The sequence below is a fragment of the Pseudomonas proteolytica genome (assembly GCF_007858275.1).
GTDB lineage: Bacteria > Pseudomonadota > Gammaproteobacteria > Pseudomonadales > Pseudomonadaceae > Aquipseudomonas > Aquipseudomonas proteolytica.
The window spans coordinates 1-50578 of record NZ_VFEV01000045.1; the positions used below are offsets into that span (position 1 = coordinate 1).

Below are 50578 nucleotides of genomic sequence, written 5' to 3' on the forward strand. Positions count from 1 at the left end.
GCAAGTACACCCCATGTACGCAACGAAACTCACCCTGCTCTTGACAGCCATCGTGTTGTACGTGGCGGGGTCCACCTTCTGGTTTTTCTGGCAGGTGCCGGAGCTGCTCTCCACCGGTACCGAACAAACCCTGGTCGTAGCATTCGCCGGCTCCGTCGCCTGGGCGCTGCTCACCTTCAGTTTCATCATCCACATCATCAAGACAGCGCGGCCTACAGCTGGCGTAAGGAGAGAGTCATGAACAGAGCAGAAAACATTGATCGCTTCCTGCGCCTCGACGAGGTGCTTCACACCACCGGCCTGGGCCGTAACACGGTTTATCGTCGCATCAGGGAAGGCACCTTCCCAAAACAGGTTAGAATAGGCCCAAACTCGGTCGCCTGGCGCCAGTCAGTCATTGCTGAATGGATGGCTGCAACAACCCCCAGCGAAGACCAATCAGTACATTGATCAGTACACCAGCAAACGAAACCCTCATACACCCCGCCAAAATCAAGCCTTACAGGTCATACCGTGGAAATTTTCAAAGAGTTCACATTCGAGTCCGCCCACCGCTTGCCTCACGTCCCCGAAGGCCATAAGTGCGGGCGCCTGCATGGTCACTCCTTCAAGGTGGCCATCCACCTGAGCGGCGACCTTGACCCGCATACCGGCTGGATCCGTGACTTTTCGGAGATCAAGGCGATTTTCAAGCCGCTCTATGAGCGCCTCGACCACAACTACCTCAACGACATCCCCGGCCTGGAGAACCCGACCAGCGAAGTGCTGGCCAAGTGGATCTGGAACGAGTTGAAGCCCTTGCTGCCGGAACTCAGCGCCATTCGTATCCACGAGACCTGCACCAGTGGCTGTATTTATCGCGGTGAGTAAATCCTGGAATTGATTGCAGGATCGAGCCTGCAAAATGTAAAGCGAGCTTGACACTCGACATTTGCCCTCCTAATGTAAAGCTCCCTTTACTTACGGAACGCGCGCATGCCAATCAAACGCTATTTGGTGGAATTCTTCATCGCCCTGGCCGCCTATGTGGTTGCCGTGCTTGTCAGTACCCACTTTCTGGCCGACGCCCCCGAGGGCGCAGGGAAAATCTCCCTCGCCCTGGTCCCGGTCATTCCCCACGTCGCCATGGCCTTGGTGGCGATCCGCCAATTGGGGCGAATGGATGAGATGGGCCGCAAGATTCAATTGGAAGCCCTGGGCATTGCATTTATCTGCACGGCGCTGATCACCTTCAGCTATGGCTTCCTGGAAACCGCCGGCCTGCCCCGCCTGTCGATGTTTTTTGTATGGCCCGTCATGGGCGGTATCTGGGCAATAGCCACGGTGATCGGCGCAAGGCGTTATCGATGAACAACCTTATGCGCCAATTGCGCACTGAGCGAGGCTGGTCCCAGGCGGATCTGGCGGCACAACTTGAAGTGTCGCGCCAGACCGTCAACGCCATCGAAACGGGCCGCTACGACCCCAGCCTGCCGTTGGCCTTCAAAATAGCCAGGCTGTTTGAACGGCCGATCGAGGCGATTTTTGAGGCACCCTCGGCGTAAGGGTTTGCGTTCGAGGATCACAGCGATTAAAACCAGACTTCGCCGCAACTCAAGGAACCAAACCATGGAATCCACCTGGCTGGCCCAGGCCAAGCGCCTGCAGGCATTGGCATCCACCGGGCTGCACTTTTGCACTGATGACTTCGAGCGCGAACGCCTGGAAGAGATCGCCCATATTGCCCACAGTATGCTTGCGCAGTTGGGACAAGTGCCTCTGGAGCGCATTACCGGCCTGGTCTCGGACTTCGCGCAGCGCTATTCAACACCGATGATCGATGTGCGTGGCGCGCTGATTGAAGACGAGCGGATCCTGCTGGTACGCGAAGCAACGGATGGCTGTTAGGCATTACCGGGGGGTTATGCGGATATCGGATTGTCGGCTGCAGAAAACATCGTCAAGGAACTTCGCGAAGAAGCTGGCTTAAGCGTCACCGCACGCACGTTGTACAGCGTGACCCACAAAGCCAAGGGCCTGTACCGGCCCGACGTGCGTGACTTCTATAAGTTGTACTTTCTCTGCGAGCGCACCGACCAGGCCGCCCCCACCGCGGGGTTTGAAACCACCGACGTCGGCTTCTTCCGCCTCGACGAACTGCCGCCCCTGTCACGCGGCCGCACCATCGAGAGTGATCTTGAAGCAGCCTTCGCCTTTCACCGCGGCGAAATCACCCAGACCCTGTTCGACTGACACCCCGGCACGGTGATCCAATTTGTATCACCGCTGCACCGCTATCGCGCCTGACTGGGCATAACCAACAAGCAATCTCCTCTACCTGCCCCGCCCGCCCCCTGAATAGTGTGCAACCTGCACAGCGTCCACCGTGCAGCCGTCACTGCCCGGCAGTTGGCACGCCGGCTGCAACGGGCCCTGGGTCACTCACAGGGGAACGGCACATGACGCAGCACGAACCGGGCAACGATTACCCTCTCAGCGAAGTACCCATGCATGCACGCAAGGGCCTTGGCTCCACGGCCATGGTGTTGCTGGGCTTCACCTTTTTTACCGCGACCATGTTCGCCGGCGGCAAGCTTGGGGTGGCCTTCAGTTTTACCCAGATGCTCGGTGTCGTGGCCCTGGGTAACCTGCTGTTGGGTATCTACGCCGCAGGCCTGGGTTACATCGCCTTCAAGAGCGGCTTGAACTCGGTGCTGATGGGGCGGTTCTGCTTTGGCGAAGTGGGTAGCAAGTTGAGTGACCTGATCCTGGGTTTCACCCAGATTGGCTGGTACGCCTGGGGCACCGCCACGGCGGCCGTGGTACTGGGCAAATATTTCGAGCTGGGCCAGGGCAGCGTGCTGGCACTGATGGTGCTGTTCGGCCTGGTGTTCTGCGCCACGGCCTACGTGGGCTATCGCGGCCTGGAAATCCTCTCTTACATCGCAGTCCCGGCCATGGGCCTGCTGCTGTTGCTGTCGATGTGGGTGGCCACGGTGCACATCGGGGGGCTGGAGGGCTTGCTTGCCGTGGTACCCAGCGGTGAGTTGGATTTGTCCACGGCCATTACCCTGGTATTCGGCACCTTTGTCAGTGGCGCAACCCAGGCTACCAACTGGACGCGCTTCTCCCGGTCGGCCAAAGTGGCAGTCCTGGCCAGCCTGATCGGCTTTTTTATCGGCAACGGCCTGATGGTGCTGATTGGGGCCTACGGCGCTATCGTCTATCAACAGCCGGATGTGGTGGAGGTGTTGCTGCTGCAAGGTTTCGCCATGGCTGCAATGGCCATGTTGCTGCTCAATATCTGGAGCACCCAGGACAACACCATCTACAACTTCGCCGTCGCCGGCTGCAACCTGCTGCGTACCAAACGCCGCAAGACTGTGACCCTGGTCGGCGCCGTGATCGGCACCCTGCTCGCCTTGCTGGGCATGTACGACATGCTGGTGCCCTATCTGATTTTGCTGGGCACCGTGATTCCACCGATTGGCGGGGTGATCATGGCCGACTTCTTCTATCGCTATCGCGGCCAGTACCCTCGGCTGGCGGAGGTGCGTTTGCCCGCGTTCAATTGGCCGGGGCTGATTGCCTATGGGGTGGGTACGGTGCTGGCGTTCAGTTCGCCATGGGTCGCGCCGCTGGTGGGAATTATCGCCGCGGCCGCCACCTACATCTTGCTCACCGCGATCCTGCGGGTGCGGGTGCCCTTGGCTGACACCCAGGCATGAGCCTGACCGTGGCGGATGTGCTGGCCCTGCCCGGGCTGGAGTCCATGACCCTGCGAGCCGGTAGCGCAGGCCTGGACAATGGCGTGCGCTGGCCTTATGTGGCCGAGAACAGCGGCATTGCAGAATGGGTGTTGGGCGGCGAACTGGTGTTCATCACCGGTATCAACCACCCGCGTGATGAGGCCAATCTCTTGCGCCTGCTGGATGAAGCCTGCTCGCGGCGTGTCGCCGGCCTGGTGATCCTGACCGGTGCGGATTACATCCAGGGGATTGCCCCTGGGTTGCTGCAAGCCGCCGACGCCGCCGGGATGCCGCTGATCGAACAACCGTACTCGCTGAAAATGGTCCTGGTGACCCAGGCCATCGGCTCGGCGCTGATCGAGTCCGAGCAGTTGGGGCGTTCACGGCATGAGGTGCTGGAACGCCTGTTGGCGGGGGACTACCAATCCCTCGACCTGCTGTTGCATCGCGCCAGCCAACTGGGCATGCCATTGGCCGGACACTGGCAAGTGGCGCAGTTACAACTGGAGGGTGGCGACGCGTTATTTGCGCAAACCGTGGCTGGGGAGGCCGAAGCTCAGCTCGCTCGCCAACACGAAGGCATTACCCGCCGATTGCGCCAGTTCGCCGCCGAGCATCCCTCACCCCTGCCCGTACTCGACAGGGCTGGGCAATGGACCTTGCTGCTGCCGGCCACCGAAGATCACCGGCAACGCCTGGCAAATTGGCTGAGGCCGCTGAACCTGCGCCTGGCCCCGCTGAAGCTATGCATCGGCTTGAGCGCGGCAAAACATCCGCCCGCCGGCCTCGCCCAGGGCTTGGACGAAGCTCGCCAGGCGCTGGTGGTTGCCCGGCGCTTTGGCGAGCATGCCGGCGTCTGTGTCTACGATGAGCTAGGGCTGCTGAAGCTAATGAGTGCGGTACGCGATCGCGGGCTGCTCGAGCAGTTCCTCCATGAACGCCTGGGGCCGCTGCTGCGCCATGACCAGCGTCACGGCCCCAGCCTGATGCCGACCCTGCAAGCCTGGTTCCTGGACAATGGTAACCTTGTGGCTGCGTCCCAGCGGTTGGCGGTCCACCGCAACACCTTGACCCACCGCGTCCAACGTATCGAGGCCCTGTGCGGGCTGTCGCTGGACAATCCCAATGACCGTCTGGACATCGGCGTCGCGCTGATGATCTGGCGGCTGTCTGCCTGATTGCTTTTTGCCCAAGAGGAACTTGCCCATGCATATCATCAACGCCCGCCTGCGCAACCGTGAAGGCCTGCATGATCTGCACCTGGAACATGGCCGGATCGCCAGTATTACGCCTCAAACTGCCACGCCGCCCATGGGCCCGGACGATCTGGATGCCGCGGGTAACCTGGTGGTGCCACCCTTTGTCGAGCCGCATATCCACCTTGATGCCACCCTCACTGCCGGCGAGCCGCGCTGGAATATGAGCGGGACGCTGTTTGAAGGGATCGAGTGCTGGGGCGAACGCAAGGCCACCATCACCCATGAAGACACCAAGACCCGCGCCAAACAGACCATCCAGGCCCTGGCGGCCCACGGTATCCAGCATGTACGCACCCACGTGGACGTCACCGACCCGCAGTTGACGGCGCTCAAGGCCATGCTCGAAGTGCGCCAGGAGAGCGCACACCTGATCGACCTGCAGATCGTGGCATTTCCCCAGGAAGGCATCGAGTCCTACCGCAATGGCCGTGAGTTGATGGAAGAAGCCATTCGCCTCGGCGCCGATGTGGTGGGCGGCATTCCCCATTTCGAATACACCCGCGACCAAGGGGTCAGCTCGGTCAAGTTCCTCATGGACCTGGCCGAACGCACGGGCTGCCTGGTCGACGTGCATTGCGATGAAACCGACGACCCGCACTCGCGCTTTCTCGAAGTGCTGGCCGAAGAGGCCCGCAGTCGCGACATGGGCAGCCGGGTCACCGCCAGCCACACCACGGCCATGGGCTCCTACGACAATGCCTACTGCGCAAAACTGTTCCGGCTGTTGGGGCACTCTGGCATCAGCTTTGTTTCCTGCCCCACCGAAAGCATTCACTTGCAGGGCCGCTTCGACAACTTCCCGAAACGCCGGGGCGTAACCCGGGTCAACGAACTGTTGGAGGCCGGCATGAACGTGTGCTTCGGCCAGGACTCCATCGTCGATCCCTGGTACCCACTGGGCAACGGCAATATTCTGCGGGTGCTCGAAGCCGGTCTGCATATCTGCCATATGCTCGGCTACAGCAACCTGCAAAGGGCCCTGGACCTTGTCACCGACAACAGCGCCAAAGCCATGGCCCTGGGCGATCGCTACGGCCTGGAACCGGGGCGGCCGGCCAACCTGCTGATTCTCTCGGCCGACAGCGACTACGAGGTCATTCGCAGCCAGGGCCTGGCGCTGTATTCGATCCGCAACGGCAAGGTGTTGATGAAGCGCCAGCTGGCGCAGGTGGCTTTTTTGTAAAACCCTGGGCTAAACGATCGAGTCGAGGTCCAACGGCTGGCCTTTGCCATGCTCGTCATGCAAGGCCGGCGGGATGCTTGCCACTTGCGATAGCTCACGGTTTTCCCGGTGGCTGAACCAGCGTTTGAGGCTGGCTGGCAAGTTTGCACCCTGAGCATGGCTGCCATAGACGTCACGCGCTTGCAGGCGGCGCCAGCGCAAACTTTCCAGGCGCTGGCGACTGATTTGCAAGCGGTCGATTTCAGCGGCCAAGCCGTCGTAGTGCTCATGGCTACGCCCGTTCGCTGGTCGGCGACGGTGCAGTTCCAACTGTTTGTCCTGCAATTGGCGGCCCATGGTGCCCAAGGCGTCGTCGATCAGTGCGTACTCCCGCGACGTCACGAGGGCGCCGCGGTTATCCAGGGTTTGTTGCCAACGACGCAAGGTCGCCCAGGCTGCCGGCACGTAGCTGCTGACCATAAAATGCTGGCTGGCCTGGAACAACTGCTTGAGCAGGTTATCGCGCTCGGGCATATCGCCGCTCAGGTACAAGGCGCGATTGCATCCCGCCTCCTCCAGAGACTCACACCCGGGCTTCCACAGCACCGATGAATGCGCGCCGTCCGGGAGCAGGATCGGCATGAAGTGTTGTTGCTCGCCGTGGTGCCAGTAAGGATTGCCACCGACGCGTACCAGGCCCGCCGCAAACAGCAGGCCTGCGGGCGCGGGGGCGCTGAACAACGTCACCGCGCCGGGAACCCAGAGTTTGGCCGTGGTGTTCATCCAGGGTGCCGGCACGCTGGGAACCGGGTCATTGTGGTTGACGATACGGTGATGGACCAGGTCTGCCGCGCCTCTGATAAATTCCGCGTCAGCGGCACGCGGCGCACCGTAGGTGTAGAGGAGCACGTTGTAGTCGGCATCTTTGACCCGGCGCAGTCCCTCTGCCAGCAGCAGGGCGATTGCCCCTCCCAGGCTATGGCCGCAGATCACGATACGTTGGCCGCTGTAGAACTGATCGAGGTAGCGCAGCACGAAGTCGCGCATGGCTCGATAGGCCTGATAAAAACCTTCATGGGCCTTGCCGATGCCCTCCGCGAACGGCACCTGGTGGGCGTTTGCATCACGCAGGCCATCAGCGGCACTGGCCGTACCCCGTACAGAAATCAGCACGATCTCATCGTGATGACTGATAAAGGCCTGGGTATCAGTACCCAGCTCTTCATCATCGAAAAAATGCAGGTTCGCCGGATGCTCCTGCTCGCCCGCGAGCTTCGGGCTGTTTTGCGGATACAACTGGGGATCGAAGGGCAGGATCTCGAAACGCCGGGAATAGGCGACCTCTTCATACAGCGGGTAAAACCGTTGTACTTGCCCAGCGTCGACCCTCCAGGCTTGCTCATACCCCGAGAGTTTTTCAGCAAACAGATGACCAATGCTTGGGTCCACGGGAAAACGGACCTCATCTTGCGGTTGGGTGGCCGGCTCCTGGCCAAATGGGCAGTAGCTCAAGGTCGCCATCAATGCCAGTTGGTACAGGTTCAGGGCGCAGAACCCATCCTCGGTAGACAGCATCGGGCGCAACGCCCGCAAGGGCCGGACCTCCAGTACGCTGTGCTGGTTGGGGAACAGCACCACACCCGACAATGCAGGCTGCGGTGGGCCGAATCCAAGGTCGGCCATCATTTTCAGGGCATGCCGTCGGGGGGCGAAAGGCCGGGGCGCCGCAGGCGGCAAATGGGCGGCATGGCGGACGAGGTCGCGGACTTCGACTTGGTAGAAACGGTCTGCTTGTTGCTTAGCGGGATTGTCTTCACGACGTTGACCATCAGCAGCATAAAACAAGGTTCGCTCGACGCGAACTTGAAGTTCGCTTATAGGCAGTTTGTAAGTCAGGCGTGTCCTCAGCCGGTGATAGGGCTCTTCTGACCCGGTGTATGGGTCATCCACCCTCAGAACCACAGGCCCGCAGTAAAAATCCGTTAATCTGGCGAATCCTTCTCCATTCAATCTACCGCTGTACCGTTGACCCGCACTGTCGTGGAGCGTGTATGGAAGCCCGCCATAACTCTTTCCATTTCCAGTCTCGTCCACCACGCAGAAGCTCACCCAGTGCCCTCGTAGCGCGCAAGCCGGCATATTGTCACTGAAAAAATCCTGCTTCCATGCCGCCAGTTCCATTGGCTTACTCCTTGTTAGTTACAGGTTGGATAAACATCACATATACGCCCGTCAGGCATCTTTATAGGCTTGAAATCCGTAGTGTTGCCTCTGCAATACGCGGATGTATCTTCGAAGCTGTTACCTCGGCATCGCCTCCACCCGCCGGGAACTGCTATCCAGTTATCATCAAAAGCTGGCAACTCCTCATCGGACACATTCAGCACCAACCTCAGGGTTTTCCCCATGAGTCGATCTCGCTGCACTACACCACCTGCCCGTGTTTTTTCCGGCTGTCCATTTTCAGCCAGTGAATTGCATTTCAAGATTTTCCTGATCCCATGGAGCCGCCCCACGGTTCGAAAGAACCACTGACATCGCCCTTTCAACTCCAAAGTCTCCAACCCAGGCGTTTCCCCTCCTGCCCGGTCCTGAATGTAGATCGCCGCAATATCCCCCCCGATATCCGTGTCCCGCGTTCCCCACCGTGCGTAAAAATCAAACTCCACACTGCGCAACACCAACGGGCAACCTTCTACCGTTTCAGTCAGCGGCAGGTCCTGGGTCACGCGGCTGGCTGCGGTGTTATACGCAACGCTGAAGACCTTGCGCTCTGGCCTCTTGCCTCGGCGCACTGGCAAGGTGCAGCTTTCGCCTGCGGCGGGGCTGTAGTTGGCCGCGCTTTTGAATCGAAAATTGGCCGGCAGGTCTACCTGCAAGGTAAAACGCTCTGCGGGCACGCTTGCACATCCCGCCAACCACGCCATGCCCACGACCAGTAACGCACCGCACGCCCGCCTACTCATGTTTTTCCCTCAAGGTGTGCCACTGCGCCAACACCCGTGCAAAGTGATCTCCCGGCGCCTCACCCGCCAACGGCTGCCACCGGATCACGCTGGCCCCCGTCGCTTCCTCCAACCGGCGCACCACCAAGAACTCCAGTTGTTGCGCCCCGCGCCATTGCCAGGTGCGGGCCTGTTCCAGTACCTGGGCCAGCCATACCCTCGGGTCCTGGAATTCAGCCAATGCCGCGAGATCTTCACTGTGCTCAGCCAGCAGGTAGCGCAGGATATTGGCGTGCAGAATGGCCGAGACCTGGGGGTTGGGAATGCTGAGCCATGGGGCGGGATCAGGTACCGGGTAATGGCCGGGCGCAGGGTTGCTGGCGCTGCACCATTGGTCTTCATACCAGTAGCACACACTGATCAGCGGCCCGAGATAGGCTGGCCGTTGCGCTACCGGCAAGCAAGCAAGCGCTCGCGCCAAGGTGCGGTTGTCGTGGAACCGGTACAGGGCCTGCTTGCCCGGCGGCCCCACCAGCATCCGCGCGTGCCAATGCTCGATAACGCCACCCAGGTCTGTGTCGGGCAAGCTGCCCAGCCAGCCCCAATTCGCCTGCGGCTGCTCCAGCAAGCTCACCAGCGCGGGTTCACCGAGTTGCTCCACCAGCAGGATCACCGGCCCTGCAGCCGCCAGCGCCGCCACTGCGCTGCCACCGTACACGCTAAGACATTGCGCCAGGTTGCGGGACGCTATCAACGACAAGCGCGCATCGCTGCTTCCCTCGAGGACCAGACACAAGCGGCGCCCTGCCTGCTGTTGTTGGGCCATCCATTGGCCGGGCGCCATCACGCGACCCTCCCGCGAATGTCACACACACCTTCGCGGCAGCGCTCGCACACCGGGCAAAAATCCGCATCCAGTTGCCTCGCCCTGTGCATGATTGCGCCCTGGATAACTGAAATGGAGGGAACACCCGCGGCGCGCGGAGGCGATGATGGGTTATCGCCCGGGCCCACGGGGTTGGCCGAGCGTGCGACCCCTGGCAAGCCACCCAGGGTGATGGGGCGACTGCTGAAAATTCCGCCTGCCTGGATCAGCAGGTGTTCGCCTCCCGCCTTGAAACTCAACTGCGCACCCGCGTCGATCACCAGGCTGGCGCCCGCCTTGAGATGGATCTGTTGCCCCGCCTCGATCACCAGGGCCTGGCCGATGTAGGCCTGGCTGTCGCCCTTTACCTGCAGGTGATCGCCGGCCCCGATCAGGACCTTGCGATTGCCGCGAACGTCGCGGTGTTCCTCGCTTTCCAGGTACGCCGTGCTCAGGCCGCGAATGGTTTCACGTCGCTCGCCCCCGACGTCCAGGTGGCAGTCATGCCCCACCTGTTGCTGCAGGTCCCGTTGGGCCCGCAGGTAAATGAGCTCCTTGCCCAGGTGGTCCTCCAGGTGCAGTTCGTTGGCGCCCGCGCCACCGGGGGAACTGCGGCTGCGCAATACGCTGCGGGTCTTGTGTTGCGGTAACGGATAAGGGGGCAGATGCCGCGCATTGGGCAGGCAGCCATTGATCAAAGGCCGATCAGGATCGCCGTCCAGGAACGTCACCAGCACCTCCATGCCGACCCGAGGCGTCATGATCGCGCCAAAGCCGTCACCAGCCCACCCGGAGGCCACTCGCACCCAGCAACTGCTTTTATCACTCGTCTTGTCCAACCTATCCCAGTGAAACCGCACCTTCACCCGACCATAGGCATCACAGTGCACCTCCTCGCCCACCGGCCCCGTCACGGTGGCCGTCTGGCTACCAGTGATTGTCGGTTTGGGGTGCTTGAGCGCCGGGCGGTGGACCGCGCGCCAAGGTGTGGCGTTGAAGCGGTTGCGATATCCCTGGAACACTTCACTGCCCGGCATCGCCTCTTCCAGCACCTGTGGTTGATACCCCTCGTGACGCACTGAAGTCAGTAGCCACAAGTCATTGCAGGAGGGCTGCGGGTGATCGCTCAACGGCAGGAAATGGCCACTGCATAACGCCGGTTGATCACTCTTGCCCAAGGCCCGGTGTTGGTCACGCTGATGGCGCTCCAGGCTGCGACGCGCCAGTTGCACGCCGCGTGCCTGCCCCGTAAAACCTGCGGGGTAGTGATAGTCCTCAAGCGGCAGCACCGATGGCGCCCCGGCTTGCGCTTGCAGGCGCCGCGCAGGGTGCTCGAAGTCATGATCACGACGCACGACCTGGCGGCTGCGGGTGGCCAGGCGCACATCGAAGCGCTGGATGCCCGGCGCCTCGGTGCTGGCCGGGCGATAACGCTGTACAGGCAAGCGGCGAAACACTGTCTGGTCATCACCGAACACCAGCACATGGGCGTGCGGGCTGTGGCGAAAGTGGTAGTGAATCCCCTCTTCTTCACACAGTCGCTGGATAAAGTGCAGGTCGGTTTCTGCGTATTGCACACAGAATGTACGTGGCGGATAGACCACCGGGCCCAATTCGAAGGCATACGCGTCGGCCAGGATACCGTGGCGTTCGAGCACGGCCGCAATGATCTGCGGCACGCTGCGTTGTTGAAAGATGCGCAGGTCACGGCGGTGTTCCAGCCACGCCAGGCGCGGTGCCAGGGTCAGACGATAAAGGGTGAGCCGGGCCCCGGGGTCATCACGGCCGACTGCATACACCTGCCCATGCAGGCCTGCGCCCGCTTCGCCGAAGCCCAGGTAGGCCGGCTGGTGCAGCAATGTTTCCAGATCAAGGCCAGGGTTTTCGCTGACCAACTGCACCTCGATGAAGTAGGGCTGATCAAGGGCTTCGCGGCCTTTGAATGCCAGGACTTGAAAGTCATTTTCCACACTTTGCAGGATAAATTTGAAACGTGACGAAACAAGCGCATTAACCATCCGTTGTTACCCGCCGTCCGCTATCTGATTGAAATACTCTCCCCCGCCAAGCTCAATCGCGCGGCCAAAGAAAGTGCCTGAACGCTCTAAAGATTAGCGAGATCCGCGAACATTCGGCACTTTGAAAATAAAAAAGAAGTTTCGTACGAACAAGGTGGAAGTCTCTTTTACAAGATGAGAAATCCGCAAAACAAATCATGCATTAACAACAAGAAATCACTTACGTAATACACCAGGCGATAACTAAACAATAAGGAAACAACTGACACTTATTTAAGCTACCGAATACTTGCGTCCTCAGCCTTGAAGCGTTGCGGCCCCGAACAGACTGACACTGAGCAACGTCCCGGCCTGAGCATGCAAACGTACCGGCGCCGTGCCACCCGGCATCACCACCGCAACCTCCCCCGCCTCGACCCACCCCGCGCGCCATGCTGCACAGGCCACCGCGCTGGCACTGGTCCCGGAGGATGCCGTGGGGCCTTCGCCGCGCTCAAATACCCGGGCGATCACCCGATTGACAGAATCGCGCGCGGCCCACTGCAGGTTGATCCCGGCAGCACAAGGCCGGCCATCACCTGCCGGCGGGGCAACGGCAATCGCTTTCAAGGGCGCGAACACCCCCGGCTGATGCATTTGCCGATTGTCCGGCAAGGCCGATGCGTGCTCGACCAAGGTCACACAATGGGGGTTGCCGATACGCACAAACTCACTGCGGGCCCATTGCGGGTTGATCGCAGCCAGCGCACTCACATGGGCAGGCTCGTTGCTCGCCAACCCCACGGCCCCCACTGCCTGGGGCCCGAATACTGGCTGGCCCAACGTCAACCAGAACCCCGCAACCTGCTGGTGGACCGCCGGCTCAACCCACGTCGCCACCGTTGAGGGGGCATCCGGTTTGTCATGGTGCACCCGCAGCTCACAGGCCCCAGTCATCAGCCCCGCGTCCGTCAGGGCCTGGGCAAAAATCGTCAAGCCATTGCCGCTGCGCTCGGCCAGGGAGCCATCGGTGTTGATGATCAGCAGGTCATACGGTGGCAATGCCTGAAACGGCCCGACCAGCAAACCATCGCAGCGATAGGCCTTGGCCTGGGCTGGACGCGGCGACGTGCCCCAGCCGCATTCGGACGCTATCGCCGACGCCGCCCACGCCTGGCGAGTGCTGGCGGCCAGGGCGGCGCTATCGGGCACGGCAATGCCCCGGCTGCGTAACAGGGCCGGGCTGGCCACACCGTAGATATTGCCGCGAGCGTCGTAGAACAGGGTCATGGGGTCATCCACCTCGGCATGGGAAAAGCGCCGGGTGATTGTGGGGAATATCGGCCCCGGATACCACCCGCCAAAGTGGCCTGGAAGGTGGTAATCCTCTGCAAGCAGCCTGGGGTTCGCCGCCACTCCCAGGGATTACGCACCATCCAGGCCACCTCAAGCGAGCCCGGTAGCCTCTATGTGGCGCTCACCGGCAAAGTGTTCCATGTTGTAAAAAAAAAGTTCGCAGGGGCCACGGGAACCTGGCTCGCTCGATACGGCCTGATGTGCAAGGATGTCGCGCCGGACATCGTTCGCTGAACGCAAAATCAAGGACTTTCATGACTGCCATCCCCACTCCAGCGCCTGTGATTCCAGGACGCCTGGAACAAATGTCGACCCGCATCGCGTTTTTCATTGCCGGCTTTGGCATCGCGGCCTGGGCACCGCTGGTGCCCTACGCCAAGGCCCGTGCCCAACTCAACGAAGGTACGCTGGGCCTGTTGCTGCTGTGCCTGGGGGTGGGGTCCATCATCGCCATGCCGGTAGCGGGCGCGCTGGCGTCACGCTTTGGCTGCCGACGCGTGCTCAGCGCCGGCACCATTCTCCTCTGCGTGGCTTTGCCGATGCTGGCTACCGTCAGCTCGATACCGTTGCTGATGGCGGGGTTGTTTCTGTTTGGTGCCGGCCTTGGCACGGTGGATTCCACCGTCAACCTGCAAGCCGTGATCGTAGAACGGGCCAGTGGCAAGACGATGATGTCGGGCTTCCATGGGCTGTTCAGCCTGGGAGGCATCGTGGGGGCGGCGGGCGTCAGCGCCTTGCTCGGCCTGGGCCTGTCACCGCTGTCGGCGACCCTGGTGGTGATCGTGATTACGCTGGCCGCACTGCTCAAGGCGGCCCCCCATTTGCTGCCCTACGGCAGTGAAAGTTCCGGCCCCGCCTTCGCCATCCCCCACGGCGTGGTGCTGTTTATCGGTTGCCTGTGTTTTATCGTGTTCCTGGCAGAAGGTGCCGTGCTCGACTGGAGCGCCGTGTTCCTCAGTGACGAACGCGGCCTCGACGAGGCCTATGCGGGCCTGGGCTATGCGGCGTTTGCCTTGACCATGACCATCGGCCGCCTGACCGGCGATGCAATTGTTCGTCGCCTGGGGGCCAAACGGGTGATCGTGATCGGTGGCTTGCTGGCCACCGCCGGCATGCTCCTGGCCACGCTGCTCCCGGCGTGGGAAACCGCACTGCTGGGCTATGCGCTGGTAGGCGCCGGCTGTTCGAATATCGTGCCGGTGCTGTACACCGCTGTCGGTAAGCAAACGGTCATGCCGGAGCACATTGCGGTGCCTGCCATCACCACCCTGGGTTATGCGGGCATTCTTGCGGGCCCGGCGCTGATCGGCTTTATCGCCCATGGCAGCAGCTTGAGCGTCGCCTTTGTGTTGATCGCCGTGCTCCTGCTGGGCGTGGCGGTCAGCGGGAAAATCCTGCGGGTGTCATGAGTCCGGGGGGGCTACTGGCTCTTGTTGTTTTCCAGCCAGCCGTCGAGGTCTTTGCTGCTCAACCACTCCTTCTGGTAGCGACTGCCATAAATGCGTCGCCAGCCTGAATGGATGCGCGCGAGTGAGTTCAATAGCCTGGGACGGTCCACCAGGTTTTTTGACATGTACACCAGCTGTTCGCTGTACATCTTTTTCGGCAGACCCGTGGCGGGGTCCCGGATAACCGTGCCTTGGGTGTCCGTTTCGTCCGGGTCCTTGCTGATTGAGACAAGCCTCTCGATCTGGACGAAGCCGACCTGCTCAAAAAAGTTCATGCGGTCCCGGGACCTGTCCCGAAGTTCATCAAATGCATCCCGGAATGCCTGCACCAGCTCGACATTGGTCTTGGCGTGAAAAGGGTCCGAGCTGAAGGCATTGGGGTCGCTGTTGCCGAACACTGCCTGCACGGCCTTTGACAGGCTTTGCCGCGTGATGACCCCTCGCTCATCGACAATCGCGTCGATCAACCGCGGGCGCTGGACAAGTGCCCTGGCCAGCAGGATGGCGTTGTTGCGTGCGGGTGTGTCGGTCATTTTTTCACTGGCGATTTGCCTCAGCGCCGACAGTTTCAATCCTTCATTTTTCATGAAATCTTTCCAGCACGGAAAAATGCTCACCCAGCGCCGTCACTAGCTGGCTATCGGGCAGTTGGGTAAAGGGGTTTACATCGGTTGCGCGCACCAACGGCGTGTTTCTCAGCTCCTGATGATGCAGCGTGATCTCGTCGGGCGTGGCCCAGCGCAGGGGACGCCGGAAACCCGAAGAACGAATCGTACTGGGCAACGGCTGATTATCATCCTGCCAGCCACGGGGTGTGGTTTCGCTTGAAGCAGCATGAGCTTTTTGTTGTGCGTCATCCGGTATCGCATCATGGCGGCTCGTACTACCGGGCCGCAGGAGAGGTACCCCACCGTCAATTGCCATGTTTCATATCCACCTTTTATAGACACCTACTCAGACCGGCTACCACCCTTGTCACTGCAATAGTGGCGCTCCAACAAACGCAAAGTATGTGGCCTGGCATCCACAATGGTTCCGGGGCGGCCGATCAATTTCGATGACTGCATGTAAACAACGGGCAGGACCTGGGGCAGCCTCAGTCCGTCTTTCGACACCCCAACGCGACCTATCTGGAAACACCCAGCAAGACCTTCAATGCACTGATCAATCCGGTTGTCGTGCCCGCCGTTTCCGGCATCGGGGCACCAGAGGTGTGGGGGGCACGATGAGGAAGCAGGCCTTTGGCGAAATCATCCGCCGCCGGTGCCTTGAATGTGTACTGCCCTGGAAAGAACGTTTCTCGCAGGGCTTCGGCCCCCTCTTCGACAGGCTTGTGCTGAGCCTGGGCACCGAAGCGTCGACCCTGCTCGCCATTGTCACGGGTGGGTGCAAGAAGGGATTGCGGCAGACCGGGAGTTTGAGTTCCAAGTGACGTTGAAGTCATGTCAACACCCTCTCTTTGAGTGAAACCGTCGGCGTCATAAAGGCCGTCGAATACACGTTATGTGGCAAACAGCACAAAACAGTTCCTGCCGATTGATACGGCACAGGCGCACCGGTAAAAGCCGCGCAGAGCCTGCGACCTTTCCCGCTGTTGGAACACCTGCGCAGTACCGATGGTTGACTAGGACATCAGTTGACGTAGCGTTTGTCGGCTAATCCGGCCGTCGTAGTGATGGCCTGCGATGTTGTCCATTTGTTGCAAGAGGCTCGACCGACTGACGACTTCTTTCGCCAGGAGGACGAGTTGATCCCTTTGCGGGTTGCCTGTCAGAGGACGCTGGGCCAGGGCACGCAGATCAGCGACCTTGATGGTCTGGCTCCAGAACCCGCCCTTCAACTTGTTGAAGTTCTCCAGCATCGCACTGGCCAGTTGCTTGTCATCCTGGAACTTCAACGGATTGCTGGAACGTACAACATCGTTGATGTTCTGCCAGCTGAACCGGTTGTCCTGCACGCCCGTGCGCCCGTCGCGGTCCAGGGCGCCCATGAGCTCCGGCCGCTTCAGGATTTCCCTGGCCAGCCTGATGTTCTGATCCATGCCCGGATTGCCCGTCAACGGTCTTTCCGCCATGTTGCTCAGACTTTGCCGCGTCACGTAGCCCGGGTTTCTCGGGTCCGTGAATGTCTGGAATTTATCCAGCAGCTGTTGGGCCAACTGCTCATGGCTGCGCTTTGAATAGTGCGGATCGGGCTGCTGGGGAAACGGCCTTGGCGGCGGGCCTCCATGGATCGGATGAGGCCTTTGCGGCGGATGCCCGTGGCCCGGATGGGGCCTGTGCGGCAGATGCCCGTGACCCGGATGGGCCATGTGCGGTGGATGCCCATGGCCCGGCTGAGGCCTGTGCGGCATGTGCCCGTAATGGGGCGGCCTGGCGGGGAAGAAAAACCCTTTCAAGCGGCCGAACACTCCCCGAGAGGAGTCGTTCTGCCATGTGGAAGCCTGGCTGGCCCCCTGGTCGCGGGCCCCCGCAGCGGCAGGCGCCAACGGTGGTGCCCCGGCGAACACCGGGCCCGACTTAGCCGCAGGCGCGCTGAAACTCGGGCCACTGGAAGGCGACCCGATAACCGGAGCCTTTGCCTCTTTGGCGCTGGCCCCTTGAGGGGCCCCTTGACGTGTGTCGTCAGTGGGTAGATTGACAACCGGCTGATTGAACGCAGGTACCGACATAAATGTTCTCCAGTACGACTTGTTGACACGGTCCACCTCACGCACCCAAGCACCTCGACAACGCAGTTATCACAAGGCACCCGTGCACGGTGGGTTGATGGTGTGTGGCAGGCCTACGGAGTTCGGTTCCTGAAAGCGATGAAAGCCGCATAAAAAAGGTAGGAAATGCAACCCTCACCCTCTTCAAGCTGCACAGAAGAATCGTCAGGTTTATGCACGGCGGCGCAAGGAAAAAAGCTGAAGTGCGTCAGCAGCCGTCTTGGATCAGCAGGCACATCGCCGCGGCTCGTTCGAGCCGCGGCGACGCAGCCGTCACCTGATCAGAAGCCCACGCTCGCCTGCACAAAGAACGTACGCGGTTCGCCCAGGTAAATCCCGGCGTTGTTGTCGCTGGAACGGGTGTAGTGCTGCTGGTCGAACAGGTTTTTTACCCCCACGCCCAGTTTCAGGTTCGACAGTTGGGCGCCAAAGTCATAGCCACTGCGCACGTTGACCGACACATATCCCGGAATATCACCGTACTGGCCGTCAGCGGTCGGCTGGGTGATATAGGTGCTGGTGGTGCCGGGTGCGCGCTGGCCGGACTGAGCGTAGGCGTCCAGGTTGTGGGTCCAGTGATTGACCGCGTATCGCAGCCCCAGGGTCGCCACCTGGCGCGAATACAACGGCAGGTCACGGCCCTTGAACGCCACATCGCCCTCGGCAGTCGCCCTGGTGTAGGTAAAGCCGGCGTTGGCGCTCAAGCCCTCCAGGCGTGGGTCGAGGTTGGACAGATCGTAGTGGGCCGAGGTTTCGATACCCGTGTGTTTGGTGGCGCCGAGGTTGGTCCAACCCACGTCATTGCTGACGTACTGCAGCTCATCGGAGAAGTCGATATAGAACAGCGTGACTTCGCCACCCCAGACCTCATCGTTGTAGCGGGTGCCGACCTCGTAGGTCTTGGCCTTTTCCGGTTGCAGGCCATTGGCTGTCTGGTCGCCGTTACCGCCCTGGCCCAATTGGAAATACTGCAGGCTGCCGAAGGACGTTTCGTAGTTGGCAAACAGTTTCCAGGCATCGGAGACGTGGTACATCACGCTCAGGGCCGGCAGCGGTTCGTTGTTCTTGATCTCGCGGTGCTTCTCCTGGGTACGCGTGCCGTTCAAGCCCACTACCGGGCGGTCGTGCCATTCGGTGCGGATGCTCTCAAAGCGGATACCTGGGGTGATCGTCCATTTGCCGACGTCGATTTTGTCATCAATGTAGAACGCGTTGGCCTCGGTGCCACCGGTACGGTCCTGATAAACGTGGCCGTCATTTTGACCGACCGGGGTGGGGACGTTGTTGACCAGTCTCAGAGTGCTGGCCTGCTCGTGCATGCCTTCTTTCAGGTAGCGGTAGCCGACGCTGACTTCCTGGCTGGTCGGGCCCAGGTCAAACACATGGGACACCCGTGGCTCGATGCCAAAGGTGTAGTAGGTGCGAGGAAACGAACCGAGGGTCTGCTGGTCACGGCTGGCGATGTTGCTGCCACGAAAGCTGTCGGAGTAGTACGTCAGCACTTCCGCCTGGGTACGGTCGTCAACCTGGCGGATGTACTTGAACGACACATCCTTGCGCCGGCCGCTGAAATTGTCCCAGTCGCGCACCGACTGATAAGGGTTGGCGTCGAACTGCTGCTGGGTCAGGCCTCCCGGCATATCGGCACGGGCGTCGTAGTAATGGAAGTTGAGTGTGAAGTCATCCTGGTCGGTCGGAGCCCAGTGGGTCTTGAGGATCACATCGTCGATGTCGTTACCGTTGTTGCTGTCACGATAACCGTTGCCATTGACCCCGGAATACAAGAGCGCCATGCCGATGCCGTTGTCTGCGGTCCCCCCGATAAAGGCATTGTCGACATGCTTCCAGCCGCCATGGGAAGACGTTTGCAGGGTGGTGCCGACTTCGCCGGAAAAGGTCTCGGGGATCGCGCGGGTCACGAAGTTGATCACACCGCCGACGTTCTGCGGTCCATAACGCACGGAACCGGCGCCGCGTACCACATCGATGCTCTCCAGGTTGCCGGCGGAAATCGGCGCCATCGACAACTGCGGCTGGCCGTAGGGGGCGAACGCCGCGGGAATCCCGTCAATCAGCACGGTGGAACGCGGCGACAGGCGGGACGTCAGGCCGCGTACGCCGACGTTGAGGGAAATATCGCTGCCGCCGGTGCCGTTGGCTTCCTGCACCTGCACCCCGGGAACCCGGCGCAGCACGTCGCCGACGTTCATCGCGCCCTGCTCCACCATAGCTTCGCGGCGGATTACGGTACGCGCGCCGGGATGGTTCTGCACCACTTCGGCATTGGCGTCGCCCAGCCAATCACCCACGACCTTGATCGCGGTGGCGCCCAGCTCCAGGGGTGAACCGGCTTCACCGGTGCCCGTGGAGGCTGGATGCAACGTCACCGAGCCCGAGTCGATCTGATAGTCCAGGCCACTGCCTTGCAGCAGCTGGCGCAGGGCCTGTTCCGGCGACAGGTTGCCGTCGACGGCCTGGGCTTGTTTGCCGGCCACCATCTGCGGGCTGAAAAACACTTGCAGCGACGTTTGCTGGCCCAATTGGCTCAGCGCCGCGCCCAGGGGCTGGGCCTTGATATGAATGGCCTCGTCGGCGTAGGCCGCAGGCATGGCGGCACTGACCGCCAAGGCCAGGGCAAGGGGGGCCCAACGGGAGGTTTTATTGTTGTTCGCAGCGAGTGTTTTCACGTCGTACCTAGTCCAGTGATGCCAAGAGAGCGCGTCGGTTAATGCAAACCAGTTGCAGTTGGACAAGAAGACGAAGAACTCGAAAAAAACCTGAACCTAGCGTGAAATTATTTCCTGGCTACCGTCAGGCAACGTGCGCAGGGCCACCGGCAGGATGTGCGGCAACGCCTTGAGCAAGGCATCGGTGTCGTTGGACTTGAACACGCTGGTCAGGCGCAACTCGCTGGCCGCAGTGCTGACCCGCAAGGGTTTTTCGCGGTAGCGCGAGACTTCCCGCGCCACCTCGGCCAGGCTGGCGTCATTGAACACCAGCTTGCCGGTCTGCCAAGCCAGCAGGGCCTGGGCGTTGACCGGGCGGGCCGCCGCGACCGCGCCCTGGTTGTCGATCGATGTACCCAGGCCCGCCGTCAGTGTGACCACCGGCTGCGCGGCATGCCCTTGCACCTTGACCGTTCCGGCCTCGACCACCACGCGGGTCTGGTCATCGTCGCGGCGCACATCAAACCGGGTACCGGTGACCGTCACCTGCCCTGCCCCAGCCTGCACCACGAACGGTCGGCTGCTGTCGTGCTCGACGCTGAACAGCGCTTCGCCTTGCTTGAGCTCAATCCCACGCTGGCCCTTTTCGTAGTGCACCGCCACCACGCTGCGACTATTGAGGTCCATCAGCGAGCCGTCGGGCAACGCCACCTGGCGACGCTCACCCAACACCGTGCTGAACTGCGCGTCGTACACCGCCGGATGGTCCAGGCCGCTGAACAACCCCAGGCCCACCGCCACCGCCAGCACGCTCGCGGCCATGGCATAGCGCACCAGCGCACGGCGCTTGCGCGGTACAGGTGTCTCGACCAGAGCCTGCAAACGGTGCCTGGGCAGCAGGTCGGCGACGCTCCACAGCCCTTGCAGCACCTCGAATTCATACTGGTGCGCAGGATGCTCCCCACGCCAGGCGTCAAAAAGATGCTGGTCCTCAACGCTCAAGGGCTGGTCCTGCAAACGCACGAACCACTGCGCCGCCTCGTCACGCACCGTTGCGCTGCCACAGGCACACTCACGGGTATCCATCATGGAAAATCCTGTTTCAAAGCGGGCATTGGTCATGGGGCCAGCGCGTCCAGGCGGTCACGCAGATGCCGCAGGGTGCGGATCATATACTTTTCCACCATGTTTTTAGAAAGCCCCAGGCGCTCGGCGATTTCCTGCTGGGTCAGGCCCTCGATCTTTTGCCAGATGAAAATCTTGCGGCAATTGAGGGGCAATTCAGCCAGGGCCCGCTCGATGGAGTCCGCCAACTGCACGGCGTGCATGAAATGCTCCGGGTCGCCACTGTGCGACGCACTCGGTTCAAAGGCCTGCAACGCCACCGCGTCGTGCCGATCTGCACGGCGATAGGCATCCACCGCAATATTGCGCGCCGTCTGGTGCAAATAGGCACGCGGCTGCTCGACCAGCGCCGACTTGGACTCCAAGACCCGCACAAACGTGTCATGGGCCAGATCCTCGGCCTGTTGGCGATTGCGCAGGCGACGCGTCCAGGTCCCGACCAACTCTTCGTAGTACGCGAAAAAGCCTGGTCTGCGGGGCGGCTGGGGAGTCATCGGGGATGCACTGGATAGGCGGGGCGTGAATAGTAATGCTTCCTATTAAGCAGAGCAATTGCTTGCCGTCGCCAATCCAGCTTCTAGACCAACCGCTTAATCTGCTTATGCCGCCACACCAACCGGTAATACGCGGTCTGCAAACCGAGCATCACCAGATAGGTCACCGGGAACGCCATCCACACTCCTTCCAGGCCGAAGCGTGCATTGAGCAGATACGCCACCGGCAGCTCCACGCCCAACACACAGAAGATCGAGATCGCCACCGGCATCAGGACCACGCCGCTGGCGCGCATGATCCCGCCTATCACCGCCTGGAAGCCAAACACCAGAATGCTCCAGAGCATGATGTGCAGCAGGTGTTCGGCCTGGACCCGCGCCTGGTCATCGGTGATGAACAGGCCCAGGAGCCAGTGGGACAAGGCGTAGCCGAGCAGGATCAGGCCACCGGTCAGGCACAGGTTGATCGCAAGCCCGGTGCGCAGGATCGGCCCGATGCGTTCCAGGCGCCCGGCGCCGATGGCCTGGGCGCCGAGGATAGAGGCGGTGATGGCAATCGACAGCGCCGGAAATTGCACGTAGTTGACGATCTGCGTGACCGCGCCATACGCCGCTGTGGCCTGGGAGCCGTGGCCATTGACCAGTGCCAGGATCACCAGCTCCGACAACGACAGCACCACCATCTGCAAGCCCGTGGGTAGGCCGATGCGCAGGACCTTGCCGAGGATCGCCCGGTCCAGGCGCAAGGCCGCCAGCAATAGGCGGTCCGGCGCCATCACGTGGTTTTTGTGGCGCAGGCGCAGCACCAGAAACAACATGGCCACGGCATTCGCCGCCAGGCCGGCATAGGCCGCGCTCTGGATCCCCATGGGCGGCAGCCCGAACCAGCCGCGGATCAGGGCCGGGGTCAGCAACAGGCCAACCACCGTCGAAACGATCAGCGCCAGCAGCGGTGACACCGTATCGCTCACGCCCCGCAGCAGTTGGGTGTAGAGGATGAACACCAGCAACAACGGCATGATCAGCATCATCACCTGGGCATAGCCGACCGCGTCGTCCAGTACATCCAACGGCGTGCCCAAAGCTTGCATCGCCGGACGCGCGAACAGGCTGCCGAGCACAGCAGCGATCAGCCCGATCAACGCGCCCAGGGTCAGGGTCGCGCCGGTGATGACCTTGACCAACGCCGTTTCCCCCGCGCCCCAGGCCTGGCCGATCAGCACCGAAGCGCCCGCCCCGAGGCCGATCACCAGGGCGATAAAAAAGAACACGATGGGAAACATCCCCGACACCGCCGCCAGCGCCTGGGTGCCGAGCATCTGCCCAACATAGATACCGTTGAGGGTGCCGGAAAAACTCTGCAGGAAGTTGGACAGCACCATCGGCGCAAGGAAGAACAGGTAGACCTGCCACAGCGGGCGTTGCAAAGGGTTCTGCATGAAAAGCGGGGCCTCGGATTTACACAGCGACCGAGGGTTTATAGCGTATTGGATCCGATCATGCTGTGTTTTAAACCGCCCTCCCGCTCACAAGCCCTAGCCCAGCATTTCCCGCAGCCGGTACCACAACATGCCCAGCGCCAGTAAAGGCGAGCGCAAGGCCTTGCCGCCCGGGAACGTCATATGTGGCACCCGGCTGAAGGTCTCCAGGCCCTGGCTGTGGCCGGCATGGATCGCTTCGGCCAGCAGCCGCGCGCACCAGTGGGTGACATTAAGCCCATGCCCCGAATAGCCCTGGGCGTAAAACACGTTGGGGTACTGTTGCAACCGACCGACCTGGGGAAAGCGATTGGCGGTAATACCAATCTTGCCGCCCCATTGGAACTCGATGGCGGTAGTGGCCAACTGTGGAAACACCTTGAGCATTTTCGGGCGCATATAAGCGGCGATATCCAGCGGGTCGCGCCCTGAGTAATGACAGGCACCTCCAAACAGCAACCGACGGTCCGCCGAGAGCCGGTAATAGTCCAGGCCGACTTTCTGGTCGCACAGCGCCAGGTTCTGCGGGATCAGTTCATCGGCAAGCGCGGCCGGTAATGGCTCGGTAGCGATGATATAGCTGCCGGCCGGCAGTACCTTGCCGCTCAGGCGTGGCTCCAGTTCCTCGAGGTGTGCATTGCACGCCAATACCAGGTTGGCAGCCCGCACAGTGCCGCTGGCGCAGCGCACCTGCACGGTGTCGCCATGGATCAGTTGCAGCGCCGGGCTCTGCTCGAAAATCCGCACGCCCAGCGCCTCGGCCACGCGGGCCTCGCCCAACACCAGGTTGAGCGGATGCAAGTGGCCCGAGCCCATGTCCACCAAACCACCGGCGTACCGCTCAGAGCCGACCACCTGCGCCATATCCTGCGCCGCCACCAGCCGGGTTTCAGGCTTATAACCCAGAGCAGCCAGGCTTTGCTGCTCGCCCTTGAACGCGGCAAATTGCGCCGGCGTATTGGCCAACTCACAAAAGCCCCAGCGCAGGTCGCAGTCGATCGAATGCTCACGGATACGCTCCCCCACCAACGCCACCGAATCGATCCCGGCCCGTTGCAGGTATCGCACGCCTTCCTCGCCCACATGGCGGGCAAAGCCCGAGACATCATGGCCGATCCCCCGGATCAACTGCCCACCATTGCGCCCACTGGCGCCCCAACCAATACGCCGGGCTTCCAGGAGGATCACCGAAAGGCCGCGCTGGGCCAGTTCGATGGCGGTGTTGACGCCGGTAAAGCCGCCGCCGATCACACACACATCGGCACTCAAGTCCTCGGCCAGCGCTGGGCGTTCGGGCATGGCATTGGCCGAAGCCAGGTAATAGGAGCGGGCGTGGTCGTGGGACTGGTTCATCGGTTGGACTTCACTTTGCTCCAGGCGCGGGTCATCACACGCATGATGGCCGGGCTGGGGGTGGTGGAAATGTACAGTTTGTCGAGCACCTCCTGGGGCGGGTACACCTCGGGATTATTCACCAGCTCCGGTGCCATGAAGGCCTTCGCCGCCAGGTTGGGATTGGCGTAGCCGACATAGGTGCTGACCTTGGCAATGACCTCGGGGTCCAGCAGATAGTTGATAAACGCATGGGCCTCTTTCGGGTTGGTGGCGTCTGCGGGAATCGCCAGCAGGTCGAACCACAGGTTGCTGCCCTCCTTGGGAATCGAATAGGCGATGTTCACCCCGTTCTTGGCTTCCTTGGCGCGGTTGGCCGCCTGGAACACATCACCGGAGTAGCCGAAGGCCACGCAGATATCACCATTGGCCAGGTCCGAGATGTACTTGGATGAATGGAAATAGGTGATGTACGGGCGCAGGGTCAGCAACTTGGCTTCGGCCTTTTCATAGTCGCCGACCTTCTCGCTGCGCGGGTCCATGCCCAGGTAGTTGAGGATCGCCGGGAACGCTTCATCCGCCGAATCCAGGAACGCCACGCCGCATTGCTGCAGCTTCTTCAGGTTCTCGGGCTCGAACATCACCGCCCACGAATCGATATGGTCGATGCCCAGCACTTGCTTGACCTTGTCGACGTTATAGCCGATGCCATTGGTGCCCCACAGGTACGGCACCGCGTGCGCGTTGCCGGGGTCGTTCTGCTCCAGCAGCTTGAGCAACTTGGGGTCCAGGTTCGGGTAGTTGGGCAATTGCGCGCGGTCCAGCTTGAGGAACGCCCCGGCCTTTACCTGGCGCCCCAAAAAATGATTGGACGGCACCACCACGTCGTACCCGGTTCGCCCCGCCAGCAGCTTGCCCTCCAGGGTTTCATTGGAGTCGAACACGTCGTACACCACCTTGGTCCCGGTCTTGGCCTGGAAGTCGGCCAGGGTGGTCTCGCCGATGTAATCGGTCCAGTTGTAGACACTGACCGTCGGTGCGGCGTGGCTGGCGCTGCTGAACACTGCGGCCAGGGCCAACGGGAGAAGCTGTTTGACGAGACGCATATCGACACCTTTTTTATGGTTGGTGGTGGAGTCAGACACTCAGCAGCAGGAACTCACGCTCCCAGGAGCTGATCACCCGTTTGAAATTCTCATGCTCGGCACGTTTCACCGCGACGTAACCCCGCACAAACTTGTCCCCCAGGTACTGCTTGACCGTGTCGCAGGCTTCCATGCGCGCCAGGGCATCTTCGATGGTGATCGGCAGGCGCAGGTTGCGGCGTTCATAAGCGCGGCCTTCCACCGGCGCGCTTGGCTGAATCTTTTCGATCATTCCCAGGTAGCCGCACAGCAGGCTGGCGGCGATAGCCAGGTAGGGGTTGGCATCGGCCCCCGGCAGGCGGTTTTCGACGCGCATCGCGTCGGGGCTGGAGGTCGGCACACGCAGGCCGACGGTGCGGTTTTCTTCGCCCCACTCCACGTTGACCGGCGCCGAGGTGTCGGGCAGGAAGCGGCGGAACGAGTTGACGTTGGGCGCGAACATCGGCAGCAGCATCGGGATGTATTTCTGCAGCCCGCCAATGTGCTGCAAGAACAGCTGGCTCATCTGCCCGTCAGCGTCGACAAACACCGGTTGGCCGGTAGCGATATCCACCACGCTCTGGTGCAGGTGCATGGCGCTGCCCGGCTCGTCGGCCACAGGCTTGGCCATAAAGGTCGCGGCCACATTGTGCTTGAGCGCCGCTTCGCGCAGGGTGCGCTTGAACACGGTGATCTGGTCGGCCAGGTCGAGGGCGTCGCCGTGGCGGAAGTTGATTTCCATCTGCGCCGGACCGTCTTCGTGGATCAGCGTATCGAGGTCCAGGCCCTGGGCTTCGCACCAGTCATAGACATCTTCAAACAGCGGGTCGAACTCGTTAGCCGCGTCGATGGAGAACGACTGGCGCCCTGTCTCGGCACGCCCGGAACGGCCCACCGGGGTTTTCAGCGGCAGGTCCGGGTCTTCGCAGCGCTGGGTCAGGTAAAACTCCATTTCCGGCGCGACAATGGGCTGCCAGCCCTGGTCCGTATACAGCTGCAGGACCTTTTTCAGCACGTTGCGCGGCGACAGTTCGATGGGGTTGCCCTGTTTATCGAAGGTGTCGTGGATCACGATGGCGGTGGGTTCGATGGCCCACGGCACCACATAAGTGGCGTTGGCCACCGGGCGGCAGATCATGTCGATATCGGCCGGGTCCAGCAGGTCGTAATAGATATCGTCGTCGACAAAGTCCCCGGTTACCGTTTGCAGCAACACACTTTCCGGCAGGCGCATGCCGCGCTCATGCAGGAACTTGTTGGTGGGCGCGATCTTGCCGCGGGCAATGCCCGTCAGGTCGCTGATCACGCATTCGACTTCGGTAATCTTGTGTTCTTTCAGCCAGGTGGACAGCTGATCGAAAGGGGCATTCATAAAGACCTCGGCATGGGTTGGATGCGGCGCCCAGTTGTACTCCCGGCGCATTGAGGTCTATCTTGGGCCAGCCTTCGAAGGGCATCTATCCACTTTGCACGAACCACAACGCACCAATAGAGTGCGCACGGATCACCCATGACACAGGCAACAGCTTTGCGCGTACAGGCCTTCACCACCGGTGATGTGGCCGCTCAATGCAGTGCAACACCCGGTTGGGTGCAGCAGTACCAGCAGATGTCCCCAGGGCATTTTGCCGGGCAGGTGCGCTACCTCGACCTGCAGGGTGTGCAGGTGTACGAAGAGTGCATGAATACCCGTGTCGAGCAGCACTTCAACGCGCCGCCGGGCTCACTCGCCTTCTGTTTCGACGGCAGCGACAACGCGCTGTATCTGCTCAATGGCGAAAGCCGCAATACCTGGATCACCCCGGAAAACTACCGTGAAGTGGCGGTGGTGTTCGGCCCACAGTTCGTGCAGCGCCATGGCCTGGATGTGGCCAGCCTCGAAAGTTTGTTCATGGCCCCGTTGACCTGCCAGCAAAACGCGCTGTTCAGCCGCTGGCTCAGTGGCACCCTGACGCGCCTGGCCTGTGCGGTCGACCCGATCAGCCGCGACGCCCTCACCCGGCAACTGCTGGACGATTGCCTGTTTATTCTCGACAACGCCTGTGTCTGCCTGGACCGCCACTCATTGCAGCGACGCGGCGCAGAACGCCAGTTGATGGCACGCATTGGCGAGTGGGCGGCAGATGCGCCGGATGAAACGGTCAACCTGCTGCAACTGGCGCAGATTGCCGGTGTGCCGCTGCGGCAGTTGCAGCAGGGCTTCAAGACCTACACCGGGATGAGCCCGGCACAATGGCTGCGCCTGCGCCGATTGAACGGCGCGCGGCGCGAGTTGTTGAGTTCAGCCACCACCACGGTGGCCGAGGTGGCGATGAATTGGTCGTTCTGGCACCTGGGGCGGTTTTCCAATAGCTACCGGGCGCTGTTCAAGGAACTGCCCAGCGAGACCCTCAAGCGTCATGGTTGATACACGGTCAACCCTGTGGGAGCGGGCTTGCTCGCGAAAGCGGTGTGTCAGGCAATGAATGTCTGACTGACCCACCGTATTCGCGAGCAAGCCCGCTCCCACATTTGATTGCTATCAGGCTTGAGATTTGAGGAAGAGACTCAGCAACTGATTCACTTGCTCCGCCGCCTCCAACTGCACCATATGCCCCTGCCCCGGCAAGACCTCCACCTGGGCCTGCAACCCCTGGGCATGCCGCACCGGGATGATGGCATCGTCACTGCCCCAGATCACCAGGCTCGGCTGTTGCCCTACCACCGCGCGTAAATCCAGCATCTGCCGCCCACCATCGAACAGCTTGGCATTGAGTTGGCGCAGCGCCTGCTCCACCCCTTCCAGCCGTTTGAACTTGAGCATGTCTTCAAGCATCTGCCGCGTGACCAATGCCGGGTCACTGAACAGTTGCACCAACTGCGGCTTGAGCGCGTTGCGGTTATTGGCCTCGGTGAATCCCTGCAGGTAATCGCCGTTGATATCCGCGCCCAGGCCGGCGCTGGCGATCAGCACCAACGACGCTACGCGCTCCGGCGCCTGGCTCGCCACCGCCAGCGAAACCAGCCCGCCCATGGAGTGCCCAGCCAGGTGCACGCGTTCGAGGTTGAGGTGATCGAGCAACGCCAGCACCGCCTGGCTCAATTCCTCGGCATCGCCATTGTGCAAGTGCTTGCCCGATTCGCCATGCCCCGGCAGGTCCAGGGCGATCACCCGGCGCTCGGCGGCCAGGGCCGGATGATTGAACAGCCAGTTGTTCAAGTCGCCACCAAAACCGTGGATCAGCACCAGCGGCGTGCCGCCCTCGCCGAGGTCGAGATAACGCAGCAGGCGCCCATCCAGCTCGACCTTCTGCGCGCTCGGCCCCGACGCCTGCGCCTCGGCGCTGCTGGAGACAAAGCCGGCATTGAAGCTGTCGATCACCGCATCGATCTCTGCCTCCGTGGCTTCGCCTTCTACCACAATGCCCAGCAATGCGCCGACCGCCAACGTCTCATCGCTCTGCGCCAGCACCCGGCGCAGCACGCCACTGAACGGCGCCTCGACGCTGCTGGAGATTTTGTCGGTCTCCACGTCGAGCACTTCCTCGCCCTTCTCCACCCGGTCGCCCGGCTGCTTGAGCCAGACATCGACCCGGCCTTCGGTCATCGACAAGCCCCACTTGGGCATGGTCAAGGTATGGATCATGCCGCAGTCCTCTTGTCAGCGATCTTGCGCACAGCGGCCTCGATCTTCGCCGCATTGGGGATGTACAGGTCTTCCAGGGCATCGGAAAACGGCACCGGGGTATGCGGCGCGGTGACCATCTCGATCGGCGCGCGCAGAAACGAAAAACCACGCTGGGCCACCAGGGCGCTGATGTCCGTGGCGATGGAGCAGCGCGGGTTGGACTCGTCGATCACCACCAGGCGCCCGGTTTTCTCCACGCTTTCAAGGATGCTGTCTTCATCCAGTGGGCTGGTGGTGCGCAGGTCCAGCACCTCGCAGTCGATACCCTGGCGCGCCAGGTTGGCCGCGGCTTCCAGGGCGATATGCAGCATGCGCCCGTAGGTCACCAGGGTCACGTCGTTGCCTTCGCGTACAAAGTTGGCCTCGCCAAATGGCACGGTGTACAGCTCCTCCGGCACTTCGCCTTGCAGGCTGTAGAGCATCTTGTGTTCGAGGAAGATCACCGGGTCGTTGTCGCGGATCGCCTGGATCAGCATGCCCTTGGCGTCATAGGGCGTGGCCGGGCAGACCACCTTCAGGCCAGGGATGTGCGTCCACATCGAGGTGAGCATCTGCGAATGCTGGGCCGCGGCACGCAGGCCGGCGCCGTACATGGCGCGCACCACCAGGGGCGTGGTGGTCTTGCCGCCGAACATGTAGCGGAACTTGGCGGCCTGGTTGAGCAACTGGTCGAGGCAGCAGCCGATAAAGTCGACGAACATCAACTCGCACACCGGGCGCATGCCCCGGGTGGCGGCGCCAACGGCCATGCCCACGTAACCGACTTCAGACAGCGGCGCATCCAGCACACGCTCGGGGAACTCCGGGTACAGGCCCTTAGTCACCCCCAGCACACCGCCCCAGGCGTCCTGCTCACCCGGGGCGCCGGTGCCGCCGGACACGTCCTGGCCGATGATAAAAACGCTCTGGTCGCGGCGCATTTCCTGGGCCAGGGCTTCGTTGATTGCCTGCTGATAACTGATTTTGCGAGCCATAAAATTCTCTCCGGGTCTTGTTGTTATTAGCGGTAGGCGACGTAGACATCGCTGAGCAGGTCGGCGGCCTGGGGCTTGGGATCGGACTTGGCCAGGCGCACGGCGTCGTCGATCAACTGCGCGACTTCCCCGTCGATACGCTCGAACTGCGCCGCGTCCAGCCAGCCTTCGGCGCTGCAGCGCTGGCGAAACAGCGCCAGGCAGTCCTGGGTTTCGCGCAGGTTTTTCACTTCATCGCGGCCGCGATAGGTTTGCGCGTCGCCTTCAAAGTGGCCGTAGAAGCGGTGCAGCTTGACCTCGACCAGGGTCGGCCCCTCGCCCTGGCGCGCCCGCTCCACCGCTACGCCCAGCGCTGCGTGGACGGCAAAGAAGTCATTGCCATCGACGATCACCCCCGGCATGCCAAAACCCACGGCGCGCTCGGCAATGTCCTTGCACGCCACCGACCAGCCGGAGCCGGTCGCTTCCGCGTAGCCGTTGTTCTCGGCGACAAACAGGCACGGCAATTTCATGATCGCGGCCAGGTTCATCGCCTCGAATACCGCGCCTTCGTTGGAACCGCCGTCGCCAAAAAACGCCACGGCCACGCCCTGGCTGCCCTTGAGCTTGGACGCCAACGCCGCGCCGGCCGCCAGCGGTGCGCCGGCACCGACAATGCCGTTGGCGCCGAGCATGCCCTTCTCCTGGTCGGCGATGTGCATGGAGCCACCCTTGCCGCCACAGACCCCAGTTTTCTTGCCGTAGATCTCGGCCATCATGCCGAACACATCCACGCCCTTGGCGATGCAGTGGCCGTGGCCACGGTGGTTGGAGGCGATGCAATCTTCATCGTTGAGATGGGCCATGACCCCGGCGGCGCAAGCCTCCTGGCCGGCATACAGGTGCACGAAGCCGGGGATCTCGCCGGTGGCGAATTCCACGTGCAGGCGTTCTTCAAAATCACGGATGGTGCGCATCACGGTATAGGCATGCAGCAGTTGATCAGTGGACAGGTGAGTGGACATCTTGTTGTTCTCCAGGTTGTCTCGACACACAAAAGGCTGGCTGCGGCCAGCTGCAACCTGTTCAGCACAGCCTGTGCCAAGGCGCGGTAAAACCTGGCAAAGCCTTGATCCAGAGCAGTGCCGTGCGGTTGTGCCGCTGCGGCATGCCACCGCACAATGAGACGACGCATTGCAGCGTGCAGGCTGCGTCTCAGGCAGGATGAGACGTTGCGTCTCACGGCGGGCAGTTGGTCAGGCCGCCCTTGTCCCCTTGCGCCCCCGGGCGCTTAGGCGGGCATAACAACAAAGATCGAGAACCGGAGGCCTTATGCTCGCCGCGAACTCCAGGGAGCATGTCGACTGTGTCAGTCGCGTGGTCCGCAATGCCGAGCGCCTGCCCCAGGCGCCAGTGCCGTCGCTGATTTTCGATTCATGGCGCCGTTCCATGGAGCAACACCACCTGGACCCCGGCTCGCTGCAGGGCCCACGGATCCTCACCGAACCGTTGCTCAAGGAATGCCGCGAGCGCGCCGAGCTGTTCATGCGCATTGCCAGCGAGCAAGTCAGCCAACTGCACCACCGCGTGCGCCATGCCGACTACTGCGTGATGCTCACCGACGCCCAGGGCCAGACCATCGACCACCGGGTAGATGCAGCGATCCGCAGCGACTGCCGCAAGGCCGGCCTGTACCTGGGCACCTGCTGGTCGGAAGCCGAAGAAGGCACCTGCGGCGTGGCCACGGTGTTGACCAGCCAAGCGGCGGTGACGGTGCACAAGCGCGATCACTTCCGCGCCGCCTTTATCAACCTGACCTGCTCCGCCGCGCCGATCTTCGACCCCCAGGGCAACCTGCTGGGGGTGATGGACGCTTCGGCGCTGCAATCGCCGGATGACCGACGCAGCCAGCACCTGGTGCGCCAGATGGTGGCGCAGAGCGCCCAGGCCATCGAAAACGCCTTCTTCATGCACAGCGCCGCCCGCCACTGGGTGCTCCAGGCCCACAGCACACCGGGTTATGTGGACAGCCAACCCGATCTGCTGCTGGCCTGGGACCAGGACGGTCGCCTGCAAGCCTTGAACAGCAAGGCACGCCAGGCGTTGCGCCGGCGTTTTGGTCAGGTGCCGGTGCATATCGGCGAGGTGTTCGACCTCGATGCGTTGCGCGCGGTGACCGATCAATCGGTCCAGCAACTGCAGTGGCTGGGAGAAACCGGCGTGCTGCATGTGCGCGTCAACACCCCGCGGCGCCAACCTGCGCGGGCGCTGCCCCATGCCCAGGTCGACCCACGGGTGGAAGAACACCTGCGCCTGGCCGTGCGGGTCAAGGACCGCAACCTGCCGGTGCTGGTGCAAGGCGAAACCGGGGCCGGCAAGGAAGTCTTCGCCCGCCAACTGCACGCCCGCAGTGCGCGCCGCGACGGACCATTCGTGGCGGTGAACTGTGCGGCGATCCCGGAAAACCTGATTGAAAGCGAGCTGTTCGGCTACGTCGCCGGGGCCTTTACCGGGGCCTCCAGCAAGGGCATGACCGGGCTGTTGCAACAGGCCCACGGCGGCACGTTGTTCCTCGATGAAATCGGCGATATGCCCCTGGCCCTGCAGACGCGCTTGCTGCGGGTGATGGCCGAAGGTGAAGTAGCCCCGCTGGGCGCGGCGAAAACCCGCGCGGTGGATATCCAGGTGATCTGCGCCAGCCACCGCGACCTCGCGGCCCTGGTCAATGACGGGCGTTTTCGTGAAGACCTGTACTTTCGCCTGGGCTGCGCCCGCGTCACCCTGCCGCCGCTGCGCGAGCGCACCGACAAACTGGGCTTGATCAACCGGCTGTTGGAGCAGGAAGCACGCAACAGCGGGATCACGGTGGGAATCGGCCAGGCGGCGCTTGAAGCACTGCTGGGCTTTGCATGGCCTGGCAACGTGCGGCAACTGCACCATGTGCTGGCGTATGCCTGTGCGGTGTGCGAAGGCGGGACGATCCAACTGGCGGATTTGCCGGTCGAAGTGCGCGGCGAGCGGGTGGAGGCCGAGGTCGAGCACAGTGCGAGCCCAGAGCGGCAGGTGCTGCTGGATGCGCTGGTGCGCCATCGCTGGAAGCCGTTGCCGGCGGCGCAGGCGCTGGGGATTTCCCGCGCGACCCTGTACCGCCGGGTCAAGCAACTGGGCATCGATATGCCCGGTAAACACTAACCCTGTGGGAGCTGGCTTGCCTGCGATAGCGGCGGATCAGCTAGCAAATTTGCTACTGGCACACCGCTATCGCAGGCAAGCCAGCTCCCACATTTGACCGAGTTGAACCAGAGAACGGGGTTTAGCGGTATACAAGGCCGCCGTCGATCAACGGTGCCTGGCCGGTCATGTAGTCCGAATCCGGGCCGGCCAGGTATGCCACCAGGCCTGCCACGTCCTCCGGCGTTTCTGCACGGCCCAGCGCGATGCCATCCACATACTTCTTGTACGTTTCTCCCACTGGCGCACCGGTAATCTCGGCCATGCGCTTGTCGATCTCGACCCACATATCGGTGCCCACCACACCCGGGCAATAGGCATTGACCGTCACCCCGGCGCTGGCCAGTTCCTTGGCCGCCGCCTGGGTCAGGGCGCGCACGGCAAACTTGGTCGCCGAGTACACGCCCAGCAGTGCAAAGCCTTCATGCCCGGCGATCGAGCAGGCATTGATGATCTTGCCCTTCTGTTTGAGCGCCTTGAACTTATTGCCGGCGGCCTGGATGCCCCACAATACGCCCTGCACGTTGATGCCCAGGGTGCGTTCGACCTGTTCCGGGGTCACATCCAGCAGCGAATCGATCTGCGCCACTCCAGCGTTGTTGACGATGATGTCGAAGCCACCGAGGGTCTGGTGCGCATGGTCGACCGCCGCGACGACCTGTTCACGCTTGGACACGTCGGCGGTAAACACCGAGGCTTTGCGTCCAAGTGCCACGACCTCGGCTGCCACGGCTTCGAGCTTGGCGCTATTGATGTCGACCAGGGCGATATCCGCCCCGTCCCGCGCCAGGCGCAGGGCGATGGCCCTGCCAATGCCCTGCCCGGCGCCGGTCACCAGTGCAACTTTTCCAGCGATACCCATGACGATCTCCTGCAACGATAAGCGAAGCCTTGTCTATCGCAGGTGCGGGGTCGCGCTGTCGAGGCCCGGATGAACTGGCGTGGGGCTTGAGACGCAACGTCTCAAGCCGACGCGCCACGGCCAGTACTTGTAAAGGCGCGCAGTTATGCCTAGCTTATGCGCCCCCGCCCCGCGCTTTAAGGCCTTGCCCCCATGGTTTTGCGTTTTCGCCCCGAAGTCACTTCACATTTGGCCCTCGGCCTGCTGCTCAGCGGCGGTATCGGCAACAGCCTGGCGGCTGAGCTTGAACTGCCAGCGCTGAACATTCAGGGCCAGGATGAGTCCGGTTATCGCGCACAAAGCGCGTCGGTCGGCGGCTTCGATGAAGCGCCGCTGCTCGACACCCCGGCCTCGATCACCGTGATCAATGCCGCGTTGATCAAGGACCAGCAGGCACGCCTGCTCAGTGAAGTGCTGCGCAACGACGCCTCGGTGGGCGAAAGCTACGCGCCGATCGGCTACTACGAAAACTTCGTGGTCCGGGGTTTTTCCCTGAATGCCGCCAGCAGCTACAAGATCAACGGCCGCACCGTCACCGGCGAGCAGAACGTCGCCCTGGAAAACAAACAGCGGGTGGAATTGCTCAAAGGCCTGGCGGGCCTGCAAAGCGGGATTGCCGAACCCAGCGGCGTGATCAACTACGTGACCAAGCGCCCGGAAGATGTGCGTTCGGTCACGGTGTCCACCGATGATCGCGGCAGCGGCTACATCGCTACCGATGTCGGCGGCTGGTTTGGCAGCGAGCAGCAGTTTGGCTTGCGCGCCAACGTCGCCCATGAAGACCTCAACTCTTATGTCGAACACGCCAATGGCCAGCGGGATTTTGTGTCCCTGGCCTTCGACTGGAACATCAGCCCCGACGCCGTGCTGCAACTGGATGCCGAATACCAGGACAAGCAGCAGCGCTCGGTGCCCGGCTACCAACTGCTTGGCGGCACCGAAGTGCCCCATGACGCCTCGCCGAAAAAACTGCTCGGCCATCAGAGCGGCTCCAAACAGGTGGGCATCGACTCGCTGAACCTCAACGGCAAGTTCGAGTACCGCTTCAGCGACCAGTGGAAAGGTAGCGTCAGCGCGGCCCGCAGCAAGGTGGTGATTGATGACTACAGTTCGTTTGCGTGGGGTTGCTACTACGTTGGCACGTGCAACGCGAACACCTTCAGCCCCGAGGGTGACTACGACGTCTACGACTACCGAAGCCCCGACGACACCCGACGCAATGATGAAATCCAGGCGGCAATGACCGGGCTGTTCGACACTGCGGGGATAGGCCATGAACTGACCTTCGGCACCAGCGCGTTCCGCCGGGTGATCGACAAGCGCAAGTCAGTCAACGAGTACATCGGCAGCGGCAATATCGATCAGGACCCGGAAACCTTCCTGCCCACCGACAAGCCCCTGAACGACAGTCACCGGCGCCTCGACAGCCGCCAGTACGGGCTGTTCGTCACCGACCGCATCAGTTTCAACGAGCAATGGCAAACCGTGCTCGGTGGCCGTGAAGTGCGCCTGGATGAAAAGTCTTTCGATCAAAATGGCGTGCAAGAGCGTCACACCCAGCAGTACGAGTTCCTGCCCAACGCTGCGCTGATCTACAAGCCGATGGCCAATCTGTCGCTGTACACCAGCTACAGCAAAGGCTTGTCGCTGGGCGGCGAGGCACCGTGGTACGCGAGCAATGATGGGGAAATCCTCGCGCCGACGGTCTCCCGGCAGATCGAAGCCGGGGTGAAATACGACTGGCGCCGCATCAGCTTCGCCGCCGCCGTGTTCCAGACACGCCAGGCCTACCAGTACGCCAAGCCCGATAGCGCCGGCGATTTCACCTACGTGCAGCAGGGCCAGCAGAAAAACACCGGCCTGGAGCTGTCGGCCAATGGCTGGGCCACCGAGCGTCTGCAGATCGCCACCAGCGTGGCGGCGATTCGCGCACGGGTGAACGGCAGCGGCACGCCGCAGTATGAAGATCACCAGACGATCAACGTGCCCAAGTTGCGCGCCAGCGTATACGCCGACTACGCCCTGCCTTGGGTCAACGGCCTGGCGGTACTCGGCGGCGTGCAATACAGCGCCAGTAAAAACGCCAATCGCACCGGCAATGTAGAGGTGGGGGATTATGCGCTGGTCAACATTGGCAGCCGCTACACCACCAAGGTCGAGGGGTATGAAACGGTGTTGCGCCTGAGCGTCGACAACCTGTTCGACAAGCGCTACTGGCGTGACGCGGGCGAATACATGGGCGATGACTATCTGTTCCAGGGCGCGCCATTGACGGCGCGCTTGAGTGCCTCCGTCAACTTCTGACCCCGCCCCCAGCAACGGGCTGTCGTGGCGAGCGGGCTTGCCCGCGCTGGGCTGCGAAGCAGCCCCAATAAGCCGAATGCGGTGTGCCAGATACACCCTAGCGGCTGGTTTTGGGGCTGCTACGCAGCCCAGCGCGGGCAAGCCCGCTCGCCACAATGGCAAGTCCCGCAATATGGTGTTACTTAGGCATCTTGCGAAAGCCCACTGCCAGCCGGTTCCAGCTGTTGATGGTGGCGATGGCCACGCTCAGGTCAACCTGTTCGGCCGGGCTGAATTGGTCATTGAGCAACGCGTAATCTTCGTCCGAGGCGTGGGTCTGGCTGATCAGTGTCAGGCTTTCGGCCCAGGCCAGGGCGGCACGTTCCCGTGGGGTGAAGAACGGTGTTTCACGCCAGGCCGAAAGGGTGCACAGGCGGCGTTCGGTCTCGCCGCCCTTGCGTGCATCGGCGGTGTGCATGTCCAGGCAGAAGGCGCAGCCGTTGATCTGGGACACGCGCAGGCGCACCAGTTCCAGCAGGGGCAGTTCGATGGACAATTTGCCGACGGCCGCTTCCAGGGCAAGCATGGCTTTCATTGCGTCAGGGGAAGCGGTGTAGAAATCGATACGGGCAGACATGTTGTAACTCCAGGGCAGAGGGGATTGGTGCCCAGCTTAATCACCCCACTGCCCTGCACAAATAGCCAATCCGGGGGAAGAACAGGTAGCCAATGCCAGGCGAGTCAGGCCCGGCTGCGCAGCCAATGCAGGAAACCCTTTTTCACCGGCACGATTGGCGCATCCTGGGTCAGGTGCTGGGCGGCGTGCAGGCGGAAATCCAGGAGGTTTTGCATGGCTTCGCTGATATCGTGGCGCGCGTCCAGGCACGGTTTGAGGTATTCCTTTTCGATGCGGTAGAGGGTGCAGTAGGTCTTCGCCACAAAGTCCGCCGGCACGCCTTGCTCACCGAGGATCCCGGCTTCGCCGATCACTTCACCGGGGCCCATGCGCCCTCCTTCGAACGTGTGCCCGGCCTTGGCCAGCATCACCGAAACCACCCCGGACTCGATGATAAACAGATGATCGCTGACCTCCCCCGTCGGCAGGATCATCTCGCCGGCGCGGAAGGTGTGCAGGGTCATGTTCTGGCTGAACGTTTCCTTCTCTTCCTGGCGCAGGGTCGAGAAGATGTTGGAGCTTTCCAGCAGCGCCCGCGCCGGCGAGGTGGTCGGCGAGGTGGGGCTTTCGGCGCTCGACAGCAGGCTGACGCCAGCCGCCTGCAAATGCCGGTAGGCCAGGTCATAAAGCTGATTGCGCACTTCGCGCTTGAGGCCCATGGCGGGCACAAAGCCGCTGATTTCATATTCCACACCGCCGCCCGTGGAGGTCTTGAACGCCACGCTTGGCGCCGGCTTGGCCAGCAATTGCCGGCAGCCCTGCATGGCACGCTCCAAGGCTTCGAGCACTGTTTGTGGGCGCGCATGGGGGCTGACTTGCAGGCTCACCGCCAGGCCGAACATATCGGCCGGGCGCGAGAAGTTGATGATTTTGGCCTTGGCCGCCAACGAATTGGGGATCACTGCCATGCTGCCCTGGGAGGTTTGCAGGCGCGTGGCGCGCCAGTCGATATCCGTCACCCGGCCTTCGGTACCGTCGATGGAGATCCAGTCATCGAGTTGGTAGGGCTTGGTGGTGTTGAGCACGATCCCGGAGAACACGTCGCTCAAGGTGCTTTGCAAGGCCAGGCCGACGATGATCGCCACCGCGCCGGACGTCGCCAGCACGCCCTTGACTGGCAGGTCGAGCACGTAGGCCATGGCCGCGATGATCGCGATCAGGAAGATCACCGCGCCCATCAGGTCTTGCAGCAACCGCCCGGTATGGCCGACCCGTTGCATCATCAAGGCCCCGAGCAAGACCGTCAGGGTGCGCGCGGCGAACAACCACCAGCCGATCTGCAACGCCGTGGCGGCCAGGTGCAGCGGGGTGTTGTCGGCATAAGGTGCCAGTTGCATGGGGTTCATGCCGTCGTTGAACAGCACGGCGCTGAACACGGCGAAAATCCCCAGGCGTGCGATCAGTTTCCAGTTGCCGGGGCTGGCCGAAAACAGACGCCAGACGAAGATATCGATAATGATCAGCGCCAGGGCGCACAGCATCGGGTGATCGGAGATAAAAGACAGCATCCAGGCGACTCCAGGGCGAATGCCCTGAAGATCGCACGAAATGCAGTTGGCGGGTATAGGGCGCCGCCAATCAGCTGGCGGCGCCGTGCAGTTGGCCGAATTGGCCGGACTGGAAGTCGGCAAAGGCCTGGTGGATCTCTTGCTCGGTGTTCATCACGAACGGGCCGTGACCGACGATGGGCTCGTCGATGGGTTCACCACTGAGCAACAGCACCATGGCGTCGGCATTGGACTCCAGGCTGATCTGCTCGCCATCACGCTCGAACAGCACCAGTTGCCCTTCGCGTGCCAGTTCACCGCCGTTGACTTGCACGGTGCCTTTGAGCACCACCAGCGCGGTATTGCGCCCGGCGTGCAGGTCAAAGGTCACGGCCTTGTCGCCATTGAGGCGCAGATCCCACACATCAATGGGCGTAAAGGTGCGCGCCGGGCCTGTGTGGCCGGCGAACTCACCGGCGATCAGGCGCAGGCTGCCGGCGCCGTTGGCCAGGGGCAACGCTGGGATATCGCCGTCGAGGATGGTCTGGTAGCCGGCGTCGCTCATTTTGTCCTTGGCCGGCAGGTTGACCCACAGCTGCACCATTTCCAGGGTCCCACCTCGTTTGGCGAAGGCTTGGGAATGGAACTCCTCATGCAGGATTCCCTTGGCTGCCGTCATCCACTGCACGTCGCCGGGGCCGATGGTGCCGCCTGCACCGGTTGAATCGCGGTGCTCGACTTCACCTTCGTAAACGATCGTCACGGTTTCAAAGCCGCGATGGGGATGCTGGCCCACGCCACGTCGCTGGGTGGTGGGGGTGAAATCCGCCGGGCCGGCGTGGTCCAGCAGCAGGAACGGGCTGATGTGCTTGCCCATGGTGTCGTAGGAAAACAGCGTGCGAACCGGGAAACCGTCGCCAACCCAATGGCCACGTGGGCTGGTGTAGATACCGATGATGTTTTTCATGATGGTCCTCCAATGTGCATACACCTTAAATCCAATACCAATAAGGCGGTAGACGGCGGATTTGGCTCGCATCGTTCCATACATGGGACGACCCTGGAACGATGGCGCATAAAGCGAGTGAATGATAATGACTCGTAGTAATATCCCCACTCTCCCGTTCAACTCCCCGAGGGCCACCATGCCATTTGCTCCTGCGCCGGCAGCGCCGCGCGTCCTGGTGGTGGACGACCACCGCAAGATCCGCGAGCCGCTGGCCATCTATTTGCGTCGCCACAGCTTCGAAGTGCGCACCGCTGAAGATGCAGCGGGCATGTGGCAATTGCTCAAGACCCAGGCCTTCGACGTGATCGTGCTGGATGTGCTGCTGCCCGATGGCGACGGTTTCGAGTTGTGCAACCAATTGCATCGGCGCAGCAACACCCCGGTGATCCTGTTGACCGCCCGCGATGCCGCCGCCGACCGCATCCGGGGCCTGGACCTGGGTGCCGATGACTACATCACCAAGCCCTTCGAACCCCGGGAACTGGTGGCACGCCTCAACAGCGTGCTGCGTCGCCAGGGCCGCACCCATGCCCCCCTGGCACCGACCAGCCGCACCTATGGCTTCGCCGGCTGGCACTTCAGCACCATCAGCGCAGTGCTGACCCGCGAAGGCTGCCCCCCCGTTCAACTGAGCACCGCCGAAAGTCGGTTGCTGCAAGTGTTCCTCAACCACCCCAATACCCTGTTGCCCCGCGAGCGCCTGATCGACCTGACCGCCGCCGCCGACAGCGATGTCAGCGACCGCGCCATCGACCGCCAGGTCAGCCGCCTGCGCCGCAAGCTGGCCCACGACACCGAAGCCGTGGACCTGTTGCGCACCATCTGGGGTGGCGGCTACCTGCTGGCGGCTGATGTGACCCCATGCGTCTCTTGAACCGTTTGCGCCGCCTATGGCCGCGCACGCTGGTGCAGCAATTGAGCCTGTTGCTGCTGTTGGCGCTGCTGGCCTCCAACGCCATCGCCATGCTGTTCCTGCAACGCACCGGCAGCCTGATCCACCCGCTATCGCGCAGTTTCAGCCTGGAACGCCTGGTGATCGCGCACCACGCGGCCGTCGACCTGCACGGCGAAGAACCCGCGCACTTGATGGCCGCCATGAGCAACGAAGGCGCCCGTTTCTGGATCGCCCCCACCGCCGAAGTCGAGCCGTTTGAACTGCGCCCCGAAGAGCGCCGCCTGGCCAACGAATTGCGCCAGCAACTGCAACTGCCACCAGACGTGAGCATCGGCATGCAGTTGGAGCGGGTCAGCGGCGCCAATGCCCGCACCCATGTGTTCAGCCCCGCCGGTTGGGCGCCGTTGCGTTTGCGCAGCAGCATCGCCCTGCCGGACGGCCAGTACCTGAACGCGCTGCAGCATCCCGCGGGGGCGTATGAATGGGGCCGCGTCCTGGCCTACAGCCTGCCGGTGACCACGGTGCCAGTGCTGCTGATCGTGATGTTTTTCATCGCGCGGGTGGTGCGCCCGGTCAAGACCCTGGCCCAGGCCACCGAACGGGTCAGCCGGGGCGAATGGATCGCGCCGCTGCCCTTGAGCGGCCCCCAGGAAGCCCGCGACCTGACCACCGCCTTCAACACCATGCAGGCCAACCTGGCGCGGCATGTCGAAGGGCGCACGCGGATGTTGGCGGCGGTCAGTCACGACCTCAACACCCCGATCACCGAACTGCGCTTGCAGGTGGAGTTGCTGGAACCTGGCCCTGAACGCGACGACATGCTCGACAGCCTCGGCGAACTGAGCGCCATGGTGCGCGAAACCCTGAATTTCGTGCGCGACGATGCCGTGCAGGAAGCCACCCGCCGCACCTCGCTGAGCGCTTTGCTGGATGACTTGGCCAAACGCTACCGGCGCATGCAGCAACCGGTCACCTGGCAAGGCGCCCCACCGCTGCTGCTCGATTGCCGCCCGCTGGCCCTCAAGCGCGCCCTGACCAACCTGATCGACAACGCCGTCAAACACGGTGGCGATGCCTGTATCAGCCTCAAGCGCGAGGACAACGGTGTGCTGTGCGTGGAGATTCTCGATCATGGCAGCGGCCTGCCGCAGGACTGGCTGAACAAGGTCTTCGAGCCGTTTGTGCAGTTGGGTGCCAGCGACGGTGGCCTGGGGTTGGGCCTGGCGATTGCACGCTCGTGCATCCAGGCCCATGGCGGCGAACTGCTCCTGGAAAACCGCCCACCGGCCGGGCTGTGCGCGGTGGTGCGCCTGCCCCAGGCGGCTTAGATTGATGTGGCTGTAGGGCTTGATGTGGCTAGGGGGCTTGTCCCCCGTCGGGCTGCGTAGCAGCCCCAAAACCTGCTATCTCGGTCTATCAGATAAACCGGGGGTGAGGCTTGTTGGGGCTGCTTCGCAGCCCAGCGGGGGACAAGCCCCCTCGCCACAGCAAGCCCTTTTTCCACAGCAAGCCTCCTAGCCATCACAAAGGCCGTCTGCAACTGACCTAGAAGTTGAGCGTTGCGCCCATCCACAAGGTGCGGCCGTAGTTCACCGTGCCGTAGGTCTCGTCATCCAGGCGCTTGTTGGCCAGGTTGTTGAGTGAGGCATTCAGTACCAGCGAGTCGGTCACATCGAACGAGCCGCCCAGGTCGGCCGTGGTGTAGCCCGGCGCCGGTTTTTCGCTGGTGAGGGTGTTGCCGGTTTCCTCGCCGTAGTAGCTCAGCGACGCCCAGGCCTGGGCGCGGTCGTTGATGCTCCATTCGGTGCGCACATTGGCCTTTTGCTTGGGGGTCAGGGCCAGGGGCGCGCCAGCGTTGGCGCCGGTTTTCTGTTCGGAATCGGTGTAGGTGTAGTTGGCCTTGAGCAGCACGCTGGGGTTGATATCCCATTGGCCGTTGAGCTCCACGCCCTGGATGATTGCCTTGTCGACGTTGACCCGCTCCATGATGGTGTAGCCATTCCAGCGCTGGTCGGTGGTCACGGTGGACAGCTTGTCCTGGAAGTCGTTGTAGAACAGGGTCACGCCCGCCGACAGATCATCACGGTTGCTCCACAGCGCCGAGACTTCATAGTTGGTGCTGGTCTCTGGCTTGAGGTCGGGGTTGCCGAACATCACAAAACGGTTGCGCCGCAGGTAGGCGTAGTCCGCCACGACTGCACGGATCTCCGGGGCCTTGAAGCCACGGGCGATACCCCCCTTGAGTGTCCACTGCTCGGTGGCGCGCCACACCCCATAGAGCCGTGGGCTGACGTGGGCACCGTACTCTTCGTGATGATCCAGGCGCAGGCCGGTGGTCAGGGCGAAGCTGTCGGTGACCGACCATTCGTTCTCGGCAAACAGGGCTTTTTGCACCACCGAAAACTCGTAATCCACGCGGTCGCCCAGGCCCTGGTTCCAGTCGGTCAGCTGGCTTTCGTTCCACTGCATGCCCACGGTGCTGACGTTATGGGTGGTGGGCACTACCAACTTGGCGTCGAACACGCTGTTCTTGACCTCGGGCTTGCGTCCGAAAATATCGGTTTGGGCTGGCGTGGCACGGCCTTCACGGGTGGAGGTTTCCTGGGAAAAGGCGATGTCCGAGGTGGCCCAGCCCCAGCGACCCTGGTGCGACAGCGACCAGTGATCGCGGTTGTTCTCTTGCTCACGGGTGGCCCAGTTGGCGCTGATCCCATCACCGTTTTTCAGGCGCGTGGCCCCGGCTTCGAGGAGGATGTCGTGGTCGATGCTTGGGGTGAAGGCCAGTCGTGCGGTGAGATCGCGGTGATCCGCCTTGCTGAAGCCATTGGTCTGCTCGATATCATCATCGGCCTGGCGATCGAGGTAACGGCCCCACACCTGCAGGCCCAGCAGGTCTTCCTTGAGCGGGCCGCTGAGGTAGAACTGGGTCTGGCGCGCATTGCCCTGGTCGCTGTGCTGGCGGGCCGAGTAGTCATAGCCAATCGAACCGCCCCATTGTGGCGAGACCTTGCGCGTAATCACGTTGATCACGCCGCCGATGGCGTCGGAACCGTACAGCGACGACATTGGCCCGCGCACCACTTCAATGCGCTCGATGGCGGCGGCTGGCGGTACAAAACTCTGCTCATAACCACTGTTGCCATTGACCCGCGATTCCCGGGCGCTCTGGCGTTTGCCATCCACCATGATCAGCGTGTAGTCGGCGGGCATGCCACGGATCGAGATGTCGGTTTCATTGGCCCCGCCATTGACCGTAACGCCCTCCACATCCCGCACGGCATCGCCCAGGTCGCGGTACGACTTGCGGCGCAGGGCCTCGCCGTCGATCACGGTGACCGAAGCGGGTGCGTCTTCGACGTTCTGTTCAAAGCCAGAAGCGGTGACCACCACTTCATTGAGTTCCAGTGACGCAGGCTCGTTGGCGTGAGCGTTGAGACTGCCGGCCACCAGCAGGGCCAGCGGCGCAAGACGAAAAGCAGGAAGCATGGCGTAGACCTTCAGGATTATTCTCAAAAGAGAATCGTAATCATCTACGCCCCAATAACTTGGACAAAGTGTGACAACTCCACCCACGTCCCTGGCCGCTTGCTTTTGTAGGAGCTGGCTTGCCAGCGATGACCATAAGTATCTACACAACTTTCAGAAACTGACGAACTCCCCTGTGGCGAGCGGGCTTGTCGGGACGCCACAACTGCGCTATCTGCCTGGATTTAGGCGTTGCGGCAAAGTTGTGTAGATACCGATGCAGCGATGACGCCAGCAAGAACACCCCGGAGCGCCAGGTATCTGACCTCATCCTGAACGACCATCACCGGCGAGCCGACGCCTACAAAACCTGAACAAGGGCTGGCTTAAATTATATTTCGGTCGTAATATTCGGCAAAATATTACGATTGTAATTTCACCGACCCAGCGCCGCCAGGAGCCTGAAATGAGCCCACGCCCTCCCCTTCACAGCCTTTTCCCGCCCCTGGTGCTGTTGCTCCTGCTCAGCGGCTGTAACAGCCAGGCCGACCCCAGCGCCAACGCTGCCCCGCCGCGCCCGGTGCTGGCGGCCAAGGTCGAAGCCGCCGCCAGCCAGCAGAACGCCTATACCGGCGTGGTGGCGGCCCGTACTGAAAGTGACCTGGGTTTCCGGGTCAGCGGCAAAGTGATCGAACGCAAGGTCGATCCCGGCCAGCATGTGTCCCGGGGCGATACCTTGTTGGTGCTGGATATCGGCGACTTCGAACTGGCGCTGCGTTCGGCGAAAAACCGCGTCAACGCCGCCCAGGCCCAGTTACGCCAGCGCCGCGATGACGCAAACCGCTACCAGCGCCTGGCCAGTACCGGCGCGGTGTCACGGCAGATTTTCGACCAGTCCGCGACTAACCTGCGGGTCGCCGAAGCGGAGCTTGCCGCCGCCCAGTCGGATGCCAGCCAGATCGAAAACCGTCGTACCTACTCGGTGCTCAGGGCCGATGGCGACGGAGTGATCACCGACGTGCGGGTAGAGCGCGGGCAGGTGGTGGCCGAAGGGCAGATCGTCGCCCGCCTTGCCCACGACGGAGCGCGGGAAGCGGTCATCAACCTGCCGGAAAACCAGCGCGACCGCGCCTCGCAAAAAGCCCTGGCCTTGCCCTTCGGTGCACCGGACCAAGCCGTCAACGCGACCTTGCGTGAACTGTCCGCCAGTGCCGATCCCGTCACCCGCACCTATCGCGCGCGCTATGTGTTGCACGGTGCGGGTGAGCGTTTCGCCCTCGGCTCCACCATCACCTTGCACCTGCAAGGCAACGGCCAGCCGCCACAGACCCGCGTGCCGATCGGCGCCCTGCAGGATGCCGGCAGCGGCACCGGGGTGTGGCTGATTGGAGCAGATGACAAGGTCAGCTTCGCCCCGGTCACCGTGGCCAGCCTGGGCCAGGAAGAAGCCTTGCTTTCTGGCGGCGTCAGCCCCGGCCAACTGATCGTCGCCCTCGGCGCGCATCTGCTGCACCAGGGTGACAGCGTGCGCCTGTTGCCCGCCCAGGCACTGACCCTCAATCGCCGGCAGGAACCTTGAGCATGCATGGCCTGAACCTCTCCGCACTGGCGGTCAAACACCGCGCCGTCACGCTGTTCCTGATTCTCGCGATACTCGCCGCCGGGATTTTTTCCTTTGGCAAACTGGGGCGCGCCGAAGACCCGTTGTTCACGGTCAAGGTCATGACCATCACCGCCGCCTGGCCCGGCGCCACGGCCCAGGAGATGCAGGAGCAAGTGGCCGACCGCCTGGAAAAGCGCCTGCAGGAACTGGACTACTACGATCGCGTGGAAACCATCGCCCAACCGGGGTTTGTGTCGATGCGCATGACCTTTCTCGAGTCCACGCGCCCCAATGAAATCCAGGACCTGTTCTACCAGACCCGCAAAAAACTCAGCGACGAAGCGGCCAGGCTGCCCAAGGGCGTGATCGGGCCCTTCTTCAACGATGAATATTCCGATGTGTACTTCGCCCTGTACGCCCTGGAAGCCGAACACTTGCCCCATCGCCAGCAGGTGCAGATGGCCGAAGCCATGCGCCAGGACTTCCTTAGGCTACCGGGGGTGAAGAAGGTCAATATCCTCGGCGAACAAGCGCAGCGGGTGTTTGTCGAGTTCTCCTACGAGCGCCTGGCCACCCTCGGGATCAAACCCGAACAGATCTTCGCCGCCCTCGCTGCGCAAAACGCTGTGGCCCCGTCGGGGTTTGTCGAAACCGCCGGTGCCCGCGCCTATATCCGTATCGACGGCGCCTTCGACAGCCTGGCGCTGATCGAAAACGTGCCGCTGCCGGAGGACGGCAAAGTGCTGCGCATCGCCGACGTCGCCACCGTCAGCCGTGGCTATGAAGACCCGCCCAGCTACCGCATCCGCCACCAGGGCGACCCCGCGTTGATGCTCGGCATCATCATGGAAAAACACTGGAACGGCCTGGACCTGGACAAGAGCCTCAAGGCCGAGGAAGCCAGGATCCAGGCAGACCTGCCCCTGGGCGTCAACTTCGCGAAAGTCTCCGACCAGGCGAAAAACATCAGCCTGGCAGTCAATGAATTCATGCTCAAATTCTTCGTCGCCCTGGCGGTAGTGATGCTCATCAGCCTGTTGGCCCTGGGCTTTCGCGTCGGTTTGGTGGTGGCGGCCGCGGTGCCGCTGACCCTGTCCATCGTGTTTGTGATCATGCTGCTGACCGGTCGCGAATTTGACCGCATCACCCTCGGCGCGCTGATTATTTCCCTGGGGCTTTTGGTGGACGACGCGATCATCGCCATTGAAATGATGGTGGTGAAGCTCGAAGAAGGTTTCGACCGCATCCACGCCGCCACCTTTGCCTGGAGTTCCACCGCCGCCCCCATGCTGACCGGCACCCTGGTGACGATCATCGGCTTTCTGCCGGTGGGTTTTGCCCGTTCGGGTGCGGGCGAGTATGCCGGCAATATTTTCTGGATCGTTGGCTTTGCCCTGATCGCCTCCTGGTTGGTGGCGGTGGTATTTACCCCGTACCTGGGGGTCAAGCTGCTGCCGAACATCCAGCCGGTGCCCGGCGGCCACGACGCAATCTATGCCGGCCGCTGGTACCAGAAACTGCGCGACCTGGTGCAAACCTGCGTGCGCCGGCGCTGGCTGGTGACCGGCCTGGTCGTGTCGGCGTTTGTGCTGTGCGGCTTGGGCATGGCCGTGGTGAAGAAGCAGTTCTTCCCTAACTCCGACCGCTCCGAACTGATCCTGGAGGTGTATATGCCGCCGGGCAGTGCCTTCAAAAGCACCGAGGCGGTGGCGGCGCAACTGGAAAAGGCCCTGCTGCAGGAACCGCAGACCCGCATGGTCGACACCTACGTGGGCGGCGGCGCGCCACGCTTTTTCCTGTCGCTCAACCCCGAATTGCCCGACCCGGCGTTCGCCAAACTGATCGTGCAAACCGCCGATGCCCATGCCCGGGACGCCTTGAAACTGCGCATGCGCGAACGTATCGCCGACGGTGAATTCCCCGCCGCGCGGGTACGGGTGACGCAATTGCTGTTCGGCCCGCCGGTACCCTTCCCGGTGGTTTTTCGCGTGTCTGGCCCGGACGTGAATGTGCTGCGCAGCCTGTCTGAGGAAGTGCGCCAGGTGGTCGCCGCCAATCGCCTGACCAAGGATGCGTTCCTCGATTGGGGCGAGCGCAGCAGCGGTTATCGCCTGGTGCTGGACCAGGATCGCCTGCGCCTGCTGGGCTTCACCCCCGACGAGGTGAAATCCCAACTCAATGCCCTGCTCAGCGGCAACCCCATCACCGAAGTGCGCGAAGGCAACCGTACGGTATCGGTGGTAGCCCGTGCCCAGGGCAGCCAGCGCGAGGACCTCGGCAACCTCGCCAATATGACCCTGACCAACAGCGCCGGGGTATCGGTGCCCCTGGCGCAGGTAGGGCATTTTCAGCCGGTGATGGAAGAACCGATCCTCAAGCGCCGCAACCGCGCGAGCACCGTCGAAGTACGCGCCGATATCGTCGACGGCGTGCAGCCGCCCGATGTGGAAATGGCCGTCTACAAAGACCTGCAACCGCTGATCGCACGATTGCCGACCGGCTATCACCTGGACATCGGCGGCCCCGTCGAAGAAAGCGCCAAGGCCAACGTGGCCCTCGCGGCGCTATTCCCCATCATGATCCTGCTGACCCTGACGGTGATCATGTTCCAGGTGCGCTCGTTCGGCGTGATGTTCATGGTCTTCGCCACCGCGCCGCTGGGCTTGATCGGCGCGGTGCCGACCCTGCTGCTGTTCAACCAGCCGTTCGGCTTCAATGCGATCCTGGGGCTGATCGGGATTGGCGGGATCCTGATGCGTAACACGCTGATCTTCACCGATCAGATCCGCCAGAACCAGGAACACGGCATGGCGACCAGCGAAGCGATTGTCGAAGCCACCGTACGCCGCGCACGGCCGGTGATATTGACCGCACTGGCGGCTGCGTTGGCGTTTATTCCGCTGACCTTGTCAGTGTTCTGGTCGTCGCTGGCCTATGTGCTGATTGGTGGGGTTTTGGTGGGGACGGTGTTGACGCTGCTGTTCTTGCCGGCGTTGTGCAGCTTGGTGCTGGGCCGGGACAAGCAGCAGGCAGCAATCCCCCAAACCCCATAAATCCAATGTGTGTGTGTAAGCTTATGTGGGAGCGGGCTTGCTCGCGAAAGCGTAGTGTCAGTCGCCGAATTTATTGACTGTTCCACCGCTTTCGCGAGCAAGCCCACACACACAAGCCCACTCCTACAACGAGGTCAACGCTTGGCCAACGCCATCCACCGAAATATCCCACCCTGCGGCCAGATAAACTCTACTTATACCCCCTGAAAACCTCTGCAAAGTCCCTCGCCTGATCACACAGCGCAAGGGACCGCCGATGTACTTTCCAATTGATGCCCCCGTCCTGGGGGCCACCTCTTGAATGCCGCCATTGGCTTTATGGTCCTGGCGGCCATGGACTTCAAAACACGGGACGTCGAAGCGGTCCTCAGCGACTTCCGGCAATGCCTGAATACCTATGAACAGTGGGCCGAGAGTTTCTGGAGCTTCTCGGCGCTGGAGGTCGAGCAGGTCTTCAAGGTGGGCGATGAGGTGGCGCTGGTGGCGCCCATTTCGTCCAAAGCCCCCAGCAGCACGGTCGCGATGTGCAAGGCCAGTGGCTCGTTGACCCTGGTGCACCTGTTCCAAAGCACACGCTTTGTGCCCATCGGCAACACCCCGGTGATGCTGCAAGCTGTCCCCAAGGACGGTGGCCCGCTGGGCGAACCCATTTACAAAACCATCGGCCCCAGCGGCATTCTTGAAGTCACCGACTGTACCCGCGACCAGTCGTATCGGATCACCTTCTACCCCAATGTTTGCGCGGACCACGTCAAGGCGTTGTATGCCTCTTATCAGTCGCTCATTGCGCCGCTGGAAAGCCAGTTGCGCAACGACTGGACCAGCACATTTGAGCCGCTGTGGCAGGACTACTCCGAAGCCAACTTTGTGCAGCGCTACCGCCTGCTGGACCACGCCTATGCCCGTGGATTTGGCGACGCACTGCATGAGCTCTGGGACAACATCGAGCAATTGTATGAATGGCTGGCGGACCTTGGGCCCAACAGCGAGAAACTCCTGCAATACCTCACCCAGGCCGAACTGGATGCCCTGCTGGAACTGAGCCAGGAGGCCATCGCCAATGGCCTGCTGGTGCTCAGCGACGAGCCGCTGCTGTTCATCTACCTGTCGGCGATGGTCAGTTGGCTGCGCATGCTGCCGCCGCCGTACTTGAACGAACTGCTGGGGCAAATCAGCGCCGAAGTGCTGATCAACCTGTTGCTGGTGTGGGTCACTGCCGGCATGGGCGTGACAGTGCGCCTGGGCGCGCAGGTGCTGGGCAAGGTCAAGTCGGGGCGCGTCCGCCAGTGGCTGGAGCAACTGGCCCGACCGTTTGCACAAACCGGGTTGGGCCCCCATGCCGAGGCGCTCAAGCCGTTATTGCTAGGCAGCCCCGCAACACAGATCAAAACGGTGCCCAGCGTGCCACTCAAGGCCGGCGCGATTGAAGTCGCCAATCCGGTGCCACTGGTGCGGGAAAAATCCGCGCCCAAGACGGCCTTGATCAAACATGAGGCGGTGGACGACGCACCTTCCTCCGCGAAAAACCCCAACGGCGCGGCCAGCGCCAGCGCCGATAAAACCGCGACCCATGGCTGCCCGGTGTCCATGGTCACCGGCGAAGAACTGCTGACCCTGACCGATGGCGAGTTGCAGGGCGTACTGCCGTTTGCCTGGACGCGGCTGT

Annotated in this window: 41 protein-coding genes and 1 pseudogene; 18 read left to right on the forward strand and 24 right to left on the reverse strand. The window is 62.2% G+C overall.

Annotation, left to right across the window (positions count from 1 at the left end):
• The 9 genes and pseudogenes from FIV38_RS25460 to codA form a co-directional block, all read left to right on the forward strand.
• A partial coding sequence (locus FIV38_RS25460) for a hypothetical protein (protein WP_338110281.1) occupies positions 1 to 241 on the forward strand: 241 nt, incomplete at its 5' end.
• Positions 238 to 450: a helix-turn-helix transcriptional regulator gene (locus FIV38_RS25465; protein WP_060772666.1), complete on the forward strand. Its 213-nt coding sequence runs from the start codon at positions 238 to 240 to the stop codon at positions 448 to 450. The genes FIV38_RS25460 and FIV38_RS25465, both read left to right, overlap by 4 nt.
• A 63-nt stretch (positions 451 to 513) precedes the next feature.
• Entirely contained in the window at positions 514 to 870 is a 357-nt protein-coding gene (gene queD / locus FIV38_RS25470) for a 6-carboxytetrahydropterin synthase QueD (protein WP_003190259.1), read from the forward strand.
• Between the two features lie 105 nt (positions 871 to 975).
• Positions 976 to 1350: a hypothetical protein gene (locus tag FIV38_RS25475; RefSeq protein ID WP_092238718.1), complete on the forward strand. Its 375-nt coding sequence runs from the start codon at positions 976 to 978 to the stop codon at positions 1348 to 1350.
• Complete coding sequence (locus tag FIV38_RS25480) at positions 1347 to 1544, forward strand: helix-turn-helix transcriptional regulator (protein ID WP_092238715.1); 198 nt, start codon at positions 1347 to 1349, stop codon at positions 1542 to 1544. Before FIV38_RS25475 ends, FIV38_RS25480 begins: the two co-directional genes overlap by 4 nt.
• Positions 1545 to 1608: 64 nt before the next feature.
• A pseudogene (locus tag FIV38_RS25485) lies at positions 1609 to 2232 on the forward strand (NUDIX hydrolase).
• A 206-nt stretch (positions 2233 to 2438) separates the two neighbouring features.
• Positions 2439 to 3707, forward strand: a complete 1269-nt coding sequence (gene codB / locus FIV38_RS25490; RefSeq protein ID WP_092238712.1) for a cytosine permease — start codon at positions 2439 to 2441, stop codon at positions 3705 to 3707.
• Positions 3704 to 4906, forward strand: coding sequence for a PucR family transcriptional regulator (locus tag FIV38_RS25495; protein WP_092238710.1), 1203 nt, complete (start codon positions 3704 to 3706; stop codon positions 4904 to 4906). The genes codB and FIV38_RS25495 overlap by 4 nt, the downstream gene beginning before the upstream one ends.
• Positions 4907 to 4934: 28 nt before the next feature.
• Positions 4935 to 6170 (forward strand): cytosine deaminase, encoded by a 1236-nt coding sequence (gene codA, locus FIV38_RS25500; RefSeq protein WP_029296673.1) that lies wholly within the window; start codon positions 4935 to 4937, stop codon positions 6168 to 6170.
• A 9-nt stretch (positions 6171 to 6179) separates the two neighbouring features.
• Here the strand turns inward: codA and FIV38_RS25505 are convergent, their stop codons facing one another.
• The 5 genes from FIV38_RS25505 to FIV38_RS25525 all read right to left on the reverse strand — a co-directional run bounded on the left by FIV38_RS25505 (position 6180) and on the right by FIV38_RS25525 (position 13246).
• Positions 6180 to 8330: a lipase family protein gene (locus FIV38_RS25505; protein ID WP_092238707.1), complete on the reverse strand. Its 2151-nt coding sequence runs from the start codon at positions 8328 to 8330 to the stop codon at positions 6180 to 6182.
• Between the two features lie 14 nt (positions 8331 to 8344).
• The gene (locus tag FIV38_RS25510; RefSeq protein ID WP_092238704.1) at positions 8345 to 9115 is read right to left on the reverse strand and encodes a hypothetical protein; all 771 of its coding nucleotides are present in this window, start codon (positions 9113 to 9115) and stop codon (positions 8345 to 8347) included.
• Positions 9108 to 9938 (reverse strand): DUF4123 domain-containing protein, encoded by an 831-nt coding sequence (locus FIV38_RS25515; RefSeq protein ID WP_092238701.1) that lies wholly within the window; start codon positions 9936 to 9938, stop codon positions 9108 to 9110. Before FIV38_RS25515 ends, FIV38_RS25510 begins: the two co-directional genes overlap by 8 nt.
• Entirely contained in the window at positions 9938 to 11977 is a 2040-nt protein-coding gene (locus FIV38_RS25520) for a type VI secretion system Vgr family protein (protein ID WP_092238698.1), read from the reverse strand. Before FIV38_RS25520 ends, FIV38_RS25515 begins: the two co-directional genes overlap by 1 nt.
• Before the next feature lie 297 nt (positions 11978 to 12274).
• Positions 12275 to 13246 carry a diaminopimelate epimerase gene (locus FIV38_RS25525; RefSeq protein WP_092238695.1) on the reverse strand — a complete coding sequence of 324 codons (972 nt, stop codon included), beginning with the start codon at positions 13244 to 13246 and terminating at the stop codon, positions 12275 to 12277.
• A gap of 320 nt (positions 13247 to 13566) precedes the next feature.
• Here FIV38_RS25525 and FIV38_RS25530 point away from each other — a divergent pair, with 320 nt between their 5' ends.
• Entirely contained in the window at positions 13567 to 14721 is a 1155-nt protein-coding gene (locus FIV38_RS25530; RefSeq protein WP_092238689.1) for an MFS transporter, read from the forward strand.
• An 11-nt stretch (positions 14722 to 14732) separates the two neighbouring features.
• On the opposite strand, the gene FIV38_RS25535 is transcribed toward FIV38_RS25530, so the two are convergent.
• The 11 genes from FIV38_RS25535 to FIV38_RS25585 all read right to left on the reverse strand — a co-directional run bounded on the left by FIV38_RS25535 (position 14733) and on the right by FIV38_RS25585 (position 27061).
• A complete protein-coding gene (locus FIV38_RS25535; RefSeq protein WP_070995545.1) occupies positions 14733 to 15347 on the reverse strand; it encodes a type III secretion effector protein in 615 nt (204 codons plus the stop codon).
• Entirely contained in the window at positions 15337 to 15684 is a 348-nt protein-coding gene (locus tag FIV38_RS25540) for a hypothetical protein (RefSeq protein WP_133715052.1), read from the reverse strand. Before FIV38_RS25540 ends, FIV38_RS25535 begins: the two co-directional genes overlap by 11 nt.
• Positions 15685 to 15886: 202 nt before the next feature.
• The gene (locus FIV38_RS25545; RefSeq protein WP_133715053.1) at positions 15887 to 16204 is read right to left on the reverse strand and encodes a hypothetical protein; all 318 of its coding nucleotides are present in this window, start codon (positions 16202 to 16204) and stop codon (positions 15887 to 15889) included.
• Positions 16205 to 16384: 180 nt separating this feature from the next.
• Positions 16385 to 17071, reverse strand: coding sequence for a hypothetical protein (locus tag FIV38_RS25550; RefSeq protein ID WP_235861130.1), 687 nt, complete (start codon positions 17069 to 17071; stop codon positions 16385 to 16387).
• Positions 17072 to 17751: 680 nt separating this feature from the next.
• Complete coding sequence (locus FIV38_RS25555) at positions 17752 to 20157, reverse strand: TonB-dependent siderophore receptor (RefSeq protein ID WP_092238683.1); 2406 nt, start codon at positions 20155 to 20157, stop codon at positions 17752 to 17754.
• 96 nt (positions 20158 to 20253) lie between these two features.
• Entirely contained in the window at positions 20254 to 21222 is a 969-nt protein-coding gene (locus FIV38_RS25560) for a FecR family protein (protein ID WP_092239380.1), read from the reverse strand.
• 32 nt (positions 21223 to 21254) lie between these two features.
• Entirely contained in the window at positions 21255 to 21755 is a 501-nt protein-coding gene (locus tag FIV38_RS25565; RefSeq protein WP_029296689.1) for a sigma-70 family RNA polymerase sigma factor, read from the reverse strand.
• A gap of 83 nt (positions 21756 to 21838) precedes the next feature.
• Complete coding sequence (locus FIV38_RS25570; protein WP_092238679.1) at positions 21839 to 23194, reverse strand: MATE family efflux transporter; 1356 nt, start codon at positions 23192 to 23194, stop codon at positions 21839 to 21841.
• A gap of 96 nt (positions 23195 to 23290) precedes the next feature.
• On the reverse strand, positions 23291 to 24586 hold the full coding sequence (locus FIV38_RS25575; RefSeq protein ID WP_092238676.1) for an NAD(P)/FAD-dependent oxidoreductase: 1296 nt from the start codon (positions 24584 to 24586) through the stop codon (positions 23291 to 23293).
• Complete coding sequence (locus FIV38_RS25580; protein WP_092238673.1) at positions 24583 to 25671, reverse strand: polyamine ABC transporter substrate-binding protein; 1089 nt, start codon at positions 25669 to 25671, stop codon at positions 24583 to 24585. Before FIV38_RS25580 ends, FIV38_RS25575 begins: the two co-directional genes overlap by 4 nt.
• A gap of 31 nt (positions 25672 to 25702) precedes the next feature.
• Entirely contained in the window at positions 25703 to 27061 is a 1359-nt protein-coding gene (locus tag FIV38_RS25585) for a glutamine synthetase family protein (RefSeq protein ID WP_092239378.1), read from the reverse strand.
• A 138-nt stretch (positions 27062 to 27199) separates the two neighbouring features.
• Between FIV38_RS25585 and FIV38_RS25590 the strand changes: the two genes are divergently transcribed.
• Positions 27200 to 28096, forward strand: a complete 897-nt coding sequence (locus tag FIV38_RS25590; protein WP_029296700.1) for a helix-turn-helix domain-containing protein — start codon at positions 27200 to 27202, stop codon at positions 28094 to 28096.
• Positions 28097 to 28210: 114 nt separating this feature from the next.
• On the opposite strand, the gene FIV38_RS25595 is transcribed toward FIV38_RS25590, so the two are convergent.
• From FIV38_RS25595 to FIV38_RS25605, 3 genes are read right to left on the reverse strand one after another with little or no spacing between them, the layout of a single operon-like run.
• Complete coding sequence (locus tag FIV38_RS25595) at positions 28211 to 29314, reverse strand: acetoin dehydrogenase dihydrolipoyllysine-residue acetyltransferase subunit (protein WP_092238672.1); 1104 nt, start codon at positions 29312 to 29314, stop codon at positions 28211 to 28213.
• The gene (locus tag FIV38_RS25600; RefSeq protein ID WP_029296703.1) at positions 29311 to 30330 is read right to left on the reverse strand and encodes an alpha-ketoacid dehydrogenase subunit beta; all 1020 of its coding nucleotides are present in this window, start codon (positions 30328 to 30330) and stop codon (positions 29311 to 29313) included. The genes FIV38_RS25595 and FIV38_RS25600 overlap by 4 nt, the downstream gene beginning before the upstream one ends.
• A gap of 26 nt (positions 30331 to 30356) precedes the next feature.
• On the reverse strand, positions 30357 to 31334 hold the full coding sequence (locus FIV38_RS25605) for a thiamine pyrophosphate-dependent dehydrogenase E1 component subunit alpha (protein WP_092238669.1): 978 nt from the start codon (positions 31332 to 31334) through the stop codon (positions 30357 to 30359).
• 307 nt (positions 31335 to 31641) lie between these two features.
• Between FIV38_RS25605 and FIV38_RS25610 the strand changes: the two genes are divergently transcribed.
• Positions 31642 to 33501, forward strand: a complete 1860-nt coding sequence (locus FIV38_RS25610) for a sigma-54-dependent Fis family transcriptional regulator (RefSeq protein ID WP_092238666.1) — start codon at positions 31642 to 31644, stop codon at positions 33499 to 33501.
• Between the two features lie 121 nt (positions 33502 to 33622).
• On the opposite strand, the gene FIV38_RS25615 is transcribed toward FIV38_RS25610, so the two are convergent.
• Positions 33623 to 34402, reverse strand: coding sequence for an acetoin reductase (locus FIV38_RS25615; protein ID WP_092238663.1), 780 nt, complete (start codon positions 34400 to 34402; stop codon positions 33623 to 33625).
• A gap of 192 nt (positions 34403 to 34594) precedes the next feature.
• Between FIV38_RS25615 and FIV38_RS25620 the strand changes: the two genes are divergently transcribed.
• Positions 34595 to 36745 (forward strand): TonB-dependent siderophore receptor, encoded by a 2151-nt coding sequence (locus FIV38_RS25620; RefSeq protein WP_092238660.1) that lies wholly within the window; start codon positions 34595 to 34597, stop codon positions 36743 to 36745.
• A gap of 178 nt (positions 36746 to 36923) precedes the next feature.
• Here the strand turns inward: FIV38_RS25620 and FIV38_RS25625 are convergent, their stop codons facing one another.
• The 3 genes from FIV38_RS25625 to FIV38_RS25635 form a co-directional block, all read right to left on the reverse strand.
• The gene (locus FIV38_RS25625; protein WP_029296709.1) at positions 36924 to 37361 is read right to left on the reverse strand and encodes a carboxymuconolactone decarboxylase family protein; all 438 of its coding nucleotides are present in this window, start codon (positions 37359 to 37361) and stop codon (positions 36924 to 36926) included.
• Between the two features lie 104 nt (positions 37362 to 37465).
• Complete coding sequence (locus FIV38_RS25630) at positions 37466 to 38908, reverse strand: mechanosensitive ion channel domain-containing protein (protein WP_092238657.1); 1443 nt, start codon at positions 38906 to 38908, stop codon at positions 37466 to 37468.
• A 70-nt stretch (positions 38909 to 38978) separates the two neighbouring features.
• On the reverse strand, positions 38979 to 39854 hold the full coding sequence (locus FIV38_RS25635; protein ID WP_092238654.1) for a pirin family protein: 876 nt from the start codon (positions 39852 to 39854) through the stop codon (positions 38979 to 38981).
• Positions 39855 to 40032: 178 nt separating this feature from the next.
• Between FIV38_RS25635 and FIV38_RS25640 the strand changes: the two genes are divergently transcribed.
• Together FIV38_RS25640 and FIV38_RS25645 are read left to right on the forward strand one after the other, a co-directional pair.
• Entirely contained in the window at positions 40033 to 40770 is a 738-nt protein-coding gene (locus FIV38_RS25640) for a response regulator transcription factor (RefSeq protein WP_092238651.1), read from the forward strand.
• A 29-nt stretch (positions 40771 to 40799) separates the two neighbouring features.
• The gene (locus tag FIV38_RS25645) at positions 40800 to 42119 is read left to right on the forward strand and encodes a sensor histidine kinase (RefSeq protein WP_092239376.1); all 1320 of its coding nucleotides are present in this window, start codon (positions 40800 to 40802) and stop codon (positions 42117 to 42119) included.
• A gap of 217 nt (positions 42120 to 42336) precedes the next feature.
• Here the strand turns inward: FIV38_RS25645 and FIV38_RS25650 are convergent, their stop codons facing one another.
• Entirely contained in the window at positions 42337 to 44277 is a 1941-nt protein-coding gene (locus FIV38_RS25650; protein WP_029296715.1) for a TonB-dependent receptor domain-containing protein, read from the reverse strand.
• A gap of 445 nt (positions 44278 to 44722) precedes the next feature.
• Between FIV38_RS25650 and FIV38_RS25655 the strand changes: the two genes are divergently transcribed.
• From FIV38_RS25655 to FIV38_RS25665, 3 genes are all read left to right on the forward strand, one after another.
• Positions 44723 to 45835: an efflux RND transporter periplasmic adaptor subunit gene (locus FIV38_RS25655; RefSeq protein WP_092238648.1), complete on the forward strand. Its 1113-nt coding sequence runs from the start codon at positions 44723 to 44725 to the stop codon at positions 45833 to 45835.
• A gap of 2 nt (positions 45836 to 45837) precedes the next feature.
• Complete coding sequence (locus tag FIV38_RS25660) at positions 45838 to 48912, forward strand: efflux RND transporter permease subunit (protein WP_092238645.1); 3075 nt, start codon at positions 45838 to 45840, stop codon at positions 48910 to 48912.
• A gap of 333 nt (positions 48913 to 49245) precedes the next feature.
• On the forward strand, positions 49246 to 50578 hold a 1333-nt coding region (locus FIV38_RS25665), incomplete at its 3' end, for a DUF6531 domain-containing protein (protein WP_236310835.1).

Bases quoted from the DNA above. Each gene is read 5' to 3' on its own strand.
- FIV38_RS25465 (WP_060772666.1), top strand. From the start codon at position 238: ATGAACAGAGCAGAAAACATTGATCGCTTCCTGCGCCTCGACGAGGTG.
- FIV38_RS25475 (WP_092238718.1), top strand. From the start codon at position 976: ATGCCAATCAAACGCTATTTGGTGGAATTCTTCATCGCCCTGGCCGCC.
- FIV38_RS25480 (WP_092238715.1), top strand. From the start codon at position 1,347: ATGAACAACCTTATGCGCCAATTGCGCACTGAGCGAGGCTGGTCCCAG.
- codB (WP_092238712.1), top strand. From the start codon at position 2,439: ATGACGCAGCACGAACCGGGCAACGATTACCCTCTCAGCGAAGTACCC.
- FIV38_RS25495 (WP_092238710.1), top strand. From the start codon at position 3,704: ATGAGCCTGACCGTGGCGGATGTGCTGGCCCTGCCCGGGCTGGAGTCC.
- codA (WP_029296673.1), top strand. From the start codon at position 4,935: ATGCATATCATCAACGCCCGCCTGCGCAACCGTGAAGGCCTGCATGAT.
- FIV38_RS25505 (WP_092238707.1), bottom strand. From the start codon at position 8,330: ATGGAACTGGCGGCATGGAAGCAGGATTTTTTCAGTGACAATATGCCG.
- FIV38_RS25510 (WP_092238704.1), bottom strand. From the start codon at position 9,115: ATGAGTAGGCGGGCGTGCGGTGCGTTACTGGTCGTGGGCATGGCGTGG.
- FIV38_RS25515 (WP_092238701.1), bottom strand. From the start codon at position 9,938: ATGGCGCCCGGCCAATGGATGGCCCAACAACAGCAGGCAGGGCGCCGC.
- FIV38_RS25520 (WP_092238698.1), bottom strand. From the start codon at position 11,977: ATGGTTAATGCGCTTGTTTCGTCACGTTTCAAATTTATCCTGCAAAGT.
- FIV38_RS25525 (WP_092238695.1), bottom strand. From the start codon at position 13,246: ATGACCCTGTTCTACGACGCTCGCGGCAATATCTACGGTGTGGCCAGC.
- FIV38_RS25530 (WP_092238689.1), top strand. From the start codon at position 13,567: ATGACTGCCATCCCCACTCCAGCGCCTGTGATTCCAGGACGCCTGGAA.
- FIV38_RS25535 (WP_070995545.1), bottom strand. From the start codon at position 15,347: ATGAAAAATGAAGGATTGAAACTGTCGGCGCTGAGGCAAATCGCCAGT.
- FIV38_RS25540 (WP_133715052.1), bottom strand. From the start codon at position 15,684: ATGGCAATTGACGGTGGGGTACCTCTCCTGCGGCCCGGTAGTACGAGC.
- FIV38_RS25545 (WP_133715053.1), bottom strand. From the start codon at position 16,204: ATGACTTCAACGTCACTTGGAACTCAAACTCCCGGTCTGCCGCAATCC.
- FIV38_RS25550 (WP_235861130.1), bottom strand. From the start codon at position 17,071: ATGGCCCATCCGGGTCACGGGCATCTGCCGCACAGGCCCCATCCGGGC.
- FIV38_RS25560 (WP_092239380.1), bottom strand. From the start codon at position 21,222: ATGGATACCCGTGAGTGTGCCTGTGGCAGCGCAACGGTGCGTGACGAG.
- FIV38_RS25565 (WP_029296689.1), bottom strand. From the start codon at position 21,755: ATGACTCCCCAGCCGCCCCGCAGACCAGGCTTTTTCGCGTACTACGAA.
- FIV38_RS25570 (WP_092238679.1), bottom strand. From the start codon at position 23,194: ATGCAGAACCCTTTGCAACGCCCGCTGTGGCAGGTCTACCTGTTCTTC.
- FIV38_RS25575 (WP_092238676.1), bottom strand. From the start codon at position 24,586: ATGAACCAGTCCCACGACCACGCCCGCTCCTATTACCTGGCTTCGGCC.
- FIV38_RS25580 (WP_092238673.1), bottom strand. From the start codon at position 25,671: ATGCGTCTCGTCAAACAGCTTCTCCCGTTGGCCCTGGCCGCAGTGTTC.
- FIV38_RS25585 (WP_092239378.1), bottom strand. From the start codon at position 27,061: ATGAATGCCCCTTTCGATCAGCTGTCCACCTGGCTGAAAGAACACAAG.
- FIV38_RS25590 (WP_029296700.1), top strand. From the start codon at position 27,200: ATGACACAGGCAACAGCTTTGCGCGTACAGGCCTTCACCACCGGTGAT.
- FIV38_RS25595 (WP_092238672.1), bottom strand. From the start codon at position 29,314: ATGATCCATACCTTGACCATGCCCAAGTGGGGCTTGTCGATGACCGAA.
- FIV38_RS25600 (WP_029296703.1), bottom strand. From the start codon at position 30,330: ATGGCTCGCAAAATCAGTTATCAGCAGGCAATCAACGAAGCCCTGGCC.
- FIV38_RS25605 (WP_092238669.1), bottom strand. From the start codon at position 31,334: ATGTCCACTCACCTGTCCACTGATCAACTGCTGCATGCCTATACCGTG.
- FIV38_RS25610 (WP_092238666.1), top strand. From the start codon at position 31,642: ATGCTCGCCGCGAACTCCAGGGAGCATGTCGACTGTGTCAGTCGCGTG.
- FIV38_RS25615 (WP_092238663.1), bottom strand. From the start codon at position 34,402: ATGGGTATCGCTGGAAAAGTTGCACTGGTGACCGGCGCCGGGCAGGGC.
- FIV38_RS25620 (WP_092238660.1), top strand. From the start codon at position 34,595: ATGGTTTTGCGTTTTCGCCCCGAAGTCACTTCACATTTGGCCCTCGGC.
- FIV38_RS25625 (WP_029296709.1), bottom strand. From the start codon at position 37,361: ATGTCTGCCCGTATCGATTTCTACACCGCTTCCCCTGACGCAATGAAA.
- FIV38_RS25630 (WP_092238657.1), bottom strand. From the start codon at position 38,908: ATGCTGTCTTTTATCTCCGATCACCCGATGCTGTGCGCCCTGGCGCTG.
- FIV38_RS25635 (WP_092238654.1), bottom strand. From the start codon at position 39,854: ATGAAAAACATCATCGGTATCTACACCAGCCCACGTGGCCATTGGGTT.
- FIV38_RS25640 (WP_092238651.1), top strand. From the start codon at position 40,033: ATGCCATTTGCTCCTGCGCCGGCAGCGCCGCGCGTCCTGGTGGTGGAC.
- FIV38_RS25650 (WP_029296715.1), bottom strand. From the start codon at position 44,277: ATGCTTCCTGCTTTTCGTCTTGCGCCGCTGGCCCTGCTGGTGGCCGGC.
- FIV38_RS25655 (WP_092238648.1), top strand. From the start codon at position 44,723: ATGAGCCCACGCCCTCCCCTTCACAGCCTTTTCCCGCCCCTGGTGCTG.
- FIV38_RS25660 (WP_092238645.1), top strand. From the start codon at position 45,838: ATGCATGGCCTGAACCTCTCCGCACTGGCGGTCAAACACCGCGCCGTC.